Origin of the sequence: Limnobaculum eriocheiris, from assembly GCF_021010575.1 — a bacterium.
Taxonomy (GTDB): domain Bacteria; phylum Pseudomonadota; class Gammaproteobacteria; order Enterobacterales; family Enterobacteriaceae; genus Limnobaculum; species Limnobaculum eriocheiris.
Genome location: NZ_JAJNAG010000001.1, coordinates 1 through 57,671 on the forward strand (window position 1 = coordinate 1; position 57,671 = coordinate 57,671).

Here is a 57,671-nt window from a genome sequence, read left to right on the forward strand (position 1 = left end):
TTTGCGAACCCATCTTAAACGGTTGACCCGCAAGACTATCTGCTTCTCAAAGTCAGAAGAAATGCACGATAAGATCATCGGATGGTATCTGACGATCAATCATTACCACTAAATCTGCGTCACGACCCAAGTTTATGCTCTTCTTTAATGATACGTATATATACCGGAAGGCCTAATAATCTCTGTTTTTCTGATGCTGTGATAGTGCGCTTGGTTACTGGTATAGCCTGTGATTCTGCGGTTGAATAAAAGGATACTGATGACAATAACAATACGCTGAGCAGAAATAAGAATTTGCTCATTTGTGTCCCTGCTGTTAATTATATAAACTTACCTGTTAATGAAATATAAATTGATGCTGTTTTAATCAATTTATTTCCGGTTAGTGTAATTGGAATGAGCCGGGATAAATAATATTTTTATATGACAATGTGTTATTTTTTGTTTTTTATAATATACATATTAAGGTGTTTATTTTGAATGTTGTCTCTAATCTATTGATGCGATTATTGGTTTTTATAACAGTGTTTTATATTTCAGGATGTGAACCACAACAGTTTTCTATTAATGGAAAAACGATGGGGACTTATTATTCAATAAAATATATTGAAAACTCAAAATCACCTGAACGTGCTGAATTACAAAAACAAATTGACATCTTATTAGAAAATGTCAATAACCAGATGTCTACTTACCGGCCAGAGTCTGAATTAAGTCGATTTAATCAATATCGTAATATTAATCAGGTCGTTTCTGTTTCAACAGCAACAATAAAAGTGATCAATGAAGCAAGGCGAATAAATCAGCTCACTCAGGGCGCTTTAGATATTAGCGTTGGGCCTTTGGTTAATCTTTGGGGATTTGGACCAGAAAAGCATAAAGACCAGCTTCCCTCAAATGCAGAACTACAACAGCGTAAAACCTGGGTAGGTATGGATAAGTTAAAAGTAGAAGCTAATGGTCTGATTAAGATGATTCCTGAACTCTATCTCGATCTTTCTGCCATTGCGAAAGGTTATGGTGTGGATGTGGTGGCGGAGTATCTGGAGTCGATAGGAATTAATAACTATCTGGTGGATATTGGTGGCGAAGTACGAACCAAAGGGGTGAACGACCGTCAACAGCCATGGCGTATTGCCATTGAAAAGCCAGCCGCAGGTATTGAGCAAACGGCACAGGAGGTGATTGCACCGGGAGATATGTCTGTTGCAACTTCGGGAAATTACCGCAATTACTTTGAAGTAAACGGTGTTCGTTACTCCCACACCATTGATCCGCGGACCGGCTGGCCAGTTTCTAATGACATAGTTTCGGTGACGGTGCTCAGTCCCTCCTGTATGACGGCTGATGGATTCTCAACGGCTATTGGCGTGTTAGGACTGAAGAAGGGAATGGAACTGGCGAATCAGCAGCAACTAGCGGTGATGATCATCACCCAGTCAGATTCGGGATTTACTGAACACTATTCAGAGACATTTAAGCAAAAAATAATAACTCCTTGATTCTCCAATGCTCATTTTGCTTGAGAGATAGCACCTGATTATGTATATTTATACAGTATTTTGTGGTGGGAGTATGACGTGCGTAAAATCATACATATTGATATGGATTGCTTTTATGCAGCCGTAGAAATGCGCGACGACCCTTCGTTGGTCAATATCCCTATGGCTGTTGGTGGCCGCAGGGAGCAGCGTGGAGTTATTAGCACGGCTAACTATATTGCCCGCCGCTATGGTGTTCATAGCGCCATGCCGGTCGCTCAGGCACTAAAATTATGCCCTAATCTTAAGGTATTACCCGGGCGAATGGAGGTATATAAAGATATCTCCAGACAAATTCAGTGCATATTTCAACGCTACACCTCTGTTATTGAGCCACTCTCTCTGGATGAAGCCTATCTGGATGTGACTGATTGCCCAATGTTCAACGGTTCCGCCACCTTAATTGCTCAGGATATTCGAGCCGCTATTTATCAGGAGCTAAAATTAACGGCATCAGCCGGGGTAGCATCCATTAAGTTTTTGGCAAAAATAGCCTCGGATATTAATAAACCCAACGGTCAGTTTGTTATTGCGCCCAATAAGATAGGGGAGTTTTTATCAACTCTGCCGTTGACGAAGATCTCTGGTGTTGGTTCCGTAACCGGTAAAAAGCTGGCTGATTTAGGTTTACATACCTGCAAAGATGTTCAGAAGTTTGATTTAGCTACCTTACTCAATCGGTTTGGCAAGTTCGGGCGGATTTTATATGAACGCTGCAATGGTATCGATCCCCGTGAAGTTTGTAGCGATCGGCAACGTAAATCAATTGGCGTGGAAACGACGCTATCGGAAGACATTCATGATTGGCAAAGCTGCCTGAATGTTATTGAGCGTCTGTATCCGGAACTGGAGCGTCGTTTGGGTCATGTAAGGCCCGATTTGCGTATTGCCCGGCAGGGAGTAAAGCTGAAATTTAATGATTTTCAGCAAACCACTCAGGAGCATGTCTGGCAAAAGCTCGACAGAAGCGATCTGTTAACCGTGGCAGAGCAGGTCTGGCAGGAACGACGCCAGAATCGGGGTGTCCGGCTGGTAGGCTTACATGTAACGTTGGTGGACCCCCAGATAGAAAAACAATTGGCGCTTTTCTCGTAATGGTTCAAATGAGTGGCGCTGGTTGAGCGGTTTTACTGTTCTTCAGTCAAAAAATAACGGCGGATATTCCGCCGTTATTTTTACATGATGAAAATTAATTGCGTTCCGGAATTGATTTCAATACCTGAGTCAGCAACTGCCAGTAACGGCCAACGCTGGCAATATGGACTTGCTCGTCGGGTGAATGCGCACCGGTGATGGTTGGTCCAATAGAAACCATATCCATTTCAGGGTAAGGGCGCTTAAACAGGCCACATTCCAGACCGGCGTGGATAACCATAATATGAGGCGTAGTGTCGAACAGCTTCTTATAGCTTTCACGCACTAAATTCATAACGGGTGAAGCAGGGTCTGGCTGCCAGCCAGGGTAACCGCCTTTAGCGTTAACGTCAGCACCGGCTAATTCGCCCAGAGAGGTTAGCACTTCAACGACATACTCTTTACCACTGTCGATTAATGAACGAATCAGATAAAGAACCTGAGCATGATCCTGCTCGGTACTCACCACACCAACATTCAGAGAAGTTTCTACCACACCTTTAACGGAATCACTCATGCGAACCACACCGTTAGGGCTGGCATTAATTAAACCGATCAGACGTGACTGGCTATCCAGTGTCAGAGCTTGTAAACCGCATTCTGTTGGTTCAACCAGCAATACCATATTTTTCTCAACGGTAGCCAGTTCATGATTCAGCAGTGCCAGATAATCGGCCCCGGCTTTTTTCAGTGCTTCTACATTTGCTGCTGGCAGGCTTAATACCGCGGTGGCTTCACGTGGAATGGCATTACGCAAGGTTCCACCATTAAAAGAGAGCAGGCGAATTTGTAGTGCTTTAGCATGGGTTGTCAGAAAACGAGCCATCAGCTTGTTAGCATTGCCTAAACCCAGATGGATATCACCGCCAGAGTGACCGCCTTTTAACCCTTTTAAGGAGAGTTTAAACAGCTGGTTACCGGCAGATACTGCTTCGCGTGTAAGCGGTAATCTTGTAATACAGTCCACGCCACCGGCGCAGCCCATATAGATTTCACCTTCCGTTTCGGAGTCGGTGTTAATCAGAATTTCACTTTGTAACCAGTTTGGTTGCAGGCCGAAAGCGCCATCCATACCGGTTTCTTCGGTCATGGTTAACAGGACTTCAATTGGACCGTGAGTTAAGGTGTCATCAGATAACACTGCCAGAGCAGAAGCCATACCAATACCATTGTCTGCTCCCAGCGTAGTACCACGGGCTTTTAGCCATTGACCATCTACGTAAGGTTGGATCGGGTCTTTTTCGAAATCGTGCTCGGTGTCATTATTCTTTTGTGGAACCATATCCAGGTGAGCCTGTAAAACCACAGACTTACTATTTTCCATACCCGGAGTGGCTGGTTTGCGGATCAATATATTGCCGACAGCATCGCGTTCAGCGTGTAATTTTTTTTCTTTCGCCCAATTAACAATGTATTGCGCTAAGGCTTCTTCATGTTTAGAGGGATGGGGAATTGAGCAAATCTTTGCGAAGTGTTGCCATAGATGATGTGGCGAAAGTTGAGCTAAATCAGACACGATAAGTCTCCTGTAACAATCTTCTGGTCAGCGGCGAGGAGTGCCGGGGCTGTTATCAATAAGATTAGGGTAACAATAACATGGTTTTTTTAATTTCTTCTGCAACAGAATAACATCGAAAGTGTAGAATTTGACGTATATATCGTGTCGTTTGTCTATATTTTACTCTTTTTCTCTCTGCTTATGGGAAGACGGGTAGAATATTAGCCGTTACCAGAGTGCAACAATGGCTGTTTAACATGACACAACAGAATACGCAGTTATTCACTATAATAGGTGTTAATCAACTGACTTACCGGAGCGTTCTGTGCTGAATCCATTATTTTCCATTCCGCTGGTTAATATTCATGGTGAAACAAAAAACATGGGAGATTTTGCCACTAAAGCTATTTTGGTGGTTAATACAGCCAGTGAATGTGGTTTTACACCACAGTATGAGGAGTTGGAACAGTTGTGGCAGCGCCATAAGTCTCAGGGATTGATGATACTGGGATTTCCCTGTAATCAGTTTGGGCAGCAGGAGAAAGGCAGCAATCAGGATATTGAAGCCTTTTGTCAGCTTAACTATGGTGTCAGTTTTCCCATGTTTGCCAAAATTGAAGTCAACGGTTCTGATGCACACCCTCTGTTTTGTTATCTCAAGTCACAGGCTCCGGGATTACTGGGACATCAGGCGATTAAATGGAACTTTACTAAATTTCTGATTAGTGACGAAGGGCATAAGATAGAACGCTTTGCTCCTGTGACAAAACCACTGGCACTGGAAGAGAAAATAACCCAAATACTGGCGAGTTCCGCAACGGGTTAATCTGACCGAACCAATGTGCATTTGAGACAATTAGTTTATTTTTCTCTGATATAACCGCTGGTTTTTATCGACGCGTCTCTTTATAATCTGCTGCAACTTTTTTCCCCCTGATTATTATAGAAGCCATTATTTACTGGCTGGGATTCGATTTATATGAGCGAAAAATACGTCGTCACTTGGGATATGTTGCAAATTGAAGCCCGTAAGCTTGCCCGTCGCTTACTGCCGAAAGAACAATGGAAAGGTATCATTGCGGTCAGTCGCGGAGGTTTAGTACCCGCAGCGTTACTGGCACGCGAATTAAGCATTCGTTATGTGGATACCGTTTGTATCTCCAGCTATGACCATGATAATCAGCGTGAAATGAAAATACTGAAGTGTGCTGAAGGTGATGGTGAAGGCTTTATTGTGATTGACGATTTAGTGGATACCGGTAGTACTGCTAAAGCTATTCGCGATATGTACCCAAAAGCTCACTTTGTGACTATTTTCGCTAAACCTGCGGGTAAGCCACTGGTAGATGACTATGTGGTTGATATTCCACAGGACACCTGGATTGAGCAGCCGTGGGATATGGGCGTGGAATTTGTGAAGCCGATTGGCGATTGCTGATACGTCTGTTCTGATACAAAGCCCGGTTAATACCGGGCTTTGTTATTTTATGGCTATGACTGTCAGGCTGGATTAAGAATGATGATACCGTCGTCGTCAGCATAGATATAGTCGCCTTCTCTGATTATCTGACCGGCGAATTCGACGGGCTCTCCCGTAGTGCCTGCTGATTTCTGAGCGGAACGTAATGGGATGGTCCCAAGCGCTTTAATCCCAATGAGTATTTGAGCCAGTTCGGCTTTATCACGGATATAGCCGTAAATAATTGCGCCCTGCCAGCCATTGTTAATCAGATTTGCTGCCAGATTATCTCCCAACAGAGCGCAGCGGGCGCTTCCTCCTCCGTCTACCACCATAATTCTGCCGTTACCCGGCGTTAAACTGAGGCTTTTTACCAGAGAGTTATCTTCAAAACATGTTACCGTGGCTACGGGGCCATGAAATTCAGTTTTTCCACCAAAGTCAGTGAAAAGTGGTGCAAATACCCGAACGCGGTCGCTAAAGGCATCACACAGATCGGCGACTTTGGTGATGTGATTGTGGCTACCCATCTTTATTTTTCCTTGTATGAAAAAACATCACCGGAAACATAGCCTATTGCGTTTTAATATGCCATGACAAACTGAAGAATATTCTCAGGTAGCCGCAGCAAAAAGTAAGGCTGTGTAATTATCCAGTTGTTGACTTCATCTGCTACCATTTATTGGGTACACTGATGAAATCATGTTATTCAGGCAGAGTGATAAACGTAAGCCTGTACCGGAGAGTGTTGCACTATCATGCAAAAAGCTAATCTTTCAGAAGTGTTGTTTAAACCCTCTTTTAAACACCCGGAAACCTCAACGCTGGTTAAACGTATAGAACAAACGAATGCCAGTATCCAATCGTCGTTGGAAGGTGAGACTCAGTCCAACTGGTATCGTATGATTAACCGGGCTATCTGGTCCTGGCGTGGTATTGACCCTATCGAAGCAGAAGAAGTACTGGCACGTATTGCAGCTTCCCCTAATGAACGAACGGATGAAGGTCTGTTAGATACGGTGGTTGGTTATCGGGGGGGGAACTGGATTTACGAGTGGGCGAAAGAGGGGATGATCTGGCAGAAAAAGGCATTAGATTTGGCCTGTGAAGACCCTCTGACAGCCGGAAATTATTGGCTGAAAGCCTCCCACTTTTATAGCGTTGCCAGTTATCCACATCTACGGGGCGATCAACTGGCAGAGCAGGCGGAGCTATTAGCCGATCGGGCTTATAAAGAAGCTGCAAACTATCTGCCTTTTGAATTGAAATCTATCGATTTTAAAGTTGAGGGCGGCAACCTGACGGGCTTTTTGCATATTCCGTCTGAGGGAAAAGGGCCGCATCCTACGGTTTTATTGTGCGGAGGATTGGATAACCTGCAAAACGATTATTATCCTCTGTTTGTGAATTATCTGGCACCAAAAGGTATTGCGATGCTGTGCATTGATTTACCTTCCCTTGGTTTTTCATCACGCTGGACGCTTACTGAAGATACCAGTCTGCTTCATCAACAGGTACTTAATCAGCTGGATCAGGTACCCTGGATCGATCATCAACGCGTTGTGGCGTTGGGTATTCGATTTGGTGCTAACGTGGCGGTTCGCCTGGGCTATTTAGAATCACGCCGTTTGCGTGGTGTTGCCTGTCTGGGACCGATTGTTCACGATCTATTTGTGAATAAAGAGAGCCAGCTTCGGACGCCAATCGTCTATCGGGATATGATTGCCAGCCGTCTGAAGATGGATTCAGCCACCGATAATTTATTGCATACGGAACTAAGTCGTTACTCACTGAAAACTCAGGGGCTGTTGGGGCGGCGCTGCCCAATCCCTATGTGTTCCGTGAGTTTCGAGAAGGATGTTTTCAGTCCACTATCAGAGTCAAAACTGATTGTTTCCTCTACCGGTGACGGTAAATTAATCAGCGTTGCATCGACCCCATTACTCAATAATTTAAATAGTGGACTGACACAATTAAGCGAGTGGATTAATCAAAAATTGTGCTAATATCCCCGACGGCTGTTAACTGGTTGTTAAATTATAAATTACTGGGGCTACATCATGCTATTAGCAAATGGTCATTCAAGAAACAAGTTGATTAAAGAATTTATCAGTCTGGGACCGTATATCAGGGAGTCTCAATGTAAAGGGAATCGCTATTTTTTTGATTGTCTGGCTGTCTGCGTTAGCAACAAGCCAGCCCCGGAAAAGAGAGAGTTCTGGGGGTGGTGGATGGATATCGAAGCGGATGAACAGGGATTCACTTATCAGTACCAAATCGGGCTGTTTGATAAGCTCGGTGAGTGGCAGATAAAAACCATTAAGGATGAAGAGATTCAGCAGGAAGTTGAACAAAACTTGCGGTCTTTTCAGCAAAAACTTCAGGATTACCTGACATCAATTAAGCTAAGTATACGGCCTGTTCATACTGAAGGAGTAAAAAGTCCGGCTAAACTTTCAGTCTGATCAATTTTTTCTCTAAATCTCACCTATTTCGCGTTATGCCTGTTGGCATAACGCGTCACACCTGATAAAAAGGTTTCCTTGCATCCTTTCTTGATATTCAACGGCAGAACATTATGAATAGCAGCCAAACGCTGGTGGTGAAACTGGGAACCAGCGTCCTTACAGGCGGGTCACTGCGTTTAAACCGTGCCCATATTGTTGAGTTAGTGCGTCAGTGCGCGCAGCAGCATGCACTGGGCCATCGTATTATTATTGTGACTTCAGGGGCGATTGCCGCCGGACGTGAGCATCTGGGCTATCCTGAGTTACCGGCAACCATAGCGTCTAAACAGTTGCTGGCGGCGGTAGGGCAAAGTCGATTGATTCAGCTTTGGGAACAACTGTTCTCGATTTATGGCATTAATATAGGCCAAATGTTGCTGACTCGTGCCGATCTGGAAGATCGTGAGCGCTTTTTAAATGCACGTGACATGATGCAGGCACTGTTAGATAACCAGATTGTTCCGGTGATTAATGAGAACGATGCCGTTGCTACGGCAGAAATTAAAGTTGGCGATAATGATAACTTGTCTGCGCTGGCCGCTATTCTGGGAGGCGCCGATAAACTGTTGCTGCTGACCGACCAACCGGGTTTATTTACTGCCGATCCACGCCATAATCCGGATGCAGAATTAATTCGTGAAGTGAACGGTATCGATAATGCATTACGTGCCATTGCGGGTGACAGCATCTCCGGGCTGGGAACCGGAGGCATGGCAACAAAACTGCAGGCTGCCGATGTGGCTGGCAGAGCAGGTATTGAAGTGGTGATAGCCGCAGGCAGTAAACCGGGAGTGATTGGTGATGTGATTAATGATGTCTCCGTCGGTACACGTTTCCATGCTCAGACATCACCGCTTGAAAACCGCAAGCGCTGGATTTTTGGTGCGCCGCCTGCGGGTGAAATTACGATTGATGATGGTGCGGTTCAGGCCATGCTGGAACGTGGAAGTTCTCTGTTACCTAAAGGAATTAAACAGGTAAAAGGCGATTTTTCTCGCGGTGAGGTTATTCGCATTCGTGATTTGTCCGGACGCGATTTAGCCCACGGTGTCGCGCGTTATAACAGTGATGCATTACGTATGATTGCGGGGCACCATTCTCAGAAAATTGATGAAATATTAGGTTATGAATATGGTTCAGTCGCCGTTCATCGCGACGACATGATCATCAACTAGGAGTATTAGCCATGTTAGAGCAAATGGGGATGGCTGCCAAAAAGGCATCTTATCAATTAGCGGTACTGAGTTCGGCAAAAAAGAATCAGGCACTGGCCGTGATAGCCGACACGCTGGAAGCTAACAGCGATACTATCCTGGCGGCCAATGAAAAAGATATCGCCAATGCACAACAGGCTGGCCTGAGCGAAGCGATGATCGATCGCCTGATGTTAACGCCATCCCGACTGGCATCCATTGCCAATGATGTGCGTCATGTATACCGCTTAACCGATCCCGTTGGTCATATTATTGATGGTTCATTAATGGATAGTGGTCTGCAATTGCAACGTCGCCGGGTACCACTTGGTGTGGTAGGCATGATTTACGAATCCCGTCCTAATGTTACGATTGATGTGGCCTCGCTATGCTTGAAAACCGGCAACGCGGTAATTCTGCGCGGTGGAAAAGAGACGGTAAATACTAATCAGGCGATGGTTGAAGTGATTCAACTGGCCCTTAAAAAATGTGGTTTACCGGCGGCCGCGGTGCAATCTATTGATAATCCGGATCGCGCACTGATCAATGAGCTGCTTAAACTCGATCGCTATGTTGATATGATTATTCCTCGTGGCGGTGCGGCGCTGCATAAGTTATGTAAAGAGAACTCTACTATCCCGGTGATTATTGGTGGTATTGGTATTTGCCATACGCTGGTTGATGAGAGTGCCGATTTTGATAAGGCACTGATGATTATTGAGAATGCTAAAACCCAGCGACCAAGTACTTGTAATACTCTGGAAACGTTGCTGGTACATCGTGCCATTGCCTCAACATTTTTACCCAAACTGGCGGAGAAGATGCATTCCTGTGGTGTAACGCTCCATGCCTCACCGGAAGCAATGATGTACCTCAGCGGTGGAGAGGTGAAAGTTGTACAGGTAAATGATGAAGAGTATGACAATGAATGGTTATCGCTGGATCTGAACGTCACCGTCGTTGAAGGGTTAGATGAGGCGATTGAGCATATTCGGCTACACGGTAGTGCTCACTCGGATGCAATTTTGACTCGTTCGTTAATCAATGCCGATCGCTTTGTTAATGAAGTAGATTCTGCGGCGGTATACGTTAATGCCAGTACGCGTTTCACCGATGGTGGACAGTTTGGTTTGGGTGCTGAAGTTGCTGTGAGTACCCAGAAGCTTCATGCGCGTGGCCCGATGGGGCTGGAGGCATTAACCACTTATAAGTGGATTGGTTTTGGTGATGACCTGATTCGCCGCTAATGGTTATATTCATTTAAAACAAAAAAACCGCTAACAGCGGTTTTTTTGTTTGCGGTAACGTTAGCTTAAAAGTTGGTATAACCTTTTTCGCGCATACATTCACCAACCAGATCAATTTGCTGCTGTTCTTTCACCAGAATTTTATTCACGGTTTCATCGGAGCCAGTTTCATTGAGTGGATCTGGATGATAGCTGTTGTTGGCAGACGATCTGCTCTCTTTCTCACACTGGACTCTGTCTGCATCGGCAGTTTGTGCTGATGCACCTGCTTTTGACCAGTTACCTACTTCTGGTGCGCTGTTACAACCGGCCAGCACAAACAGAGATAGCAATGAGACAATTAATACCTTACCCATAATCACTCCATTAATAAGTTGATAATCCACACCTGAATAAATATAGACTAGTTTTGGTAACGGAATAATTTATAAGTGAAATTATAAAGATAAACAATATTTATTATGTGGATAATGAATAACGGAACATTATCTGCGCGCCTCAAATGCTATTCTTATGGCGAGCCCGGCTAAAACAGTTCCCATCAGCCAGCGTTGAACCAGCATCCATGCGGGCCTTTCCGTCAGAAAACCGGCAATTGAACCGGCCATAATAGCGATCAGCGCGTTGATGGTGACGCTGGTAACAATTTGAATTGAACCCAGAACCAGCGATTGAGTTAATACACTACCGTGGTCAGGCGTAATAAATTGCGGTAGCAGGGACAAATACATAATGGCAATCTTGGGATTAAGCAGGTTAGTGATAAACCCCATGGTGAACAGTTTTTTCGGACTGTCTTTGGGTAAGCTTTTAACCTGAAATGGAGAGTGACCACCGGGTTTAACGGCCTGCCATGCCAGATACAGCAAATAGATCATTCCGCCAAAACAGAGGGCTTCATAGGCATAAGGGACGACCAGCATAAGGGTAGTGATACCAAAAGCGGCGCATAGCATATACAGCACAAAGCCTAAAGCAACACCGGTTAATGATATCAGCCCGGCAACCCGTCCCTGAGAAATAGAACGGGAAACCAGATATAACATATTTGGACCGGGAGTTAATGCCATGCCCAAAGACAAAATTGAAAATGCAATAATCTGCGATGTATCAGGCATAAGCTATACCTTCTGGTCAATGAGTTGGCGTAATGGGATGACAACACTTCTGTTATAGCTGATTTTTTCAACAACAATCAATCACTGATTTGTTATTACGCTGATTTAATTTCTTTATTGTTGGATATTGATCTGGTTGCGCATATCAACTAAATTAAGTTGATGTTAATTACTATATTTGAGTGAAACATGGAACCAACATCGTTACGATATTTATCGAGAATTTTAGTAAGAGAGCTGGGTGTAATGGATAAGTGGGTAAGTGGAACTCAACTTTCTCCTTTACAGGCCCATAGTTTGATTGAACTTGATAATCACTCCTTATCTGGTCTTGAACTGGCGACCGTGCTTAAAGTGGATAAGTCCAGCGTGAGTCGTATTTTGCAGGGATTAAAACAGCAGGGGCTGATAGAAATATACCCTAATCCGGTTGATGGCCGCAGTACTCTGAATCAGTTAACTGAAGCCGGTCGCAAGCAACTGGAAGCGCTGAATAGTCAGGCTAATGCCTATAATGCCAGAATCCTTCAGCAGTTAGGTTCCGATGAGTACCAAACTTTGATGTCCTCAATGAAGAAATATGTCTCGGCTATACAGAGCGTAGCCAGACAATCTTCCAGAATTATTACTATTCGTCCCATTGAAGCCCGGGATAATGCGGCGATTGCCGAAATTATAATGGCTGTCTTTGGTGAATATGGTTTGTTGGGTCGAGAGGGGTTTAGCTTTTCCGATCCGATACTTCATCAACTGTCGGAAGTTTATAACCAGAAGGGCAGTGCTTATTGGGTCGTTGAACTGGACGGTATTGTATCTGGCGGTGTTGGTATTGCTCCGATGGAAGAGGGATATTGTGAATTACAGAAGCTCTATTTTTTGCCCTCTGTCAGAGGCATGGGGATTGCCCGCCGCATGGTGGTTACCGCGCTGGAATTTGCCCGTCAGCAGGGCTACGACCACTGCTATCTGGAAAGTACCGCAACGCTAAAAGAGTCGCTGAAACTGTATGAATCCGTGGGGTTTGAGTATGTGGACGAAAGAGTTGGAGCGAGCGGCCATCATGCATGTGAGGTATTGATGGTGAAGCGATTGCGCTAAAAGAATCCGATTTAGTATTGAGAATGGTTTCGCCCGCAAATGATAATGCCTCTTGCCTGGCAGCAGCCAGGCAAGAGGCATTAAGCTTTCCAACCAGAAACTAAAATTAATACACCGGCCAAAACTACCGTCGCGCCCAGCCAGTCATACATAGACAACCTGATACCATCCACCAGCCTTAACCAAACCAGTGCAGTAGCGATATAGATACCGCCGTAGGCTGCGTATACCCGGCCGCTGGCGGCAGGATGCAGGCTTAACAGCCAGACAAACAGCGCCAGACTACCGGCAGCGGGCAATAATATCCAAATGGAGGCTGATTTTCTTAACCACAAATAGGGAAAAAAGCAGCCAATAATTTCCGCTAATGCAGTCGCAATAAATAACAGCAGGGTTTTAACCATAAAATGTCGTAAATGCTCCGGACATAAAAACTCATTTATCGATACTATCATGATGCAATGGCGGAGTCCTGTTGAGCGACTTTGGACATTACGGGTTAGTCTTTACCTTCTCAAAGGCTAATAGCTTCTCTTTAATTGGTAATCCACCTTCATAACCCGTTAATGAACCATTAGACCCAATAACCCGATGACAAGGAATAATCAGGCTAACCGGGTTGTTACCATTAGCCGCCCCCACGGCTCTGGAAGCTTTGGGATTTCCAATGCGGGTCGCTAATGTTTGGTAGCTTATGGTTTCACCAAACGGGATTTTAAGCAGTTCATTCCAGACTTTGATCTGAAATGCGGTGCCGTACAGATGAATGGGTAAATCAAAATCAACTCTTTTGCCTTGCTGATATTCACGAATCTGTCGGGCAACAAACTCGACTTTATTATCGTCACGGGTGACTTCCAGTCGTTTGGCATATTCCAGATCCTGTTGAATATGAAATGACAGACGAATGAGTTTATCCGACTCATCCAGCCAGGCAGACAGCGAACCAAACTGACTGTCAAAAATGCCAATTGTTGTGGCATTTATCAGGTTTTTGCTCATTGGCCTCATGATTTTTTCCTCAGGCTTTCCCATAAGCAGGTGGTGGCCTGCGTGCGGAATGGGCTAAATGGTTTCATTAACTGCTCGGTTTCTGCGGCGCTGGGGCGGCTACTCAACTGGTAGAACTGTTGTAGAGCGGCATAAAGCCCGCTGTCCCCCACGGGAACGCAGTCGGCGAACCCCATACCGCGTATCAGCGTATAGCGCGCGGTCCAGGGGCCAATTCCTTTTAATTCACAAAGTTTTCTTTCTGCCACAACGGCAGAGCCCTGTTCCAGCTCATCCAAATCAAGCGCTCCGCTGACAATTGCTTTTGCCACCCCGATAAGATATTGAGACTTTGAATGAGAAAATCGAATATCAGTAAGCTGATGGGGTTCCAGTGCGGCAATCTCTTTGGCTGAGGGGTGAATACGAAACCCATCTTGTCCTATTACCGGACCGGCTAACTTAATCAGCGCCTGCCGCAATGTTGCGGCAAAGGTCAGGTTGATTTGCTGGCCAATGATTGCCCATACCAGTGATTCAAAGGAATTCGCTGTCATAGGCACATAGATGGCCGCAGAGGATTCAATTAATCGGGCCATATGTTTATTTTGTCTGGCACTGCTGCGAAAACCCTGAACATCCGTATTTAAACCTAATAACCGTAGTACCTGACGATGAATTTCCACACCTGCGGGCTGCTCGCTATGGGGGAGGAAGTTTTCCGGTAGCGTCCAGCGGCAAGTGGCTGTTGAACCGTTGATATGCAGATGAATAACCACCGGATAGCCATTAATCCATAAGGCTTTAGTAAAACTAGTCTCATCAAGATGTTCAGAGAGGCTCTCTTTATCACGCAAATGGTAGCGCCAGGCATAATCCGCGTTGAAATCATCAGGCAGTTTTAACAAAAACGCATTGCTGTTACTCAATAAGCGCCATGCACTGGGCGTCATTGCCATATGGGCAGAAAACTGCCGGTGAAAGCTGGCCTCGCTTTCAAAACCAACGGCCAGACCAATATCCAGAATACGTTGTGAAGAATGAATCAGGGCAGAACAGGCGGCTTTAATTCGTTCACGATTGAGTAAATCTGCGGGTGAAAGATGAGCATGCAGGCGAATTAATTCATTCAGTTTTGTGGTGCTGATACCACAGCTTTTTGCCAGTGAGCTGACGCTGGTAAATGATGATGGGCAAGAACGAATACGTGCCAGCATCTCAATAAACAGATTCTCATCGACATTTTCGCCGCGATAAAAAAGGTCAGGGCGACAGCGTTTACAGATTCTAAAACCTTCGGCAATGGCTTCCTGTTCTGTTGCCAGAAAGCGAATATTCTTTAATAAAGGCTTGCGGGCAGGACAAGAGGGCAGGCAGTAGATACCCGTTGATTTTACACAGGTAAGAAATTTGCCATCATATTTCTGCTCGTGATTCAGAATTGCCTGATACATGAAGTCATCGCTCCAACGTAATGGCCTGAATTTCATTGCAGTACCTTGTGTTGTGACTGTCATTGTTTACCTTCAATACTGTCGCCTGATTAAACTATCTTATCTGTTTTTAGCCTGATAACAGAACTCACAGATAAATTAAAAATTGGGAATGCCATAGGGAATGATTGTGACCAGGGTAAAACCATTCGTCCTCTCAATTACACCGTTAGATATTTTCTGTGCTGAAAATTTTGCCTGATGCTATTGAAAGCAAAATGAACCTAAGCAACGGTTATTATTTAAGATTAAAAAATGAGCAGCTCATGAGTGAATAAATAGATTTTTATGCTAAAATGCCTGCTGTTCGGACTGCTATTTAATCTTTGTTTAGATAATTGTTCTGTGATCGCCAATAAGACTTGTTTTCTATGGCTATTATTGTGTTTACTTAGCGCCGTTATTGGTGAAGTCGCCATAAAATCATCCTTTTTAGTATACAAATTATCCAGTTTAATGTTGTTAAATTGCCATTCAGGCAGGGATCTGTGCTGTTAAGCTGCCGTATTGCAACGCATTTACGATGCAGGAAAAACAATGTTATGAGTGGATTTTTTGATAAATATGTAATGGTTTAATATGAAACAACTGAGTTCTAAAGATATTATCGCCCTGGGCTTTATGACGTTTGCCCTGTTTGTTGGCGCCGGCAATATTATTTTCCCTCCAATGGTAGGATTGCAGTCTGGTGAAAACGTTTGGATTGCGTCATTAGGCTTTCTGCTAACCGCCGTGGGTTTACCGGTGGTGACAGTCATTGCACTGGCCAGAGTGGGGGGAGGTATTGAAGCACTCAGTTCTCCAATTGGTCATAAAGCGGGGTTGTTGCTGGCGACTATATGTTATTTAGCCGTAGGCCCGCTGTTTGCCACACCGCGAACCACAACGGTATCATTTGAATTAGGTATTGCTCCGTTGTTATCCGATAAAGACAGCAGCTTACCGCTATTCATTTATAGTCTGGTCTACTTTTCGCTGGTGATTCTGGTCTCTCTTTATCCGGGCAAACTGCTGGATACCGTTGGTCGTTTTCTGGCTCCGTTAAAAATTATTTCACTGGCGGTTTTAGGTATTGTTGCACTGCTGTGGCCTGCCGGGGAACATCTGCCTGCGATACAGGTTTATCAAAATATTCCATTCTCCAAAGGGTTTGTTGAAGGTTATCTGACGATGGATACCCTGGGAGCACTGGTATTTGGCATCATTATTGTTAATGCCGCGTGTTCTCGCGGTGTTTCCAGCCCTACGTTGTTAACGCGCTATACGGTTGTTGCCGGTTTGATAGCGGGTATTGGTTTAACGCTGGTTTATTTAAGCCTGTTCAATTTAGGTTCCGGCAGTGGTTCTCTGGTACCTGATGCCACCAATGGCGCAGTCATTCTTCATGCCTATATTCAGCACACCTTTGGCGACTTCGGTAGCTTCTTCCTGGCGGCAATGATCTTTATTGCCTGTATGGTTACAGCGATTGGCTTAACCTGTGCTTGTGCGGAGTTTTTCTCTAAATTACTGCCGTTATCCTACCGTACCCTGGTGTTTATTCTGGCTATTTTTGCCATGGTGATATCCAATTTAGGGCTAAGCCACCTGATTCAGTTCTCGGTGCCGGTATTAACTGCAATTTATCCTCCTTGTATCGCTTTGGTTGTATTAAGCTTTACCAGTCGTATGTGGCGTTCTGAAAGTCGTATTATGATTCCGGTAATGCTGGTAACATCAGCGGTCGGTATTTTGGATGGCATCAAAGCATCAGCTATTGCGCACATTTTACCGAGCTGGATTGATACACTTCCTGGTGCGCAGCAGGGGCTGGCATGGCTACCTCCTGCGGTTGTAACATTAGTGATTGCAGTGATTATCGATCGCTTAATGCCTCTGCATCAGGAAGCAACCAGAACGTAATTTTTAGACAGGGTATTATTTATTGATAATAAACGCCGCGGTCTTAATCTGCGGCGTTATAACGAGAAAAGACGAGTAACTTCGGCATGGAAAATCAAACCAACAAACTTAAACGAGGCTTAACCGCTCGCCATATCCGTTTTATGGCGTTGGGGTCGGCAATAGGAACCGGATTGTTCTACGGTTCCGCAAGTGCAATAAAAATGGCAGGTCCCAGTGTTCTGCTGGCCTATCTCATCGGTGGTATTTTCGCTTTTATCATCATGCGAGCGCTGGGGGAGATGTCCGTTCATAATCCACAGGCCGGAGCATTTTCCCGCTATGCGCAGGACTATCTGGGACCACTGGCGGGTTATATCACCGGTTGGACGTACTGCTTTGAGATTCTGATTGTAGCCATTGCTGACGTTACGGCTTTTGGTCTGTATATGAGCTTCTGGTTCCCTAACGTCGAGCTTTGGGTCTGGGCATTGAGTGTAGTACTGATTATCGGCGCAATTAATCTGGTGCATGTGAAGGTCTTTGGTGAATTTGAGTTCTGGCTGTCATTCATCAAAGTTGCCACCATTATTATTATGATTCTGGCGGGTATCGGTATTATCGTCTGGGGATTTGGCAATCAGGGTGAACCAACAGGTATTCATAACTTATGGACTAATGGCGGGTTCTTTGCCAATGGCTTTATCGGTATGGTTCTCTCCCTGCAAATGGTGATGTTTGCTTATGGTGGTATTGAGATTATTGGTATCACTGCTGGTGAAGCAGAGGATCCGAGAAAGACCATTCCAAAAGCGATTAACTCTGTACCTTTCCGTATTTTGATTTTCTATGTGGGTACACTGTTCGTTATTATGTCTATCTATCCGTGGAATCAGGTAGGTACCCACGGTAGCCCATTTGTTCTGACTTTTGAAAATCTGGGTATTACTGCTGCGGCGGGTATTCTGAACTTTGTGGTAATCACCGCTTCACTTTCAGCCATTAACAGCGACGTATTTGGCGTAGGTCGTATGTTGTACGGTCTGGCAGAGCAGGGACAGGCACCAAAAATGTTCACTACGCTGTCTAAACGCGGCGTGCCGTGGATTACCGTACTGTTTATGATGGCTGGTCTGCTGGTGGCAGCTTACCTGAACTACATTATTCCTGAAGATGTATTTGTGATTATTGCGTCGTTGGCAACTTTTGCCACCGTATGGGTATGGATTATGATCCTGCTGTCACAAATTGGTTTCCGGCGTAAGCTAACGCCAGAGCAGGTCAGCAAGCTGGATTTCCCTCTGCGCGGTGGTACTACCACTTCTGTGATTGCTTTGATCTTCCTGTTTGGCATTATCGGCCTGATAGGTTACTTCCCAACTACGCGTGTTTCGCTGTATGTAGGCTTTGCCTGGATAGCACTGTTGGTAGCAGTTTATTATTTGAAAGGTATGGGATCGAAGAAAGCAGGTTAATTGCTGTTGTTCGATTTCATTGAGAATGGCTCCGATTGTTGGGGCCATTTTTTTGTATCATATACCTTGACCTTGACCTTGACCTTGACCTTGACCTTGACCTTGACCTTGACCTTGACCTTGACCTTGACCTTGACCTTGACTATGAGCACTTGAATTCAGCTGACGACTGAGAGAGGCCAGCACGAGCAGCATGGATGCTGCTCGAGGCACAGCGACGCCGGGAGCGGCTCTGTGCCGGTGCGTTAGGGCTGAACGAAGGAGGAAGGAAGTCGCCTAAGCGACCTGGATTCCTGTGCGAAAGCGTGGGAGTACAGAGGGGGTTCGCTAACCCCTTCTGCTCGTCCGTTGCACTGGCGTTGAGATAGACTCAGGACTATTACGGACGAAACTGGCACCAATACAATAAGTCATGCCAAAAAAAAGAGCCGCATCGCGGCTCTTTTCAATATCAAAATCAGAACAAACAGCTAATTACAGTTTGCCAGCGTTTTGAGACAGGAACTTAGCAACGCCGTCCGGAGATGCGTTCATGCCTTCCTGACCTTTTTCCCACTGAGCCGGGCACACCTGGCCGTGCTCTTCGTGGAATTGCAGTGCGTCAACCATACGGATCATTTCGTCGATGTTACGGCCCAGTGGCAGGTCGTTAACTACCTGGTGACGAACAACACCCTTTTTGTCGATCAGGAAAGATGCACGTAAAGCAACGCCAGCATCCGGATGCTCGATACCGTATGCTTGTTGAATTTCACGCTTAACGTCAGCAACCATTGCGTATTTAACTTCGCCGATGCCGCCGTTGTCTACTGGGGTTTTACGCCATGCGTTGTGTACGAACTCTGAATCGAAAGAGATACCAACAACTTCGATGCCGCGTTTTTTGAATTCTTCATAACGGTGGTCGAAAGCAATCAATTCAGAAGGACATACGAAAGTAAAGTCCATTGGCCAGAAGAACAGCACAGCTGCTTTGCCATTCAGATGATTCTTCAGATTGAAGTTTTCAACGATTTCGCCGTTACCAAGAACAGCTGCAGCAGTAAAATCAGGGGCTTGGCGAGTAACCAGAACCATAATAACTCTCCTGTCAATTAGGTTGATAAATAAGGAAATATAATTTGGGTGCCAGTATAGGCGGTCAGGTATCGATCGCAAAGGATATCAGACCGATTGTTGAGATAGCTTCTGCCTATGGTAAACAAGGGCACTTATTACAGACGGTAAACATAACCATAACATCATACCTTGTAAAGCGACTATAGAGTAATTTACTTTGGTTTTTTTATCTAACTAAATGAAAATATTATAGTTGTTTCGATCTGGCCTGTATCATCACCTGTGGATAGAAGTGCAAAAATGTCTCTTCCAATGGGTGATAATGTTGCCGGATGTCTTCAATGCAGTCGCTGAGTGCTTTCAGACGCGGGCGGCGAATAGCCATATTATGTAAGGTATCGGCAATGAATGGCAGTTCGGCATAGCGCTCCAGCCAGCGATCTCTCCAGATATACTGATTGATATGTTGAAATCCTGGCGGCGTTGCTGACAACTGGGGAACAATGTTGTTTTTTGCCTGAGCAACAAAGTTTACCAATGGCATTGTGCTATCAAGCTGCTCCCAATGCCGGGCGAGAAAATGATCCCAGAGTACGTCTAATGCAATAGGTGCAACCCGGTAGTGAGGCTGACTAAACAGGCGGCGGGCTTCTCTCACCGGTTCAAGATTATCGGTAAGTTTATCAATACGCCGGTGCAGCATAATGCCGCTAACCACTTCCGGAGCATATTCCCCGTCAGGATTGCCGCGTACAAAATCAGCCAGCAGATTTCCCAGCAGGGAGCTGTCGGCCAGTGAGGCTAAATGGAGGTGAGCAAGAAAATTCATGGTGTAATTATAGTGTAATCTGACATCACTGATATGCTTTATTATCATCACGGATTGCCAGACTATGCGAAGTAAGTCGATTATTGCTGGTTTTCTTATACTTTTATTGCCTTATAGGTTGCAGCCTTATCCGACTGGCTCTAGACTAAGCCGCTTGTTTTTTGAGATTTGAAAACCCATGCGCGTTACTGATTTTTCATTTGAACTTCCTGAATCCCTGATTGCCCGCTACCCTCAGGCGGAACGCAGCGCTTGTCGTATGCTTTCTCTCGATGGGATCAGTGGCGCACTCTCTGATGACACATTTACCGATGTGCTAGATAAGCTGAACTCTGGCGATTTACTGGTATTTAATAATACCCGAGTGATCCCGGCACGTCTGTTTGGTAAGAAAGCCAGCGGCGGAAAGATTGAAGTTTTGGTTGAGCGAGTGCTGGATGATAGAAGGGTTCTGGCCCACGTTCGTGCTTCTAAAGCACCAAAGCCGGGCACAGAACTGTTGCTGGGCGATGATGAATCTATCCCGGCCATTATGGCTGCACGCCACGATGCGTTATTTGAGCTTCATTTTACCGATGGGCGTGATGTACTGACGATTCTTAACGCTGCCGGGCATATGCCTTTACCTCCTTATATTGATAGGCCAGATGAAGATGCTGACCGTGAGCTGTATCAAACGGTTTACAGCCAGCGCCCCGGAGCGGTTGCTGCACCAACGGCAGGCTTACACTTCGATCAGCCGCTATTGGAAGCCTTGCGCGCCAAAGGGATCAATATGGAATTCGTTACCCTGCACGTAGGTGCCGGGACATTCCAGCCAGTGCGGGTTGATGATATCAAACAGCATGTGATGCATGCCGAGTATGCGGAAGTACCACAATCCGTGGTGGATGCGGTGCTGGCCTGTAAAGCCCGGGGCAATAAAGTGATAGCCGTGGGAACGACATCGGTCAGATCGCTGGAAAGCGCCGCGCAGGCGGCTAAACAGGATCTCATTGAGCCATTTTTTGGTGATACCAGCATCTTTATTTATCCCGGTTATCAGTTCCGGGTTATTGATACCCTGATTACTAATTTTCACCTGCCTGAATCAACGCTAATTATGCTGGTATCGGCATTTGCCGGTTATAGCAATACCATGCGGGCATATCAGCAGGCGGTCGAGAAGCAATACCGTTTCTTTAGCTATGGGGATGCCATGTTTATCACCCGTAATCCGGAAGCGATTAATGAAATCCCAGGTGGGAAATCGTAATTAACAGAAACAAGCTCCAGACTGTTTATCTGGTGGCGGAGGTTTTACGTGAAGTTTGAACTACAGACAAAAGATGGTCGTGCCAGACGCGGTCGTTTAGTTTTTGAACGCGGTACGGTAGAGACACCGGCGTTTATGCCAGTCGGGACCTACGGTACGGTAAAGGGCATGACGCCAGAAGAGGTGAAAGACACCGGTGCCCAAATTATTCTGGGCAACACCTTTCATTTATGGTTGCGCCCCGGTCAGGAGATCATGCGTAAGCATGGCGATCTGCACGATTTTATGCAGTGGCACGGTCCTATTTTGACTGACTCCGGCGGCTTTCAGGTGTTTAGCCTGGGAGATATCCGTAAAATCACTGAAGAAGGGGTAAATTTCCGTAACCCGATTAATGGTGATGCGATATTCCTGAGCCCGGAAAAGTCGATGGAAATTCAATACGACCTCGGTTCTGATATCGTTATGATCTTTGACGAGTGTACGCCATACCCGGCCGACTGGGATTATGCTAAACGCTCAATGGAGATGTCTTTGCGCTGGGCGAAACGTAGTCGTCAACGTTTTGATGAACTACAGAATAAAAATGCGTTGTTTGGCATCATTCAGGGCAGCGTTTACGAAGATTTACGTGACGTATCTGTAAAAGGGCTGGTAGAGATTGGTTTTGACGGTTACGCTGTCGGCGGTTTGGCCGTAGGTGAGCCAAAAGAGGATATGCATCGGATTTTAGAGCATGTTTGTCCTCAAATTCCGGAAGATAAACCACGCTATTTAATGGGGGTTGGAAAACCGGAAGATCTGGTGGAGGGAGTTCGCCGGGGCATCGATATGTTTGATTGTGTGATGCCAACGCGCAATGCGCGCAATGGACATTTGTTTGTTACGGATGGAGTGGTTAAAATTCGTAATGCAAAACATAAAGATGATACATCTACGCTTGATGAACACTGTGATTGTTACACCTGTCGCCATTACAGTCGGGCATATTTGCATCATCTCGATCGCTGTAATGAAATATTGGGTGCACGGTTAAATACCATTCATAACCTGAGATATTACCAGCGTTTAATGGCAGGTTTGCGTGAGGCCATTGAGCAAGGTACATTAGAGCACTTTGTTACTGATTTTTATGGACGGATAGGTAAGACTGTCCCGCCATTAGCTAAATAATTCGTATATTCATCAACATAACAACAGAGGAATCTCATTAATGAGTCTTTTTATTTCTGACGCAGTGGCCGCAGCCGGTGCACCAGCTCAAGGCAGCCCATATTCTTTAGTTATCATGCTGGTAGTTTTCGGTTTGATCTTCTATTTTATGATCCTGCGCCCACAGCAGAAGCGTGCTAAAGATCATAAGAATCTGATGAATTCCATTACTAAAGGTGATGAAGTATTAACCACCGGTGGGTTAGTGGGTCGTGTATCTAAAGTTTCTGATACTGGCTACATCGTTATTGCTCTGAATGATACAACTGAAGTTACTATCAAACGTGACTTCGTTGCGGCTGTATTGCCTAAAGGCACAATGAAAGCGCTCTGATTTGAGCGCTATACTTTTTGATTTTCCCGAAGGGAAACTACTATTGTGTTAAACCGTTATCCTTTATGGAAGTATCTGATGCTGGTCTTTGTGATCGGCATCGGTTTGCTTTATGCACTTCCTAACATTTATGGTGAGGATCCGGCGATTCAGATTACTGGGGTGCGCGGTGGCACCGCCAGTACTGCTACGTTGGGTCAGGTAGAAGATGCACTGAAGCAACAGAATATTGTTATCAAATCGGTAGTGCTGGAAGAGAATGGCTCTTTGCTGGTGCGGTTTGACAATACTGATGTCCAACTGCGGGCACGGGAGATTCTGGCAGAATCGCTGGGGAATCAGTTTGTTATTGCATTGAACCTTGCTCCAGCCACGCCAACCTGGCTACAGAAAATTGGTGCAGAACCAATGAAACTGGGCCTCGATCTGCGCGGTGGTGTGCACTTCCTGATGGAAGTGGATATGGAAACCGCAATGTCCAAACTGCAAGAGCAAACGCAAGATTCGATTGAAAGCGAACTGCATACGGAAGGTATTGCTTATTCTGAAGTAGTTAAAGGCAGCAACTTCGGTGTTGAGGTTCGTTTTCCTGATGCAGATACGTTGACTAAAGCCATTGATTTTCTGACACCTCGTCATCGGGATCTGATAATCACTCCGGGCTCTAACAACAGCTTTACCACGCAGATGACTGCACAACGTTTAAGCGAAGCGCGTGAATATGCGGTTCAGCAAAACGTTAACATCTTGCGTAACCGGGTAAACCAGTTAGGGGTTGCTGAGCCGGTAGTTCAGCGTCAGGGTGCCGATCGAATTGTGGTTGAATTACCGGGTATTCAGGATACCGCTCGTGCTAAAGAGATTTTGGGTGCGACCGCAACGCTTGAGTTCCGTCTGGTAAATACCAGTATTGATGCCGCTTCGGTATTACGCGGTCGTGATCGTAGTAAGTCTGAAGTGAAGTACCGCCGTGATAACTCCCCAGTGGTGTTATACAAGAAGGTGGTTCTGACCGGCGATCATATTACCGATTCTACCTCCAGCAATGATGAGTATGGCCGCCCACAGGTGAACATTTCTCTGGACAGCGCTGGCGGTAATATCATGTCTAACTTTACTAAGGACAGCATTGGCAAAAATATGGCCACGGTGTTCGTAGAGTATAAAGACAGCGGTAAAAAGGATGCTAACGGCAGAGCTATTCTTGAAAAGCATGAAGAAGTGATCAACGTTGCGACCATTCAGTCTCGTTTGGGTAACAGTTTCCGCATTACCGGTATTGATAATGCCGCTGAAGCTCGCCAGCTTTCACTGTTGCTACGTGCCGGTGCGCTGATAGCGCCAATTCAGATTGTTGAAGAGCGTACTATCGGTCCATCAATGGGGCAGCAGAATATTACTCAGGGTCTGGAAGCCTGTTTCTGGGGTCTGATGGTATCGGTGATCTTTATGCTGCTGGTGTATCGCGTATTTGGCTTGATGGCCAGTGCGGCACTGGTGGTTAACGTTATTCTTATTGTTGGTACTATGTCGCTGTTGCCGGGGGCAACGCTAAGTATGCCGGGCATTGCCGGTATTGTACTAACGGTAGGTATGGCGGTTGATGCTAACGTACTGATTAACGAGCGGATAAAAGAAGAGCTGAAAAATGGGCGTAGTGTCCAACAGGCGATTCATGAAGGGTATAAAGGGGCTTTCAGCAGTATTCTGGACGCTAACCTGACTACGCTGATTACCGCTGCAATTCTGTATGCTGTAGGTACCGGCTCGATTAAAGGCTTTGCCATTACGCTGTCTATCGGCGTATTGACTTCCATGTTCACTGCGATTGTAGGTACGCGCGCCATTGTTAACCTGGCGTATGGCGGCAAGCGCATTACCAAGCTGTCTATTTAAGGAGTCTGTTGTGGCAGAGGAATATAAAGTAGAGCAGCTTAACCACGGTCGCAAAGTCTATGACTTCCTGCGCGTGGGTAATGCCGCTTTTGCTATTTCTATGATTCTGGTGGTTGCTTCATTAGTCATCATAAGCATGAAAGGGTTTAACTGGGGTCTGGACTTCACCGGTGGTACTGTGATTGAAGTTAAATTAACCCATCCGATAGACTTGGAAAAAGTGCGTGCTGACCTGAATGCACAGGGCTTTAAAGACCCAATTGTTCAAAACTTTGGTAGTAGCCGTGACGTTATGATCCGTATGGCGCCTATTGAAGGCATGAACAGTGAAGTATTGAGCAGCAAGATTCTGGATATTGTTCACAGCAACGCCGATGAAGGTGCAGAAGTTAAACGTATCGAATTTGTTGGACCAAGCGTTGGTGCCGAGTTGGCACAATCGGGTCTGATGGCAATCATCGTTTGTTTACTCTGTATTCTGGTCTATGTTGGTTTTCGTTTCGAGTGGCGTCTGGCAGCGGGTGCGGTATTTGCACTGGCGCATGACGTGGTGATTACATTAGGTATCATTTCGTTATTCCAGCGTGAAGTCGATCTGACTATCGTTGCAGCAATGTTGTCGATTATCGGTTACTCACTGAACGATACCATCGTGGTATTTGACCGGATGCGTGAGAACTTCCGTAAGATTCGTCGCGGTACATCTTATGAGATCATGAACGTCTCTCTGACTCAGACGCTGAGTCGAACGTTGATGACATCAGGGACTACCTTACTTGCGGTTCTGTGTCTGTTGTTCTTTGGTGGTGAGATGTTGAAAGGCTTCTCTGAATCACTGGCTATTGGTATTTTGCTGGGTACGGTGTCATCCATCTGGGTAGCGGCCTATATGGCGCTGAAGATGGGCGTGAAGCGTGAGCACATGTTACCAACTAAAGTGGAAAAAGAGGGCGCCGATCAGCCTTCAATGCTGCCTTAATCAATACGATGATTGAACAGAAAAACCCTCATAGCGATATGAGGGTTTTTTATTGCGTTGAATTCTTTATTCAGGCAGCAGCAGCGAGCTATCAATATATTGCGCTAATGAAGGGAGTGATGAAAGGTATGGTAAATAAGGAATTTCCCCCAGCAGCGGGGCTGTAATTCGCCTTTTCAGTGTGCTCATATAATCATCATAGTGAGGATAGCCAGGCTGTACGCTATTGGCTATCCAGCCGCTAAAATTTACTCCGGCAGTTATCAGCGCCTGCTGGGTCAGTAAGGCATGATTGATACAGCCAAGTTTGATTCCCACTACCATTACCACCGGTAACTGCCCGGCGATAACCCAGTCAGACAGAGAATAATGTTCATCGACAGGAGTAAACCATCCCCCGGCACCCTCAACGACGACTACATCACTTTTTTGCTGTAAGCTGGCTAATCCTGATGACAGCAGCGATAGTGATATCGGTTGCGATACCAGACGGCTGGCGATATGGGGGGATGTTGGGTGCAGAAATGTCACCGGATTAATCTGGTTGTACTCCAGATCTTCTGATGAATATTGCTGCAAAATCAGCGCATCCTGATTGCGTAATCCATCTTCTGTTAGCTGGCTGCCCGAAGCTACAGGTTTGTAACCTGCAACCCGATAGTGGCGAGCTGAAAATGATTGTAGCAATGCTCTGACGGCAATCGTTTTTCCGGCATCGGTGTCGGTACCGGTGACAAACCAGGTGTGATTTATAATATTCTCTGGGATATTAAGGTGCTGCATTGTAATAGTGCTCGGTATCGGGTTCATGCTGCTGTTTAGCGATTCGTACCAACTGTTTGCTGTAGGTCTGTTGTATTTGTTGTTTTTCAGGATTTAACCCCAGCTTGTGGAACAGTTTCAGATCGCTGTTCTGTGCCGGGTTGGGGGTAGTGAGTAATTTGCAGCCATAAAAAATGGAGTTAGCGCCGGCCATAAAGCACATGGCTTGAGTCTGTTCATTCATCTGTTCCCGACCGGCTGACAAACGCACATAAGAGCGGGGCATCATAATGCGGGCGATGGCGATGGTGCGAATAAACTCGAAAGGGTCTATATCAGGAAGATTATCCAGTGGGGTACCTGCAACTTTAACCAGCATATTAATTGGTACGCTTTCCGGTGGTTCTGGCATATTGGCTAACTGACGCAATAAACCTGCTCTGTCGGTTACCGATTCTCCCAGCCCCAGAATACCGCCAGAGCAGACTTTGATACCGGCCTGACGCACATAATCCAGCGTATTTAACCGTTCCTGATAGCTGCGAGTAGTAATAATCTGGTCATAGTATTCCGGTGAGGTATCCAGATTATGATTGTAATAGTCCAGACCGGCTTGCTTTAGCCTTTCAGCCTGAGAGGGGGTGAGTGAGCCTAATGTCATACAGCTTTCCATTCCCAGCGCTTTTACACCGCGAATCATCTGTTCCAGATAGGGAAGATCACGTTCATGGGGATTCTTCCATGCGGCCCCCATACAAAAACGTCCTGAACCGGTGGCTTTTGCCTGACGTGCGGACTCCAGTACCTGTTCTACCGCCATTAAGGCTTCGGTGGCCAGACCGGTTTTATAGCGTGCACTTTGCGGGCAGTATTTACAGTCTTCAGGGCAATTACCGGTTTTAATGGATAACAAGGTGCTGACCTGAATGTGCCGGGGATTGAAATGTTCACGATGCACCTGCTGCGCAGTGAAAAGTAACTCAAGTAATGGCATATCGAAAAGAGCCTGGGTTTGTGCTGCACTCCAGCGTTCAGTCTGATTCATAAGAGGTCCGATCAATAATCTGTTGGTTTTGAAAAACTTTAATTGTAAACTAATTTTATGTCAATTTAGTTTACGGTTGTTTTTTATGTTTTCAGATATTGAATTTGACCAGCGCCATATCTGGCATCCCTACACTTCAATGATTCAGCCATTACCCTGTTATCCGGTCAGTTCTGCCCGGGGTGCTTCACTCTTTTTACAGGATGGCAGCGAGTTGGTTGATGGTATGTCATCCTGGTGGGCTGCAATTCATGGTTATAACCATCCAAAATTAAATCAAGCCGTCAGCCAACAGTTAGTCAAAATGGCGCATGTCATGTTTGGCGGTATTACCCATCAGCCTGCCGTTGAGCTGTGTCGTCGTCTGATCGAGATAACTGAACCTGAACTGGAAACGGTTTTTCTGGCAGATTCCGGCTCGGTTGCCATTGAGGTTGCGATGAAGATGGCACTGCAATACTGGCAGAGCAAGGGGGAACGGCGACATCGGTTTCTGGCTTTGCGTCACGGTTATCATGGCGATACCTTTGGGGCTATGTCGGTATGCGATCCGCACAACTCGATGCATAGCCTGTATCAGGGCTTTTTACCGCAGAATCTGTTTGCTGATGGCGTTGATATTCCCTTTTCCGGAGAGTGGCATGAAGGGGCAATGGAGCACTTTTCCCGCCTGATGGAACAACATCAGCAAGATATTGCCGCCGTTATTCTGGAGCCAGTGGTGCAGGGGGCCGGAGGGATGCGTTTCTATCATCCCGCCTATCTCAAACATATACGCCAGCTCTGCGATAAATACCAAATTCTGATGATTACCGATGAAATCGCCACCGGTTTTGGTCGTACCGGTAAGCTGTTTGCCTGCCAGCATGCGGGTATTTCACCGGATATTCAGTGTGTAGGAAAAGCATTAACCGGGGGCTATATGACACTCTCTGCGGTGATGACCACCCGTCATGTTGCCGAAGTTATCAGTCAGGGGGAGGCGGGATGTTTTATGCACGGCCCCACGTTTATGGCTAACCCGTTGGCCTGTGCGGTTGCCTGTGCCAGTTTAGATTTACTGGCTGAAAATCACTGGCAGTCTCAGGTGATACAGATTGCCAATGTTTTAGAGCAGGGATTGCGCCCACTGGAAGATTCTCCTTACGTTCATCAGGTGAGGGTGCTGGGGGCGATCGGCGTTGTTGAAGTAGTTAAGCCGGTGGATATGGCCAGTCTGCAAAAATTCTTTGTTGCTCAGGGCGTGTGGGTTCGGCCATTTGGCAAACTTATCTATTTAATGCCGCCCTATATCATTCAGCCTGAACAGTTATTGCGGTTGATTAAGGCTATCCGCCATGTGGTATCCCGACCGGACATCCTTTTTGGCTAATTTTTCTATTTATCCTGGAGTTGTCATGCCGTTTTTGATTATTACTACTGTTATCTGGTCGTTCTCATTTAGCCTGATTGGCGTTTATCTGGCGGGGCAGGTTGACCCCTGGTTCTCTATCCTGATGCGAGTTGGTTTAGCTACGCTATTATTTGTACCCTTTATGCGTTTTAGCGGGACAAGTTCCAGAGCCTGTATTGCTTTTATGGCGGCAGGGGCCTGCCAGTTAGGGATTATGTATCTGTTCTACTATCAGTCATTTCTTTATTTGACCGTGCCGGAAGTATTGTTGTTTGGTATTACCATGCCCATTTATATCACGTTAATTTACGATCTGCTGAAGGGGCAATCACTACGTTTGGGCTATTTGTTTAGCGCTCTGTTGGCGGTATTGGGGGCGGGCGTAATTAACTTTAGTCATCCCAGAGAGAATTTCTGGTTTGGTATGTTAATTATTCAAACCGCTAACTTTTTCTTTGCCTTAGGACAGGTTGGCTATAAGCGCGCAATGGAGCTTTACCCAATGCCGCCAAAGCAGAGTAGCGCCTTGTTCTATTTAGGTGCACTCTGTGTAGCCATTGTGGCATGGCTGCTGTTGGGCAATACCGAACAACTGCCTACGACGTCTACGCAGTGGGGAATATTGGTATGGTTGGGATTAGGCGCTTCCGGTCTGGGCTACTTTATGTGGAATTATGGTGCCGGAAAAGTAGATGCCGGAACGCTGGCAATTATGAATAACGCCATGATACCCGTTGGCCTGATGGTTAATCTTCTTATCTGGCAAGAGCAGCCAGAATGGGGAAAAACCCTGGCGGGAGGAGCCATTATGTTGCTGTCATTATGGATCCATAAGCGCTGGGTAGTGATTGAAAATAAAACGGTGAAAGCCTGAATATTTGGCAATCCATCTCTTTAACGTAAGATTACTGATATATTCATCCGGTATTGATTATCATTAAATATCTGCTTTATAGGCCTTAGCTATATCACTATTTAGCTGAGGCGTTTAAAATGGTAGATCATTATATGAGTATGCTTTTCCCCGGAAATATTTTCAGGAGATGTTATGCATTGCCCTTTTTGTGCTGCTGTAGATACTAAAGTCATTGATTCGCGTTTGGTCGGCGATGGCTCTCAGGTACGCCGCCGCCGCCAATGTTTAGTTTGCCATGAGCGCTTTACTACGTTTGAAGTGGCAGAACTGGTGATGCCTCGCGTGATTAAAAGTAATGAAATTCGCGAGCCCTTTGATGAAGAGAAATTGCGTCGGGGTATGTTAAAAGCGTTGGAGAAACGACCGGTTAATTCTGACGATATTGAAATGGCCATCAGCCATATTAAATCTCAACTACGCGCTACCGGTGAACGCGAGGTTTTGGCATCACTGGTGGGTAACCTGGTAATGGATGCCCTGAAGAAGTTAGATAAGGTCGCCTATATTCGTTTTGCTTCGGTTTACCGTAGCTTTGAAGATATTCGAGAGTTTGGTGAAGAGATCGCCAAATTACAGGACTAATAGCCCTATGCAGAATGACGCAAAGTATATGGCACGAGCGCTTGAGCTGGCCTGGCAAGGGCGCTTTATCACCACACCTAACCCTAATGTTGGCTGTGTGCTGGTACGTGATGGAAAAATCGTTGGAGAGGGATATCACCATAAGGCAGGCGAGCCCCATGCTGAAGTTCATGCGTTAAGCATGGCGGGAGAAAAAGCGCGGGGAGCCACAGCCTATGTTACGTTGGAGCCATGCAGCCATCATGGACGCACCCCCCCATGCGCGGACGCATTGATTAATGCTGGTGTTAAGCGCGTGGTCGCTGCGATGCAGGATCCCAACCCTGAAGTGGCTGGTCGTGGTCTGTATCGTTTACAGCAGGCAGGCATCGAAGTGGAACATGGCGTGATGATGGCGGAAGCCGAAGCGGTTAATCGCGGTTTCTTTAAGCGTATGCGCACCGGTTTTCCTTATCTTCAGCTTAAACTGGCGGCCTCACTGGATGGCAAAACGGCCATGGCCTCGGGTGAGAGCCAGTGGATCACTTCGATAGATTCCCGTCGTGATGTTCAACAGTTCAGAGCCCAAAGTTCGGCTATTTTAAGCACCAGCGCTACGGTGCTGGCGGATAACCCGGCGTTGAACGTTCGCTGGGAAGAGCTGGACCGTCAAACTCACGATATTTATCCTAAAAGTTTACTGCGTCAGCCTGTAAGAGTCATCCTTGATAGCCAGAACCGTTTAACGCCGGACCTTAAACTATTTTCATTACCCGGTGATATCTGGTTAGTGCGCACCCACAAAGGTGATGAAGACTGGCCTGATAACGTTGAGCAGCTTATTGTTCCTGCTTATCAGAAGGGCATCGATCTGGTGGTGCTGATGATGCAACTGGGACGCCGTCAGATAAATACTGTCTGGACTGAGGCCGGGCCAACCATAGCCGGAGCCTTATTGCAGGCAGGAGTAGTGGATGAGCTGGTGCTGTATCTGGCACCCAAACTGCTGGGGGATGATGCGCGTGGATTGTGCAAGCTTCCCGGCCTTAGCCAACTGGCGCAGGCGCCTGAGTTTAAAATACAACATGTACAGCAGGTCGGTGAGGACTTACGTTTACACCTGGTGCCCCGCAGTGAGTTGCAGTAATTGTGCGCAGATAGCAAATCCGCAGCGCCACAACTGAAAGAATATGATAGAATCCGCCCCCTTGTTGGATTATTGAATCAAGAAACCAAGGATATACTTTTATGAACGTTATCGAAGGTATTGTTGCAGCACCACAAGCCCGTGTTGCCATTGCTATTGCTCGCTTTAACAATTTTATTAACGATAGTCTGCTGGAAGGGGCTATTGATGCATTAAAACGTATTGGTCAGGTTTCTGATTCAAATATCACTGTGGTTTGGGTACCGGGTGCTTATGAATTGCCTTTGGCTGTTCGCACACTGGCGGATACCGGTCGCTATGATGCGGTTATTGCGCTGGGTACCGTTATTCGCGGTGGTACTGCACACTTTGAGTATGTTGCTGGTGAATGTAGCTCTGGTTTATCCAGCGTTGCCATGGAAAGCCAAATCCCGGTATCTTTCGGCGTACTGACAACAGAAAATATTGAACAGGCTATCGAACGTGCCGGAACTAAAGCCGGTAACAAAGGTGCCGAAGCGGCCATGACCGCACTGGAAATGATTAATGTAATTAAGGCAATCAAAGCGTAAGCATGGGTTACCCCCGGCTGTAAATATTGATTGTCTGACTAAGATTTGAGGGAAACCCCGTGAAACCTGCTGCTCGTCGCCGCGCCCGCGAGTGCGCCGTTCAGGCGTTATACTCCTGGCAATTATCCAAAAATGATATTGCCGATGTTGAATTACAATTTCTGGCGGAACAGGATGTTAAAGATGTTGATTTAACTTACTTCCGTGAGCTGTTTTCCGGCGCGGCCACCCATGCGGGTGAGCTGGACAAATTGATGGCACCTTATCTGTCCCGTACTCTGGATGAGCTGGGCCAAATTGAGAGAGCCATTCTACGCGTTGCCGTTTACGAACTGAGCAAGCGTGAAGATATCCCTTATAAAGTGGTTATCAATGAGGCCATTGAGTTAGCCAAAATCTTTGGTGCAGAAGACAGCCATAAATTTGTTAATGGCGTTCTGGATAAAGTGGTTCCTCGCTTGCGTGTACGTAACGCCAGGCAATGAGTCTTATCCTGATTCACCATTAAGAATTTTGATAAGGCCGGCAATGCCGGCCTTATTGCTAAGTTCGACTGGAGTACCGCTACTATGTCGTGCAGTGAGTTTGACGTTATTGCCCGCTATTTCAATCGGCAAAGTACTATTCGTAAAGACGTGCTGTTGGGTATTGGTGATGATTGTGCGCTACTTATCCCTTCACAAAAACAGTATCTGGCTATTAGTACCGACACGCTGGTGTCCGGCATTCATTTTCTTCCTGATATCGATCCTGCTGATTTAGGCTACAAGTCGCTGGTGGTTAACTTAAGCGATCTGGCTGCAATGGGAGCCGACCCGGCCTGGGTTTCGCTGGCATTAACCCTGCCTGAAATCGATGAACCCTGGCTGGCCAGCTTTAGTGAAAGTTTGTTTGGCCTGTTGGACTACTACGGAATGCAATTGATTGGTGGCGATACCACTAAAGGGCCGCTTAGTCTGACATTAACCATTAACGGCTGGGTACCTGTTGATAAGCAACTGACCCGCAGTGGTGCTAAGGCCGGACATTGGATCTACGTGACTGGCTGGCCTGGTGACAGTGCGGCCGGTCTGGCTATTTTGCAGGGTAAGCTTGAGGTAGAGAATCAGGAGCAGAGAAACTACTTGGTAAAACGCCATCTTCGCCCTCAGCCACGTATTTTAATGGGGCAGGGTATGCGCCAACTGGCAACCGCCGCTATTGATATTTCCGATGGCCTGTTACCGGACTTAGGCCATATTCTGAAAGCCAGCGGCTGTGGTGCCAGAATACATCTCGACCGACTGGTGTTTTCATCAGCACTGACGGATAACTGTAGCCGTGAGCAGGCGATCCGATGGGCGCTGACCGGCGGTGAAGACTACGAACTGTGCTTTACCGTACCGGAAAATAACCGTGGCGCTCTGGATACCGCACTTTCTGGTTTAGGTATTCCTTATCACTGTATCGGGCAGATTACCGCCAATGGTGGATTGCAGTTGTTGGATGGGAATCAGGCGGTGGAGTTTGAGGGGCGTGGGTATGATCACTTTAGTGGCTGATCTTTTATTAGGAAATAAAAGGGAAGTTCAGTTTTAGTGCTGATATCAGAAATGTGAACTGAGCATGATTAAATTCAGTGTAGGTTTCGTCCGCAAATGATGTAGTGCCAAGCCAGACTACCGTGCGGCGGCCGAGCAAGAGGCGTTAAGGCGAACGCCTCCTGCACCTCCGCGCCTTCGCACACGAATTCAGGTCGCTACGCGACTGCCCTCCGCCTTCATTCGGGCTTACGCACCGGCGCAGAGCCGCTCCAGACGTCGCTGCGCCTCGACCAGCATCCCTGCTGGTCGTGCTACCTTCATTCAGTTGTCGGCTGAATTCCAGTGCTCTTAAAGGTCAAAAGATGAAGGTCAAAATATTGGTTAGCATTCAGCAGCATTGCCCCTGAATATGGTTTTTAGTTTTAGTTTTAGTTTTAGTTTTAGTTTTAGTTTTGAGTTTTTTGTCTTTTAGCCGAATTCAATCGGAGGGAGAGATTTCCGTTGGGGTCGACTTGGCGGAAGCCAACGACAAACAGGCGAAGCCTGTTTGAACAGCGCTAGCGCTGGCAGGGTGAAACACCGCAAGGTGTTTCATAACAGCCCGCAGGCGGGCTAGGCCCGACGCGCTCTACAGCTAAGTACAGATGGTCTTCCGGCCGAGCACAGCGATCATATAACCACATTGCCATTACGGCCGGAACATCCTCAAAAGCTGATTTGAAGAAACAATAAACTCAGAACTAACTGTTATCCCATTCCCGATATTGCGCAACAATCCCTTCGGCATCAAGTCTTAATCCCGCTCGAACCTCTTCCTGCCCACCCTGAGCAATAAACTCATCAGGCAAGCCAAGATTCAATACCGGAACCGTTTTACGATACGCCATCAGCAGCTCATTCACACCACTACCGGCTCCGCCCATAATGGCGTTTTCTTCCAGCGTGATAAATGCATCGTGGGACTCAGCAAGCTCAAGAACTAATGACTCATCCAGAGGCTTAACAAAACGCATATCCACAACGGTAGCATTTAACTGTTCGGCGGCCTGTAGCGCATCCGGCAACAAAGTACCAAAGTTAAGAATGGCCACTTTTTCACCGTTACGGCAAACTTTGGCTTTCCCCATCGGTATTATCGCCAGCGGTTCCAGCTCCACGCCAATACCGTTACCTCGAGGATAACGCACCGCCACCGGACCATCCTGATAGTGATAGCCGGTATACAGCATCTGGCGACATTCGTTTTCATCGCTTGGAGTCATCACCACCATTTCAGGGATACAGCGCAAATAGCTGAGATCGAAAGCACCCTGATGGGTTGGTCCATCGGCTCCAACAATGCCACCGCGATCGATGGCAAACATTACGGGTAGTTTCTGAATAGCTACATCATGGATAACCTGATCGTATGCTCGTTGCAGAAAGGTGGAGTAAATCGCTACAACAGGATTGTATCCACCAATAGCCAGCCCGGCGGCAAAAGTAACCGCATGCTGCTCTGCTATGGCAACGTCAAAATATTGATCCGGATATTCTCGGGAAAAACGCACCATGCCAGAACCTTCACGCATCGCTGGGGTCACGGCCATCAGTTTTTTATCATTGGCCGCTGTCTCACACAGCCAGTCGCCAAACACGCTGGAATAGCTTGGATGAGCGCTGCCACCTTTCTGCTGAGTGCCGGTTGCCGGATCGAATTTTGGTACACCGTGCCAGCCAATAGGATCTTTCTCCGCAGGCGCATAGCCTTTACCCTTTTTGGTCATAATATGCAGTAATTGAGGCCCTTTAAGGCTACGCATATTTTTCAGGGTTTGAACCAGTGCCTGTACATCGTGCCCGTCAACCGGGCCAATATAGTTAAAACCGAACTCCTCAAACAGTGTACCCGGCACCACCATACCTTTCAGGTGCTCTTCGGTGCGTTTGACCAGCTCTTTAATTGGCGGTAAGCCAGATAACACCATTTTTCCGCTTTCACGCAGGGTGGAGTAAAGCTTACCGGAGAGAATTTGAGCTAAATGATTATTCAGGGCACCCACGTTTTCTGAAATCGACATTTCATTGTCGTTCAGAATGACCAGCATATCGGGTTTAACATCACCCGCATGGTTCATGGCTTCAAACGCCATACCGGCGGTAATGGCACCATCGCCGATAACACAGGCAACATGACGACCTTTTGCTTCACGCTGGGCGGCAATGGCTAATCCCAGGCTGGCACTGATTGATGTAGAAGAGTGGCCCACCGACAGCACATCATATTCACTCTCTTCGCGCCATGGAAAAGGGTGAAGCCCATCTTTTTGACGAATAGTTGGCATTTGATCGCGACGACCCGTCAGGATCTTATGGGGATAAGACTGATGCCCCACATCCCAAACAATATGGTCGAATGGCGTGTTGTAGACGTAGTGCAACGCGACCGTCAGTTCTACGGTACCAAGGCCAGAAGCCAGATGACCGCTGGAGCGACTAACGCTGTTCAGCAGATATTCGCGCAGCTCATCACAGAGCTTCGGCAGGTTATCTTTTGATATCAGGCGCAGATCGTCAGGGCTATTAATTAACGCCAACAATGGATATCGATTTATATCAAGACTCATCCAAAACTCGTCTAAAATTATTTGCTTAAATGTGCAGTTTAGTTATCTCGTTCGATAACAAAACCGGCCAGTGCTTCCAGCGAAGCCGTATTATAAGACTGTGATGCTAATTCCGATAGTGCGCTCATCGCTTCCCGATACAGGTCCAGCGCTTTAGTCTGTGCGCCTTCAATACCAAGCAGTGCAGGGTAAGTGCTTTTTTCATGTTGTAAATCAGAACCCTGACGCTTGCCGGTTTTCTCTGTGGCACCGACTACATCGAGAATATCGTCCTGTACCTGAAAAGCTAAACCAATAGCATTAGCATAACGGTCCAGAATCGGCAGGATAGCTTTACCACGTTCACCGGCAGCCAGTGCAGCAAGCCGAATAGCGGAACGAATCAATGCCCCGGTTTTATGACGATGAATGCGCTCTAACTCTTCTAAATTGGTTTTTTTCTTCTCAGCTTCCAGATCCAGCGCCTGCCCGGCACACATCCCGGCGGCACCGCTGGCGCAGGCCAACTCGCTAATCATCGCCAGACGAGAAGTGGTTTGCACATCGGGCATTGTCGCATCGCTCAGAATAGAGAATGCCAGCGTCTGTAACGCATCCCCCGCCAGAATAGCGTGGGCTTCACCAAATTTAATATGGCAGGTCGGCTGACCACGACGTAAATCATCATCATCCATGGCGGGTAAATCGTCATGAATCAGTGAGTAGGCATGGATACACTCGATGGCTGCTGCGGGAGCATCCATATTTTGAGCGCTTAAACCCAGCATTTCACCGGTGGCATAGACTAAAAATGGCCGCAGGCGCTTTCCCCCCAGCAGGGCACCATATCGCATGGCTTCTACCAGAGGTGCCTGATTAAACGGTAAGGCAGAAAGATAGTGCTCCAGCGCCCGATCGACACGCTGACGATGTTCTGATTGAAGTTGAGTAAAGGATGGCATCAGGCTTCATCCTGATTAAAAGGGGACAACGGAGCCTCTGGCTCGCTGCTTAACAGGATCTGAACCCGTTGTTCAGCCTGTTGTAATTGCTGTTGACCCTGACGCGCCAGTTGAATACCGCGCTCAAACTCGTTTAATGCTTCTTCCAGCGGAAGGTCGCCACTTTCAAGACTATTTACAATTTGTTCCAGCTCACCTAATGCAGTTTCAAAACTGGCTGGCTGAGGCGTTTTTTTCGGCATTTTTGGCATATCTAATAGTGGCTTCGATTAAATGTGATCTTTAATAAATAACCGCATTAGCGGACTTTGAAAGCATTAACCAGCACCATTTCATCAGGAGTGCTAGGCATTGCGAAGATAATACACCGCTGCTGATCATTTTGTCGGCTATGGTTAAATAATACCTAAGCTATAGCGGGAGTTTACCACTAAATGACCCATAAAAATGATAATTAACCATGAAATTGTGCAGTGGTACATATTATCAATATTTTACTTATAAGGAGTAAGGGCCGGACCACCGGCGCTGGCAATAGAAATTTAATGAAAAGCAATAATCACCCTACACTTAGTTGGTATTAATTCTTTGGCTTGCGCACTACACTGACCTAATCTCAATTGATAGTGATACCTACACCAACTATGCCAAAAATGCCAAAATTTATTCATTCCTATTACGATGAACTACCTGGCTTTTATACCGAGCTGGAGCCAACGCCTCTGAGTCAGGCGAGGTTGTTATATCACAGTGAACCATTGGCAAAAGAACTGGGGCTGGAGGATTCACTGTTTTCTGGTGACAACCAGAAAATCTGGTCCGGGGAAAAGTTACTGCCGGGAATGAAACCATTGGCGCAGGTATACAGCGGCCATCAGTTTGGCGTATGGGCCGGGCAGCTTGGCGACGGACGAGGGATTTTACTGGGTGAACAGCTCACCGACAGCGGAAAAAAGATGGACTGGCATCTGAAGGGGGCTGGCCTGACGCCATATTCCCGTATGGGCGATGGCAGGGCAGTACTTCGTTCGGTGGTCAGAGAGTTTTTAGCCTCAGAAGCGCTTTACTATTTAGGTATTCCAACGACCCGTGCTTTATCCATTGTTACCAGCGAGCAGCCGGTATTTCGTGAACAGCCCGAGCCGGGCGCCATGCTAATGCGAATCGCTGAAAGCCATATTCGCTTTGGTCATTTTGAACATTTTTATCGTCGTAATCAACAGGAGCAGGTACAGCAACTGGCTGATTACGCTATTCAGCACCATTGGCCTCAATGGCAGCAACAGCCGGAGCGTTATTTTCTCTGGTTTAAAGATATTGCAGAACGAACAGCGGAAATGATTGCGCTCTGGCAGTCGGTAGGTTTTGCCCATGGGGTAATGAACACTGACAATATGTCAATTTTGGGAATTACCATGGATTTTGGCTCCTATGGCTTTCTGGATGATTACTCCCCTGATTACATCTGTAATCACAGTGATTATCAGGGGCGCTATGCTTTCAGCAATCAACCCGCGGTGGCCTACTGGAATCTACATCGATTAGCGAATGCGCTGTCAGGCTTAATGACTATGGAACAGCTACAGGCTGGTTTAGCAGCATACGAACCCGCGTTGATGTCAGCCTATGGCCGACTGATGAGGGCAAAACTGGGTTTTTTCACTCAGGATCCACAGGATAATGATCTGTTAAATCAGCTATTGGACATGATGGCAAAAGAGAAACGCGATTACACCCTCACTTTCCGCTTATTAAGCGATGTTGAACAGGCCAGCCCTTATATTGCTCTACGGGATGAGTTTATCGATCGTCAGAGTTTCGACAGTTGGTATCAGGCATGGCGCCAACGTTTACAACAGGAACGGGTAGATGATGCCCGGCGTCAGCAGGTGATGAAAGGTGCGAATCCACAGCGAATTTTACGCAATTATCTGGCTCAAAAGGCGATTGAAGCCGCTGAACAAGGGGATACCAGCGTACTGGCTCATATTCATCAGGGGCTCATGAACCCTTATGTGAATTCCCCGGAATTTAGCGATTTAGCCGGGTTACCGCCGGACTGGGGAAAACGACTGGAAATCTCCTGTTCCAGCTAATCTTCGATCGAAACCCATGAAATATTCCTCAGGCGCAGATTGTTTAGTGCGCCGATTGCCTTTCCGGGTGTATACTCCACGCCCAGAAATCTATCATCCTTTTCATTCGATTTAACGACGTAAGTACTCGCAACTATCATGAAGTTTATCATTAAGCTGTTCCCTGAAATTACGATTAAAAGCCAGTCTGTGCGTATGCGCTTCATCAAAATCCTGACCGGAAACGCTCGTAACGTTTTAAGGCAGCGCATTGAGGAGTGTGCCGTGGTTCGCCATTGGGATTTTCTGGAAGTCAGAACCAAAGACCCGGCAAATGGCCCAATTATTCGGGATGCACTGACGCGAATTCCCGGCATTCATCACATTCTTGAAGTGGACGAAACCCCTTATACCGATATGCACAATATCTTTGAACAGACGCTGGCGAACTATCGTGAGCAGTTGGAAGGTAAAACATTTTGTGTGCGGGTTAAGCGTCGTGGCAAGCAGGATTTTAACTCTCAGGATGTGGAGCGTTACGTTGGCGGTGGCTTAAACCAGCATATTGAGTCGGCTAAAGTCAATCTGACCAATCCGGACGTAACCGTGCGTTTAGAGATTGAAGACGACCGCCTGATTATGGTGCAGGGCCGCTATGAAGGGTTGGGTGGTTTCCCGATTGGTACGCAGGAAGATGTGCTATCGCTGATTTCCGGTGGGTTTGATTCCGGGGTTTCAAGCTATATGCTGATGCGCCGCGGCTGTCGGGTTCATTACTGCTTTTTTAATTTGGGTGGTGCAACCCATGAGATTGGCGTTAAGCAGGTAGCACACTATATCTGGAGTCGGTTCGGCAGTTCCCATAAGGTACGTTTTATTTCCGTTGATTTTGCGCCAGTGGTGAGTGAAATTCTGGAAAAAGTAGATGATGGCCAAATGGGCGTGGTGCTTAAACGTATGATGGTCAGAGCCTCTTCAGCGATTGCTGAACGTTATGGCGTTCAGGCTATTGTAACCGGTGAGGCATTGGGTCAGGTTTCCAGCCAGACCTTAACCAACCTGCGCCTGATTGATAATGCTTCCGATACGCTGATTTTGCGTCCGCTGATTTCTCATGATAAAGAGCACATTATCAATATGGCTCGCCAGATTGGGACCGAAGATTTTGCCAAAACCATGCCTGAGTTTTGTGGTGTGATCTCAAAAAGCCCAACCGTGAAAGCGGTGAAGGCTAAAATTGAGGCTGAAGAGGCAAATTTTGATTTCACTATTCTGGATAAAGTTGTTGAGCAGGCGGTGAATATTGATATTCGCCAGATAGCAGAACAAACACAGCAGCAAATCACTGAAGTAGAAACCGTGGCCGCTTTTGGCAGTAACGATGTGATTATTGATATTCGTTCATCAGACGAGCATGAAACCAGCCCGCTGAAGTTGAACGAAGTTAGCGTAAAACATATTCCATTCTACAAATTGGGCACGGCATTTAGCGAACTGGATAAATCGAAAACTTATCTGCTGTATTGCGATCGCGGTGTAATGAGCCGTTTGCAGGCGTTGTATTTGCAGGAGCAGGGATATAATAACGTGAAGGTTTATCGCAAGAGTGCTTAATCTCGCATGCCGGTCGGGCACTTTTCTTTAAATTACATGATGTTTTTACGACCGAAATAATCTGTGAAGCTAACAGATTATTGTTTCGGATAGTTTGAAAGGCCCGAAATCGGGCCTTTCAAACTGTTGACAAACCTGATAAATCAGCACCTGCAAATATACCGACCGTAATAGCAATGTGTCCATATTTACATCTTTACATCGATAACGGTCGATAAACCGTCAGTACTTAGCTATGGAGTGCGTTGGGCCAGGCCGGGTTAGGGGCAGTTATGAAACATCTGACGGTGTTTCACCCTTCGGAACAACGCTAAAGCTGCTACGACCCCAACACCCGTCCCTCCTAACGATTGGCTATTGAAAGTACCAAACTGAACTATCAGTATTTTTCATATATAAAAACCATATCAGAACTGATACACCAAACCCGTCGCGACAATATTATCGGTGGAAATACCGTTATCCTTGTAGAAGCTGTTATCGTCTAACAGGTTGATTTTGTAGTCCACATAGGCCGACAGATTTTTGTTGAAGGTCTGTGTTACCCCCACGTCAGCATACTTCACCAGATCCTGATTATCGCTATACTGGCCGTTGTTGGTATTTAAGTTTTTGCCTTTTGATTGCAGATAGGCAAGAGAAGGGGCTAAACCAAAATCAAACTGATATTGAGCAACCACTTCATAGTTTTGAGTTTTGTTGGCGATACCATCGCCGCCGTATGGCGTCATGTTATTCGTTTCTGAATACATGGTCGCCAGATAAACATTATTAGCGTTATAGCGTATACCAGCTGTCCAGGCCTGGGCCATGTCGCCACCGGCAATATTACCACCGGCGGTTTTTTGTTCTCCGGTACGGTTAGAAGAACTGTAGGCTGCCCCCAGGCTGATGCCTTCGCCAATGTCATAGGTGGAAGAGATACCCCAGCCATCACCGTTCTGATGTTGAACGTCATGCGGATTTCGACTCAGGTTTTCACATACTTTGGTCCCGGTTGATTCATCACAATTCTGCCCGTCATTTTTCCCCTGATACTGGACGGCAAAATTCAAACCTTCTACCTGACCAAACAGGTCGGTATTACGGTAAGTTGCCACGCCATTAGCACGGCTTACCATATAGTTGTCTGCTCCGGTGTAGCTGTCACCACCAAATTCCGGCAGCACATCGGTCCAACCTTCGACATCATATAAAATTCCGTAGTTACGGCCATAATCCAGTGAGCCGGCAAGGCGATGTTTTATTCCGGCAAAAGCCAGACGGGTAAAGCTTTGGTTGCTGCTACCTTCTGGGTTACTGGCAAGAATGTTGTATTCCCATTGCCCAAAGCCAACAACATCTTCGTTGACCTGAGTTTCACCTTTAATACCAAAACGCGTGTAGGTAGCGTCGCCATCCTGACTGCTATCCGATGAGAAATAGTGTAAACCATCTATTTTTCCATACAGGTTCAGTTTATTTCCATCCTTGTTATAGATTTCGGCCCCATGAGCTGCACCGGCAGCAACGATGGTTGAGATGAGCACTGCTATTACTTTTTTCATAATATTATGGCCTGTGGTGATAATGATAAAAACAAGGGTGAGATTAAATCCCGTTACTTGCTGTTTGAGCTTAGTAATTAAATGAATTTCTGGTTATTGATAAAATGTAAATAAAGGATAAAGAATAAAAATAAATGTTTCTGCTTTATATTGGAATATTTTTCAGTATTAAGACTCTAAAAACTATTATTATGATTTTGTTAGATAAATCTATTTTAAATAATCGAAACAGGGAGTCATTCCTCATGACCTGATACACATTGTAAATAAATTTAATTTTCAGGCTGTTAGCATTCGCAAAACTTATAGACCACATAAACTATATGTTTTTTATCAACCGCTTTGCACATTACCGGTGCATGACTGGCTGGTTCGGTAATGTGGATATAGCCTTAACACTGATGGATAAATGAACGGTACTTTTTCGTTAATTAATGGAAATAATGTTCTTAATCATTTCCGTTTATTATTAAAGCAACGATTTATATCTCATCTGATTTATTCAAAACTGAATGCTATTGCTATTCGGCTATATAACATTTCGATTTATTATAGTGCAAAAATGCACAAGCAAAGTGCAGGGAATCTATTTTTATACTGATTAAAGATAATTAATAAATGAAGTTTATTCTGATGAGAAATACGGTCGATTTTCATCAAACAAAAAGTAGGGTGCGGAGCAATAGTGTTCCGCAAAACGGCTTAAAGATAGGCGTATATTCCCGGGGCAACGATGAGCTGTTCAGCCACTTCGGCGGCCTTATCTCTGTTGACCAACAGCTCTATTAATTTCAGACCAAAATCGATTGAGGTTCCAGGCCCCTGGCTGGTGACCAGATTGACGCGTTCATCATAGTTGACCCGTCGATCCACCCACTTATTATCGGGAATCATATGCTTAAAGCCAGGGTTAACCGCCATATTTCCTACAGGAAACAGCTTGTGGTGTTCCAGTACCAGTGCAGGGGCTGCACAAATCGCAGCGACAATATTACCGCTAAGATGAGTCTGGCGAACTCTTTCTACCAGCAGAGGGCTATCCCGAAAACATTCGGCACCTTTTACTCCACCGGGCAACACGACGGCGTCAAAATGTTCATCGGCTACGTCAACCAAAGCATGGTCGGCAACTAATTTCACCCCCCGGGAACAGACGATAGTCAGGCAGCCATCCCCTTCGACGCTGGCGGTAGTAACCTCAATTCCACCGCGAACCAGCAGGTCAATAGTGGTAACGGCTTCGGTTTCTTCCGTGCCGTGAGCCAGGCAAACCAGTGCTCTTGGCGCCATTTTGTACTCCTTAATCAATAAGATTGTCAGCCTGACAGGTTGTGCAGGCGTGAATATAACCGTTATCATGCATAACATTATTTGTGATTAAAAGAGCCAACATAAAAAAGGAAGAAGTTATGCCATCTTTCGATATTGTATCTGAAATTGATATGCCTGAAGTTCGCAATGCGGTGGAAAATGCCAGCCGTGAACTGACCAACCGTTGGGATTTCCGTAATATTCCCGCCAGTTTTGACCTGAATGAGAAGAGTGAAATCGTTAAGGTTGCCAGTGAGTCTGAGTTTCAGGTTCAGCAATTGCTGGATATTCTGCGCGATAAGTTTGCTAAACGCGGTATTGATGCCGGGGCGTTAGAAATCCCTGAAGAGATGGTACACAGCGGCAAAACATACAGCGTTGAGGTTAAGCTCAAGCAGGGTATTGAAACCGATGTGGCTAAAAAAATTATTAAGCTGATTAAAGATAATAAACTGAAAGTTCAGGCCCAAATCCAGGGGGATCAGGTACGGGTTACCGGCAAATCCCGTGATGACTTACAGGGGGCAATGGCGCTGGTGAGAGGTGCCGAGTTAGGACAGCCGTTCCAGTTTAATAACTTCCGTGATTAAGGGAATAAGGCCGAATACCAGACAGCATTGCTAAGTCAGGGTTGTCTGGTTTACTTAAAATGGAGTTTGTATGAGTAAAGCTGGTGTGCTGAAAAATTATTCCCGGGTATTATCGCTGTTTATCGGCGCTGGAATTTTTTTAAGCGGATGCAGTAACCGGTATGAACAACAACAGCTCGAGTTTGCCGAGTATTGCGCGCAGGTTGAAACGCTGGGCGGAATAGATTTTTCTTTCTCCGGTTTTACTTATGATGAGTTGAAAGAGGTCGAGGTAAAACACCAACGAAATGGGGAAGTTATCGAGCAATTTTCGCTGCATGTAGATACTTACAGCTTTAAATCCGGCGAAAATAATTTTTCCCTGTATGACTATAGCCGACAACTGCACGTTCGGGATAAATATACCATTAGGGTTTCTGACCAACAGGTTTTTGTATTAAACGGCATGAAAACTAAGGTGATACAGCAACCTGACACAAGGGTAAAAGGGGATGGCTGCCACCTGAGTGGTTATTCGCTGAATGGTGTCTCGGTAGAGAGCTATGCCTCTCCGCTGTTTGCAAAACTTGAAGTTATTGACCATAAGAACGTCAAAAAGAATAAAAAGAGCAAGAAGAGAAGAGTCAAAAGATAGTTGATATTGAAGGGTAATGTTATTCTGGCCCGGAATGAATATTCCAGGCCAGAGGGCTATCAAAATAGTTCGATTTATCGTCCAAACAGCCTGGAGAGGTTAAGGCCTTTCAGGAAGATAAAGGCCAGTAGTAACCCGCCCCATAGTGCCATAGTAATGTAGCTGCTTACGCCCAGAATATTTAGCCCACTTTCCAGCATCTGTAATAAGATCAGCGCCATCGCCATGCCAAACACTTTACCAAATCCACCGTCCGGGTTTATTCCACCTAATACTGCCGCCAGAATCGAAACCAGCAGATAGGATTCACCATAAGAGGCTTTAGCCGAGTTAAGCTTGGACATCATCAGCAACGCAGCAACCACGCAGAGTATGGAGGATAGGATATACACCCAGACAATCGTTTTACGGGTGTTAATACCGGAGTAATGGGTAGCCTGTTCATTGGATCCAATCAGATAGATGGTGCGGCCAAAGGCGGATTTCTCCAGAATGATCCAGATTGCGGTTACCACGGCTAAAAAGACTAACAGCGGTACAGGAATACCAAACAGATTGGTACTGTTAATCGCCAGAATATAGTCAGGGAAGTTGGAAATAGCCGAGCCGCGGGAGATCAAAATATTAATCCCGTTCAGCAAGGTCATAATACCCAGGGTTGCCAGAATAGGAGAGACCCTGACTACCGCAATCAGGAGGCCGTTCACGCTGCCAATCACCATAGCCATTGCTAAACCAGCAAGCAGCACCAGTGCCATACTGCCAGCACTTGGTGGATAGTTGGTAGCCACCCAGGCCATAACTAAACCACAGGCATTCATGGTGGCAATAATCGATAAATTAATCCCACCGGTGAGCATGGTGATGGCCATTGCCAGCGCCAGTACGCCAAGCACCGGCATTTGCGATGCAATTGACTGGAAGTTAGCGGATGACCAGAAAACATCAGGGATCAGAAAACTGAAGGAAATGACAACCAGACCAATCAGCAGACTCAGGTAAACCTCTACATTATCTTTTACTTTTCTTGCGCTCATGGTTATACCCCCTGACCTTTACGCTGGCTCCAGGCCGTCATACTGACACTAATAACGATCACTAAACCGGTAACCACAGTATGCCAGTAAGAAGAAATGTTCAGCAGGATCAGACCATTTTGTAGTACCGCTAATAGAATAACGCCCAGCAGAGTACCCAGTAGGGTTCCTCGTCCACCTACGATGCTGGTACCACCCAACACCACCGCCGCCAATACCGTGAGCTCATAGCCCAACAGTGAGTCTGGCGCTACGGTTAAAACCGTGGCTGACTGAACCACACCGGCTACACCAGACATTAACCCCATATAGCCATAGACAAATAGCTGAAGTTTAAAGATGCCAAAACCCATGCGTGAGGCAGCCTCTTTATTACCGCCCATGGCGTAAATCATACGTCCAATGCTGGTTTTATTCATGATGATGCCGGTCAGGGCAACGACCACAATCATGGTAATAATTTGCAGGCTCAGGCCATAATCATAACCATCTGCCGCGGTGAATTTAAACAGCATAACCCCTTGTTCAAACCACTCAGGATAGCTGTATAACCACACGCCTTTAGTGAGGTAGAGTAGCAATCCATAGAAGATATTCAGGGTTGATATAGTGATAATGATAGAAGGCACTTTAAGCCGGTTAACCAGCACCGCGTTAACCATGCCTAACAGTAATCCAATCCCGCCGGACAGCGCAAAAGCAATGGCAAAGTTACCGGTAGTGCCCTGAATAAGGCTAACCATGACATACTGAGCGATAATGGTCATTGCCGGGAAAGAAATATCAATACCGCCGGAAATCAGAACAATAAACAGACCGCAGGCCAGTATGGTCAACATAGCGTAGTTATTGATCAGATCGTAAATGTTGCCAAACGTCATAAAGTCCGGGCTGGCAAAAGAGAGATAACCACCAATTACCAGGATGGTTAAGCCTAAAAACAGTTCATGTGGTTTGATGCCTAATTTATTAACCATTGACCACCTCTGCCAGGGCTGCTTCCGTTGTTTCTCCCGGTAAATACTCCGCGGTGATTTCACCTTTACGCATAACTAAAATTCGGTGGCTGTTAAAGAAGGCTTCATCGATTTCATCGGTAATCATCAGTACCGCAATGCCTTTTTGTGATAGTGCAGAGATAATCTGATAGATACCGGCTTTATTGGCGATATCTACCCCAACGGTCGGGGAATCGAGGATCAGAACTTTAGGATTAATCGCCAGCCATTTGGCAATGGCGACCCGCTGGGCATTACCACCAGACAGTGTATTTACCGGTAAATTCACACTGCCGATTTTAATGGTTAGCTGCTCAACTAAATCCACCACTACCGCATCGGCTTTAGGCCTGTTTAATAGTTGTAGCGGGGTTTTTAAGCGATTGAGCACGGTGGAGATAATATTGTCATTAATGGATTGCTCCATGACTAAACCCGTACTCATCCGGTCTTCTGAAACGTAACCAATTCCGGCTTTAATCGCTTCCCGGTTGCTGGTGAAGTTAATCGGTTTACCTTCCAGCAGAATTTCACCCGAATCAGGTTTAGTGAGGCCAAACAGGCTAAGGCAAAGCTCGGTACGACCTGCACCAAGCAGGCCGGTGATAGCAACAATTTCGCCTTTATGCAGGCTAAAGGATATTTGATTATATTCCTGATTGCGGCAGAGGTTTTTCACTTCCAGCGCGACGGCATCTTTTTCCTTTATTGGTGGCAGTACCGCATAGGAGAACTCTTTACCGGTCATCAGGAAGGCCAGCTTTTTATTATCGATTTCTGTAGCAGGGTAAGTACCTACCAGCTTGCCGTCTTTCAGTACGGTGATTCGGTCAGAAATTTCCATCACTTCGTCCAGCCGATGGCTAACGAATACCACGCAAATGTTTCTTTTCTTCAGGTCATGAACCACCCGTAATAAGCCTTTTACTTCCTGCATTGTCAGAGAGGCGGTGGGTTCATCCATAATAATCAGTTTGGCTTCCTGCGACAGCGCCCGACAAATGGCAACTATCTGCCGCTGAGCAATAGGCAGGGACTCTACTGTGGCATCCAGATCCAGTTCGGCATCAATGCTCTTAATAGTGAGTTCGGCAATGCGGCGAATTTCACGTTTATTAACTAATAAATTATGGTGATATTGGTTGATGCCAATGTTTTCAGCAACAGTCAAATTGGGAAACAGCGATAGATCCTGATAGATAACCTGAATACCGGCTTTCACTGAATCAATCGGGGAAAGGTGAGAGTATGATTTACCATTAATGGTAATTTCTGCTCCCGTATCCGGCTGGTAAACGCCGGAAATAATTTTAATCAGCGTTGATTTCCCGCAGCCATTCTGCCCGGCCAGACAGTGAACTTCTCCCGGTAATAGCGTCAGAGCGATATTATCCAGCGCTTTAACACCATAGAAGGTCTTGCTGATATTACCCAGTGAAATAAAGGGTTCCATTTTTACCTCTTATTAACTTGTCACCCATTTGTAGCAAACTGCTGTGTTTTTTCTTCCCCTGCCGTGGATTACCGGCAGGGGCGGTGGAGCGATTAATACAGGCTATCGATGTTTTCTTTGGTAACACGCAGAACTTTATGGAACTTGATAATGCGTTTATCCATATCCACATCGGCTTTACCCAGATTTGGAATCTCCAGATCTTTGGTAATCTCTTCGCCTTTGAGGATTTTGTTAGCCACCGCGGTCAGAGCATAACCGGCTGACGCCGGGTCATAGGTTATGCCCATAGCGATATCACCGCTTTTAATCAGTGATGCGGCCTGTGATGGGATCATCATGCCGTAAACGAAAACTTTACCTCGTGCGCGTTTTTCTTTAACGGCACGGCCAGCACCAATTGGACCTTGTGAACCGAATGCCACAACGCCTTTCATTGCCGGATAGGCTTTCATTAAATCCAGCGTAGTGCGACGAGCGTCATCAATGTTTTCTGCCACAGGCATACGGCTGGTGACTTCAAACATCTCCGGATAATGTGCTTTCTGATATTTAACAAACAGATCGGTCCACAGGTTGTGTTGAGGAACGGTCAGGCTGCCAACATAAATCACGTAACCGCCTTTACCACCCATGGCTTTTGCCATTTCTTCAACGTTGTCAGCAGCAAATTTTTCATTATCGATGATTTCAACATCCCAGTTAGCGCTTGGCTGTCCTGGTGATTCGTTGGTTAACACCACGATACCTTCGCTACGGGCTTTTTTGAACACTGGTTCCAACACATCTGCGTCATTTGGTACGATAGTAATTGCTGAGACTTTTTTAGCGATTAAATCTTCAATAATTTTAACCTGTTGAGGAGCATCGGTACTGGATGGGCCAACCTGATAGGCTTTAATACCTAAATCTTTACCGGCATTGGTTACCCCTTCACCCATCCGGTTAAACCATGGCATGCCGCCGATTTTAGAAATATTAACCACTTCAACTTCTTTTGCCATTGCGGCGGTAGAACAGACCATTAACCCCAGTAAACTGGCGGATAATAGTTTAGCCAAATTCATTTTACTCATCTTATACCTCGGGCTGGTGGTAAATATAATTTACGTTAATGATTTTGTTTATGCGGAGATAAACAAAATATCCATTTCTTTTTTGCGCACAGTTACATCATGTTTAACGATAAAGGAGTGAATTTGCCGTAATTAAGATGCCTTTTTATGTAAAAGCTGGTTATAAAATAATTATGGATAGTCGCGGTGATTTTGGAATGTTCTCTATAAACCCCGTCAATACTCCTCTCCGCCACAGGACTGTAGAGTTTTAATGTCAAAATGGTTATGTATTTATTGGCTATTTATATGGACATAAATGCCGCCATTCTGTTTTGAGACTTAGATCACAATTAGTGGTGGTTATTTTATCTGCTATCTAATGTTTTATATCTTTATTCTGGTTATAAATTATTAAGAGTATTTAGCTATTCACTTATTGAGGTATGTTTTAGTGGCTAATTATTATTTATACAATCTAAATAAATAATCTGAATACCTGAGGTGAAGGAGTAGTTTAATATAAATGCTGAAACGAGAAACTAATATATATAATAATGAATGCAGGAAAAAGATCCCCTGAATATACAAATTAAACGGAGTCAGTAAAGTGGCTGACTTCGTTTAATTCGTCTCTAAAGCGTTATTTCTGCCGGCATTGGGTTCTCTGTATCAGGGTAGGTGGTGAGTTCCATATTCCTGCGGCGAAAATCGCTGGGGCTAACGCCGACGCGTTTACGAAATACGCGGGAGAAGTAGAGCTGATCGTCATAACCCACAATACGGCCTACGCTGGCGATGGATTCCTGAGTTGTTTGTAGCAGCAGTTTGGCGCGAATAACCCGCTGGTCTTCACGCCAGCGCAGCATGTTTATTCCAACCTGTTCGCGAAACAGATGGGCAAGACGGGAAGGGGAGAGGCAAACATGGTTAGCAATATCTTCAATGCGTACATCATCCGATAAGTTGCTGGTCATATACTGGCAGGCTTCAATGATGCGCGGGTCCATAATTTTTTGCGGCGATTGAGGATCTTCTTCAATACAGCGCAACAGCAATCTTTCCAGCAGGTTCATTGATAGCTCTTCAGACAGGCGTCTGCCGGACTGATGGGTTTGCTCAATAGAGGTAAACAGCTGCTCAAATTCTTCCTGTAGTGCTTCTGTTGGCAGAGTCAGGCGACCAACCCGGTTGGTCTGGCTATACCACTCCAGCCAGTCTGCCCAGTAGGCGCGCGGACGGAAGTAGATCCAGCGGTGATACCAGCAGTCACTATTAGGCGAACGGCCATAATAGTGGGCCTCTTTAGGCTGAAATAACAGCATATCGCCGGGATTACAGTAAAACGCATTTTCGCCGTCAAAAATTTGCCCCTGACCTTTAATGGTCAGATTCAGAATATAGCCCTTCATACCGTTAGGACGATCGATAAAAAAGTCGAGAGGACCATCAGTGACGATGGGGGTCAGTCCGGCCACCAGATAGGCGTTAAAGGAATATCCGGGTAACAGTAGGTTAGGTTGTGAATCAGAGACAATGCGCTGGTACAATCTTTCCTCCTCAGGCTGACATTAGATAATTTAACATACCATACCGGGCGTAACCCGGTATGGTAATTGTGGTAATGATGAGTAATTATACTTTCTGTTTTGCCAGTTGCTTATAGCGATCGAAAATAACCGCAGCCAGCAGAATTAAACCACGTACCACATATTGATAGAATGGTGAAATATTTAGCAGGTTCATGGCGTTTTCTACCGTACCCAGAATCAGTACACCGGCAATAACATAAGATATTTTACCAATACCCCCTTTCAGGGAAACCCCACCCAGTACACAAGCAGAGATAACGATCAGCTCATAACCCATAGAGGTCATTGGCTGTCCGCTGGTCATCCGCGAAGCCAGGATAATTCCGGCAGCAGCGGAGATTAAACCGGTCAGAGCGAAGATGATGATCTTAGTACGAATTACCGGTACGCCCGCCAGACGGGAAGCTTCTTCATTACCACCAACCGCCAGCGTATTACGACCAAAGGTGGTCTTATTGAGCAGGAAGCCAAACAGGATAAAGCAGAACAGTGTGATCCAGATAGGAACAGGAATGCTAAACCAACTGGTGTTACCTAACTCAAAAAAACGTTCGTCTTCGATACCTACCGCTTTACCATCGGAGATGATATAGGCTAATCCGCGCGCTATTTGCATAGTGGCAAGGGTGGTAATCAGGGCGTTAATTTTCAGCCGGGCAATAACGAAACCGTTAAGTAAACCGAATGCCAGACCCAGTAATAAACCCGCACCGATACCGAGAGCCAGACTTTCAGTATGGTTGATGACAACCGCCGTGGTGACACCGGCACAGGCAATGATCGAAGCCACTGACAGATCAAAATCGCCAGATGCCAGACAAAATAGCATTCCGCAGGCCACCATACCGGACATGGAAATCGCCAGACCCAGACCGCGCATATTAATCCAAGAGGCAAAGTTAGGTACAAATATCATACAGGCAATAAACAGTACGGCGAATACTACCAACATGCCGTAGCTATCCCAGATACGGCTCAGGGTATTGCCCGAGTCATTAACTGATGCTTTTGCCGGGGATGTGGTTGTAGATGTTATCGACATGAAGATTTTCCTTCTCTTAGGCAACCGCATCCGCGGTGGAATTTAACATGGCCAAACTCAGGGCTTTTCCTTCAGTGGCTTCGTCATGGGTTAACTCCCCGGACAGCGCGCCTTCGCGCATTACCAGAATACGGTCGGCAAGGCCGAGCACTTCCGGTAAATCACTGGAGGCAAAAACAACGGCGATGCCCTGTTTTGCGAGTTCATAAATAACGTTATAGATTTCGTGTTTAGCACCGACGTCGATACCGCGCGTAGGTTCATCTAACAAAATCACTTTCATCTCTTCTGATAACCAGCGGCCAAGAATGGCTTTTTGCTGGTTACCGCCGGAAAGATTCATAATCAACTGTTCTGCCGATGGGGTTTTGATATTGAGTTCGCGAATACGCTGTTGCGCATTGCTGTTTTCCCAACGGTTATTGATCAGGCAGCCTGCGCTAAGGGTTTTGCGCCGGGCGCTGATATTGATATTGTCTTTGACGGAATGCACCGGAATGATGCCTTCGGCTTTACGGTCTTCAGGGCATAACATAATCCCCTGACAGATACCGTCGATAGGGGTGGTGATATTCAGCGCCTTACCATCTAATTCGACACTACCACTGGTAATGCGCGTTGCACCAAAGAGTGATTTCAGGAGTTCACTGCGGCCAGCACCCACCAGACCAAATAAACCAACGATTTCCCCCTGGCGCACCTGGAAACTAATAGGGTGTTTAACGCCCGGTGCTTTAACATTTTTCAGTTCAAAGCGGACTTGTCCTAAAGGGCGAGGGCTATAGCCATAAATATCGCCAATATCACGCCCAACCATGGTTTGAACCAGTTCGTCGTGGGTCAGGTTTGGAATATCGGTAAAGGTTTTCATGTAGCAGCCATCTTTAAACACGGTGATGGCGTCGCTAAGCGCGAAGATCTCTTCCATGCGGTGTGATACGTACAGAATAACGCGGCCTTCAGCACGGAGTTCGCGAATAACGCGAAATAATTGTTCAATCTCTCTGGCGGACAGCGAACTGGTTGGTTCATCAAAAGCAATGATCTTAGCGTTACGTGCCAGTGCCTTGGCTATTTCCACCATTTGCCACTGACCAATGGAGAGATATTTAAGTGGAGTATCCGGATTAATATCCAGCCCCAGATGCTCCAGTTGAATACGAGCCTCATAGTTGAGGAGTTTTTTATTGACCACGCCGCCTTTGGTTGGCAACTGCCCCAAATAGATATTTTCAGCGACGGTCATTTCAGGAACTAAATGCAATTCCTGATAAATAATGGCAATACCGGAATTCAGGGCATCCATGGTATTAGTGAATTTTACCGGCTGTCCCTTGACCTTAATCTCACCCGAGGTTGGGATATAGTTGCCACTGAGTATTTTAAGCAGGGTTGATTTTCCTGCTCCATTTTCTCCCATCAGTGCATGAACCTGACCTGGGTGGCAGTCAAAGCTAATGTTTTGCAGCGCTTTCACGCCTGGAAACGTTTTACTGATTTGACAAAACTCGAGATAAGGTGATTGCAGCGTAGGCATAATAAGTTCCTTAATGCTCGTACCACTTATCCGCAGGGGGCCTGTAAATGTACACGGCCTATAACAAGTGACTGACGGAATAAGTATATTTTTTGTTTTGATAACAAGACGCTGTATTAAGAGGGCAGATGGTTAACCATCTGCCCGATGGACAATTACAGTCCTTTCTTTTCCAGTTCAGCTTTGAAGTTGTCACGAGTGATCAGCACTACGTCAGTAACTTCTGTGAATTTAGCCGGTTCAACTCCTTTGGTTTCCCAGTTATAGAGCATTTCAATACTCTTATAACCGTGTACGTCCGGGCTTGGTAACAGTGAGCCATAGAAGCCGGTAGCGTTAGCTTTTGACAGCTCATTTACCGCATCCACACCGTTGATACCAATACAGATAACGTTCTCAGGTTTGAAGTTCTGACCCTCTGTTGCACGTACTCCGCCCAGAATGGTGTTGTCGTTAAAGCCAACGATCAGCCAGTTTTTCACTTCCGGATGCTGTACTAACATGGAGTTAGCAGCATCAAAAGAACCCGGGATATCATTTGATTTGCTGGGTACCTGATAAATTTGTTTCTCAGGGAAGCCAGCCGCTTTCAGCGCCTCCATAGAGCCTGAAGTGCGGCGACGTGCGGTATCCAGCTCGTTAGAGGTAATCGCCATAACGCCTGTTTCAGCGATGTTCCACTTACGTTTACTCATCTCTTTCCATAGCTCCTGGCCCTGGCGCTCACCAATTTTGGTGGCGGCCATCATGACCAGAGGAACCGTATCCATCGGTTTACCTTTAGCGTTAACGAACTGGTCATCAACGGTAACCACTTTCAGGTTGTAACTTTTGGCCTTAGCCATAATTGCCGGCCCTAATTTCGGGTCCGGAGTACAAATAACAAAACCCTTAGCTCCGTTAGCAGCCAGGCTGTCGATAGCGTTCAGAGTTTTTTCGCCGTCCGGAACGGCAATTTTGATTACGTCAAAACCGAGGTCTTTACCTGCTTTATCCGCAAATGCCCACTCGGTTTGGAACCAAGGTTCTTCAGGTTGTTTAACCAGAAAGCCGAGCTTCATCGTTTCAGCGATAGCTGAATGTGACATAATCGCCGACAATCCTACAACAGCAAGGGCCTTAGTGAATTTATGCATATGTTCTATCTCTCCTGTACTTGGTCTATATAGTCTAATTGGCTATCTTTATGATATTGACTCAGCGAGATCTACTATTGTTATAACAACGGATTTGTATTTAACATGCCTGTTTTAAGCTTGTTCATATGCAATCCATAACAAAGTGGCATAAGTTTTAACGTTTATTGAATATGATTTTTTAGAGCGCCATCACAATTAGAAATTACAGCAATATCGTTCATATATTCAGTGAAAAAGTGATGTATTTTGATTTTGAGGTAGATCACACTCCATCTTAAGAAAGCAAGATTGTGCATATTTCTAGCTAATGCATCCTCGCCGATTTGATGGGATTTTTTTATGGTATCCCCAAACAAAATCACCATTAATTCGTATATGAGGTTTTTATGTCAAAAGGCGCTATTGCTCTTGGGCTTGACTTCGGTAGTGACTCTGTTCGCGCTTTGGCTGTCGATTGCATAGAAGGCTCCGAGATTGCAACGGAAGTCGTCTACTATCCTCGCTGGAAGCAGGGACTATTCTGTAAACCATCTGATAATCAGTTCCGCCACCACCCTCAGGATTATATTGAGTCGATGGAACAGGCAATTAAAGCCGTGGTTGCCATGCTGACGCCGGAACAGCGTAAGAATATTGTGGGCATCGGTGTGGATACGACGGGTTCAACGCCGGCTCCGATTGATAATGAAGGGCGGGTGCTGGCGCTGCGTCCTGAGTTTGCTGATAACCCAAATGCGATGTTTGTGTTATGGAAAGATCATACCGCTATTGAAGAAGCGGAAGAGATTAACCGCCTGTGCCATAACGGTAAATTCGATGACTACACCCGTTATATTGGTGGTGTCTATTCATCCGAATGGTTCTGGGCCAAAATACTACATGTTTCCCGCGCGGATGCTGCGGTACGCAGTGCGGCTACCTCATGGGTTGAGCTCTGTGACTGGGTTCCTGCATTATTGAGCGGTACTCAGGCGCCAACCAATATTAAACGTAGCCGTTGTGCTGCCGGGCATAAAGCCTTGTGGCATAGGGACTGGAATGGTTTACCTCCGCGTGATTTTCTTCAGGCATTAGATCCTATTCTGGTTAATGACCTGACTTATCCTATGTTTACCGAAACCCATACCGCCGAAAAACCAGTAGGGCAAATCACCAAAGAGTGGGCTGCGCGTTTAGGCCTGCCGGAAAACGTGATGATTTCCGGTGGTGAATTTGATTGTCATATGGGCGCGGTAGGGGCTGGAGCTCAACCCTATACGCTGGTGAAAGTGATTGGCACTTCCACCTGTGACATTCTGCTGGCGGATTACCAACTGGTAGGCGATCGTGCCGTTGCCGGTATTTGTGGTCAGGTAGACGGTAGCGTTATTCCGGGTTTTATCGGGATGGAAGCGGGGCAGTCGGCATTTGGTGATATGTACGCCTGGTTTAGCCGCTTACTGTCATGGCCGTTGAATCATGCGGCAACCCAAAACCCTGAGTTAGCACCAGCGTTGAAGCAAATCGAATCTAATTTATTGCCCGCCTTAACAGAAGCCTGGGCTCAACAAACCTCACTGGAAAAACTCCCTGTTGTGCTTGACTGGTTTAATGGCCGCAGAACGCCGTTTGCCAACCAGCGACTGAAGGGGGTTATCACGGATTTAAATTTAGGTACCGATGCACCAACCCTGTTTGGTGGATTCATTGCCTCTACAGCATTTGGTGCCCGCGCCATTATGGAGTGTTTTGTTGAGCAGGATATTCCTGTGGAGAACGTACTGGCATTAGGCGGTATTGCCCGTAAATCGCCGGTGATCATGCAGGTTTGTACCGATGTCATGAATCGCCCTCTGCAAATCGTTGAGTCCGATCAGTGCTGTGCTCTGGGGGCCGCTATTTTTGCTGCGGTTGCTGCCGGTGTTCACACCACGATTCAGGATGCTCAACAGCACATGGCCAGCCCAATCGAACGCACGCTGACGCCAGATCCACAGCGTGCTGCACAGTATGAAAAACTTTATCAGCGTTATCAGCAATGGAGCAACGTCGCTGAACCTTGCTATGCGGCAAAAGCCGAATAACCTGTTACCCCATTTTGAATTAGCCTGCTGAGAAGCAGGCTCTCTATAGGAGTTTATATGAACGTCTTTAATCAGTTAGAAGTTTGGTTTGTTATCGGTAGCCAGCATCTGTACGGGCCAAAAACGCTGCAACAGGTGAGCCAGCAGGCTCAGGAAGTGGTTGATGGCTTAAATAAGCAGGCCGGATTACCGATTAAATTAGTTATCAAACCGCTGGCAACTACGCCGGATGAGATTGTGAACCTGTGTCGGGAAGCGAACTATGCACAAAGTTGCGTAGGTATTGTCACCTGGTTACACACTTTCTCTCCAGCCAGAAT

Annotated in this window: 53 protein-coding genes and 1 pseudogene (1 of these 54 running past the window's edge); 30 read left to right on the plus strand and 24 right to left on the minus strand. The window is 46.2% G+C overall.

Features of this window, described 5'->3' with window-relative positions; genetic code table 11:
• The 3 genes from LPW36_RS00005 to dinB all read left to right on the plus strand — a co-directional run.
• On the plus strand, positions 1-112 hold a 112-nt coding region (locus LPW36_RS00005), incomplete at its 5' end, for an IS1 family transposase (RefSeq protein ID WP_230607651.1).
• A 388-nt stretch (positions 113-500) separates the two neighbouring features.
• Positions 501-1,502 carry an FAD:protein FMN transferase gene (locus LPW36_RS00010; protein ID WP_230607652.1) on the plus strand — a complete coding sequence of 334 codons (1,002 nt, stop codon included), beginning with the start codon at positions 501-503 and terminating at the stop codon, positions 1,500-1,502.
• Between the two features lie 78 nt (positions 1,503-1,580).
• Positions 1,581-2,636, plus strand: a complete 1,056-nt coding sequence (gene dinB / locus LPW36_RS00015) for a DNA polymerase IV (protein WP_230607477.1) — start codon at positions 1,581-1,583, stop codon at positions 2,634-2,636.
• A gap of 94 nt (positions 2,637-2,730) precedes the next feature.
• Here the strand turns inward: dinB and LPW36_RS00020 are convergent, their stop codons facing one another.
• The gene (locus LPW36_RS00020) at positions 2,731-4,191 is read right to left on the minus strand and encodes an aminoacyl-histidine dipeptidase (RefSeq protein WP_230607478.1); all 1,461 of its coding nucleotides are present in this window, start codon (positions 4,189-4,191) and stop codon (positions 2,731-2,733) included.
• 307 nt (positions 4,192-4,498) lie between these two features.
• On the opposite strand from LPW36_RS00020, the gene LPW36_RS00025 reads away from it, so the two are divergent.
• Together LPW36_RS00025 and gpt are read left to right on the plus strand one after the other, a co-directional pair.
• Positions 4,499-4,999: a glutathione peroxidase gene (locus tag LPW36_RS00025; protein WP_338085954.1), complete on the plus strand. Its 501-nt coding sequence runs from the start codon at positions 4,499-4,501 to the stop codon at positions 4,997-4,999.
• Between the two features lie 153 nt (positions 5,000-5,152).
• Entirely contained in the window at positions 5,153-5,611 is a 459-nt protein-coding gene (gpt, locus tag LPW36_RS00030) for a xanthine phosphoribosyltransferase (RefSeq protein ID WP_230607479.1), read from the plus strand.
• A gap of 62 nt (positions 5,612-5,673) precedes the next feature.
• On the opposite strand, the gene rraA is transcribed toward gpt, so the two are convergent.
• The gene (gene rraA / locus LPW36_RS00035; protein WP_230607480.1) at positions 5,674-6,162 is read right to left on the minus strand and encodes a ribonuclease E activity regulator RraA; all 489 of its coding nucleotides are present in this window, start codon (positions 6,160-6,162) and stop codon (positions 5,674-5,676) included.
• Positions 6,163-6,390: 228 nt separating this feature from the next.
• Between rraA and frsA the strand changes: the two genes are divergently transcribed.
• The 4 genes from frsA to proA all read left to right on the plus strand — a co-directional run bounded on the left by frsA (position 6,391) and on the right by proA (position 10,579).
• Positions 6,391-7,638 carry an esterase FrsA gene (frsA, locus tag LPW36_RS00040; RefSeq protein ID WP_230607481.1) on the plus strand — a complete coding sequence of 416 codons (1,248 nt, stop codon included), beginning with the start codon at positions 6,391-6,393 and terminating at the stop codon, positions 7,636-7,638.
• A 54-nt stretch (positions 7,639-7,692) separates the two neighbouring features.
• On the plus strand, positions 7,693-8,097 hold the full coding sequence (crl, locus tag LPW36_RS00045) for a sigma factor-binding protein Crl (protein WP_230607482.1): 405 nt from the start codon (positions 7,693-7,695) through the stop codon (positions 8,095-8,097).
• Positions 8,098-8,210: 113 nt separating this feature from the next.
• Positions 8,211-9,314: a glutamate 5-kinase gene (gene proB / locus LPW36_RS00050; RefSeq protein WP_230607483.1), complete on the plus strand. Its 1,104-nt coding sequence runs from the start codon at positions 8,211-8,213 to the stop codon at positions 9,312-9,314.
• An 11-nt stretch (positions 9,315-9,325) separates the two neighbouring features.
• Positions 9,326-10,579: a glutamate-5-semialdehyde dehydrogenase gene (proA, locus tag LPW36_RS00055; RefSeq protein ID WP_230607484.1), complete on the plus strand. Its 1,254-nt coding sequence runs from the start codon at positions 9,326-9,328 to the stop codon at positions 10,577-10,579.
• A 65-nt stretch (positions 10,580-10,644) separates the two neighbouring features.
• Here the strand turns inward: proA and LPW36_RS00060 are convergent, their stop codons facing one another.
• Positions 10,645-10,935 (minus strand): hypothetical protein, encoded by a 291-nt coding sequence (locus LPW36_RS00060; RefSeq protein ID WP_230607485.1) that lies wholly within the window; start codon positions 10,933-10,935, stop codon positions 10,645-10,647.
• A 129-nt stretch (positions 10,936-11,064) separates the two neighbouring features.
• A complete protein-coding gene (locus tag LPW36_RS00065) occupies positions 11,065-11,697 on the minus strand; it encodes a LysE family translocator (RefSeq protein ID WP_230607486.1) in 633 nt (210 codons plus the stop codon).
• A 246-nt stretch (positions 11,698-11,943) separates the two neighbouring features.
• On the opposite strand from LPW36_RS00065, the gene LPW36_RS00070 reads away from it, so the two are divergent.
• Positions 11,944-12,795, plus strand: coding sequence for a bifunctional helix-turn-helix transcriptional regulator/GNAT family N-acetyltransferase (locus LPW36_RS00070; RefSeq protein WP_230607487.1), 852 nt, complete (start codon positions 11,944-11,946; stop codon positions 12,793-12,795).
• Between the two features lie 80 nt (positions 12,796-12,875).
• Here the strand turns inward: LPW36_RS00070 and LPW36_RS00075 are convergent, their stop codons facing one another.
• From LPW36_RS00075 to LPW36_RS00085, 3 genes are all read right to left on the minus strand, one after another.
• Positions 12,876-13,199, minus strand: a complete 324-nt coding sequence (locus tag LPW36_RS00075; RefSeq protein WP_230607654.1) for a YnfA family protein — start codon at positions 13,197-13,199, stop codon at positions 12,876-12,878.
• Between the two features lie 88 nt (positions 13,200-13,287).
• On the minus strand, positions 13,288-13,806 hold the full coding sequence (locus LPW36_RS00080; protein ID WP_230607488.1) for a methylated-DNA--[protein]-cysteine S-methyltransferase: 519 nt from the start codon (positions 13,804-13,806) through the stop codon (positions 13,288-13,290).
• Positions 13,803-15,302 carry a DNA-3-methyladenine glycosylase 2 family protein gene (locus tag LPW36_RS00085; RefSeq protein ID WP_230607489.1) on the minus strand — a complete coding sequence of 500 codons (1,500 nt, stop codon included), beginning with the start codon at positions 15,300-15,302 and terminating at the stop codon, positions 13,803-13,805. The genes LPW36_RS00080 and LPW36_RS00085 overlap by 4 nt, the downstream gene beginning before the upstream one ends.
• A 555-nt stretch (positions 15,303-15,857) precedes the next feature.
• Between LPW36_RS00085 and brnQ the strand changes: the two genes are divergently transcribed.
• On the plus strand, positions 15,858-17,180 hold the full coding sequence (brnQ, locus tag LPW36_RS00090) for a branched-chain amino acid transport system II carrier protein (RefSeq protein ID WP_230607490.1): 1,323 nt from the start codon (positions 15,858-15,860) through the stop codon (positions 17,178-17,180).
• 86 nt (positions 17,181-17,266) lie between these two features.
• Positions 17,267-18,634, plus strand: a complete 1,368-nt coding sequence (gene proY, locus LPW36_RS00095) for a proline-specific permease ProY (RefSeq protein ID WP_230607491.1) — start codon at positions 17,267-17,269, stop codon at positions 18,632-18,634.
• Positions 18,635-19,108: 474 nt separating this feature from the next.
• Here the strand turns inward: proY and LPW36_RS00100 are convergent, their stop codons facing one another.
• The gene (locus LPW36_RS00100; protein ID WP_230607492.1) at positions 19,109-19,711 is read right to left on the minus strand and encodes a peroxiredoxin C; all 603 of its coding nucleotides are present in this window, start codon (positions 19,709-19,711) and stop codon (positions 19,109-19,111) included.
• Between the two features lie 229 nt (positions 19,712-19,940).
• A complete protein-coding gene (locus LPW36_RS00105; RefSeq protein ID WP_230607655.1) occupies positions 19,941-20,522 on the minus strand; it encodes an acyl carrier protein phosphodiesterase in 582 nt (193 codons plus the stop codon).
• Positions 20,523-20,700: 178 nt separating this feature from the next.
• On the opposite strand from LPW36_RS00105, the gene queA reads away from it, so the two are divergent.
• From queA to secF, 5 genes are read left to right on the plus strand one after another with little or no spacing between them, the layout of a single operon-like run.
• Positions 20,701-21,777, plus strand: coding sequence for a tRNA preQ1(34) S-adenosylmethionine ribosyltransferase-isomerase QueA (gene queA / locus LPW36_RS00110; RefSeq protein WP_230607493.1), 1,077 nt, complete (start codon positions 20,701-20,703; stop codon positions 21,775-21,777).
• 48 nt (positions 21,778-21,825) lie between these two features.
• Positions 21,826-22,950, plus strand: coding sequence for a tRNA guanosine(34) transglycosylase Tgt (gene tgt / locus LPW36_RS00115; RefSeq protein WP_230607494.1), 1,125 nt, complete (start codon positions 21,826-21,828; stop codon positions 22,948-22,950).
• A gap of 40 nt (positions 22,951-22,990) precedes the next feature.
• Positions 22,991-23,323 carry a preprotein translocase subunit YajC gene (gene yajC / locus LPW36_RS00120; protein ID WP_230607495.1) on the plus strand — a complete coding sequence of 111 codons (333 nt, stop codon included), beginning with the start codon at positions 22,991-22,993 and terminating at the stop codon, positions 23,321-23,323.
• 45 nt (positions 23,324-23,368) lie between these two features.
• Positions 23,369-25,219, plus strand: coding sequence for a protein translocase subunit SecD (gene secD, locus LPW36_RS00125; protein ID WP_230607496.1), 1,851 nt, complete (start codon positions 23,369-23,371; stop codon positions 25,217-25,219).
• A 10-nt stretch (positions 25,220-25,229) separates the two neighbouring features.
• Positions 25,230-26,198, plus strand: a complete 969-nt coding sequence (secF, locus tag LPW36_RS00130) for a protein translocase subunit SecF (protein ID WP_230607497.1) — start codon at positions 25,230-25,232, stop codon at positions 26,196-26,198.
• A gap of 66 nt (positions 26,199-26,264) precedes the next feature.
• Here secF and bioD read toward each other — a convergent pair whose 3' ends face one another.
• A complete protein-coding gene (gene bioD, locus LPW36_RS00135) occupies positions 26,265-26,981 on the minus strand; it encodes a dethiobiotin synthase (RefSeq protein ID WP_268991398.1) in 717 nt (238 codons plus the stop codon).
• The gene (gene bioB / locus LPW36_RS00140) at positions 26,968-28,005 is read right to left on the minus strand and encodes a biotin synthase BioB (RefSeq protein WP_230607498.1); all 1,038 of its coding nucleotides are present in this window, start codon (positions 28,003-28,005) and stop codon (positions 26,968-26,970) included. Before bioB ends, bioD begins: the two co-directional genes overlap by 14 nt.
• An 85-nt stretch (positions 28,006-28,090) precedes the next feature.
• Here bioB and bioA point away from each other — a divergent pair, with 85 nt between their 5' ends.
• The 7 genes from bioA (at position 28,091) to thiL (ending at position 34,135) form a co-directional block, all read left to right on the plus strand.
• Entirely contained in the window at positions 28,091-29,377 is a 1,287-nt protein-coding gene (bioA, locus tag LPW36_RS00145; protein ID WP_230607499.1) for an adenosylmethionine--8-amino-7-oxononanoate transaminase, read from the plus strand.
• A gap of 25 nt (positions 29,378-29,402) precedes the next feature.
• Positions 29,403-30,272: a DMT family transporter gene (locus LPW36_RS00150; RefSeq protein ID WP_230607500.1), complete on the plus strand. Its 870-nt coding sequence runs from the start codon at positions 29,403-29,405 to the stop codon at positions 30,270-30,272.
• A 174-nt stretch (positions 30,273-30,446) separates the two neighbouring features.
• The gene (nrdR, locus tag LPW36_RS00155) at positions 30,447-30,896 is read left to right on the plus strand and encodes a transcriptional regulator NrdR (protein WP_130590706.1); all 450 of its coding nucleotides are present in this window, start codon (positions 30,447-30,449) and stop codon (positions 30,894-30,896) included.
• 7 nt (positions 30,897-30,903) lie between these two features.
• Positions 30,904-32,022, plus strand: coding sequence for a bifunctional diaminohydroxyphosphoribosylaminopyrimidine deaminase/5-amino-6-(5-phosphoribosylamino)uracil reductase RibD (ribD, locus tag LPW36_RS00160; protein ID WP_230607501.1), 1,119 nt, complete (start codon positions 30,904-30,906; stop codon positions 32,020-32,022).
• 101 nt (positions 32,023-32,123) lie between these two features.
• A complete protein-coding gene (gene ribH, locus LPW36_RS00165; protein WP_130590708.1) occupies positions 32,124-32,594 on the plus strand; it encodes a 6,7-dimethyl-8-ribityllumazine synthase in 471 nt (156 codons plus the stop codon).
• A 59-nt stretch (positions 32,595-32,653) separates the two neighbouring features.
• Positions 32,654-33,079: a transcription antitermination factor NusB gene (gene nusB, locus LPW36_RS00170; protein WP_230607502.1), complete on the plus strand. Its 426-nt coding sequence runs from the start codon at positions 32,654-32,656 to the stop codon at positions 33,077-33,079.
• Positions 33,080-33,163: 84 nt separating this feature from the next.
• A complete protein-coding gene (gene thiL / locus LPW36_RS00175) occupies positions 33,164-34,135 on the plus strand; it encodes a thiamine-phosphate kinase (RefSeq protein WP_230607503.1) in 972 nt (323 codons plus the stop codon).
• A 722-nt stretch (positions 34,136-34,857) separates the two neighbouring features.
• Here thiL and dxs read toward each other — a convergent pair.
• From dxs to xseB, 3 genes are read right to left on the minus strand one after another with little or no spacing between them, the layout of a single operon-like run.
• Entirely contained in the window at positions 34,858-36,723 is a 1,866-nt protein-coding gene (dxs, locus tag LPW36_RS00180) for a 1-deoxy-D-xylulose-5-phosphate synthase (RefSeq protein WP_230607504.1), read from the minus strand.
• Positions 36,724-36,761: 38 nt separating this feature from the next.
• Positions 36,762-37,664: a (2E,6E)-farnesyl diphosphate synthase gene (ispA, locus tag LPW36_RS00185; RefSeq protein ID WP_230607505.1), complete on the minus strand. Its 903-nt coding sequence runs from the start codon at positions 37,662-37,664 to the stop codon at positions 36,762-36,764.
• Complete coding sequence (gene xseB / locus LPW36_RS00190; protein WP_230607506.1) at positions 37,664-37,906, minus strand: exodeoxyribonuclease VII small subunit; 243 nt, start codon at positions 37,904-37,906, stop codon at positions 37,664-37,666. The genes ispA and xseB overlap by 1 nt, the downstream gene beginning before the upstream one ends.
• 411 nt (positions 37,907-38,317) lie before the next feature.
• Between xseB and LPW36_RS00195 the strand changes: the two genes are divergently transcribed.
• Both LPW36_RS00195 and thiI read left to right on the plus strand, forming a co-directional pair.
• The gene (locus tag LPW36_RS00195; protein WP_230607507.1) at positions 38,318-39,760 is read left to right on the plus strand and encodes a protein adenylyltransferase SelO; all 1,443 of its coding nucleotides are present in this window, start codon (positions 38,318-38,320) and stop codon (positions 39,758-39,760) included.
• A 138-nt stretch (positions 39,761-39,898) separates the two neighbouring features.
• A complete protein-coding gene (thiI, locus tag LPW36_RS00200; RefSeq protein ID WP_230607508.1) occupies positions 39,899-41,353 on the plus strand; it encodes a tRNA uracil 4-sulfurtransferase ThiI in 1,455 nt (484 codons plus the stop codon).
• A 407-nt stretch (positions 41,354-41,760) separates the two neighbouring features.
• On the opposite strand, the gene ompC is transcribed toward thiI, so the two are convergent.
• Positions 41,761-42,903 (minus strand): porin OmpC, encoded by a 1,143-nt coding sequence (ompC, locus tag LPW36_RS00205; RefSeq protein WP_230607657.1) that lies wholly within the window; start codon positions 42,901-42,903, stop codon positions 41,761-41,763.
• 699 nt (positions 42,904-43,602) lie between these two features.
• The gene (yajL, locus tag LPW36_RS00210; protein WP_230607509.1) at positions 43,603-44,190 is read right to left on the minus strand and encodes a protein deglycase YajL; all 588 of its coding nucleotides are present in this window, start codon (positions 44,188-44,190) and stop codon (positions 43,603-43,605) included.
• A 119-nt stretch (positions 44,191-44,309) separates the two neighbouring features.
• Here yajL and LPW36_RS00215 point away from each other — a divergent pair, with 119 nt between their 5' ends.
• Positions 44,310-44,801: a YajQ family cyclic di-GMP-binding protein gene (locus LPW36_RS00215; RefSeq protein ID WP_230607510.1), complete on the plus strand. Its 492-nt coding sequence runs from the start codon at positions 44,310-44,312 to the stop codon at positions 44,799-44,801.
• Positions 44,802-44,871: 70 nt separating this feature from the next.
• Complete coding sequence (locus tag LPW36_RS00220) at positions 44,872-45,435, plus strand: hypothetical protein (RefSeq protein WP_230607511.1); 564 nt, start codon at positions 44,872-44,874, stop codon at positions 45,433-45,435.
• A gap of 74 nt (positions 45,436-45,509) precedes the next feature.
• On the opposite strand, the gene LPW36_RS00225 is transcribed toward LPW36_RS00220, so the two are convergent.
• The 8 genes from LPW36_RS00225 to LPW36_RS00260 all read right to left on the minus strand — a co-directional run bounded on the left by LPW36_RS00225 (position 45,510) and on the right by LPW36_RS00260 (position 55,285).
• Positions 45,510-46,472, minus strand: a complete 963-nt coding sequence (locus LPW36_RS00225; protein WP_230607512.1) for an ABC transporter permease — start codon at positions 46,470-46,472, stop codon at positions 45,510-45,512.
• Positions 46,473-46,474: 2 nt separating this feature from the next.
• Positions 46,475-47,449: an ABC transporter permease gene (locus LPW36_RS00230; protein WP_230607513.1), complete on the minus strand. Its 975-nt coding sequence runs from the start codon at positions 47,447-47,449 to the stop codon at positions 46,475-46,477.
• A complete protein-coding gene (locus tag LPW36_RS00235; protein WP_230607514.1) occupies positions 47,442-48,923 on the minus strand; it encodes a sugar ABC transporter ATP-binding protein in 1,482 nt (493 codons plus the stop codon). Before LPW36_RS00235 ends, LPW36_RS00230 begins: the two co-directional genes overlap by 8 nt.
• 92 nt (positions 48,924-49,015) lie before the next feature.
• Positions 49,016-49,999, minus strand: a complete 984-nt coding sequence (locus tag LPW36_RS00240) for an autoinducer 2 ABC transporter substrate-binding protein (protein WP_230607515.1) — start codon at positions 49,997-49,999, stop codon at positions 49,016-49,018.
• 614 nt (positions 50,000-50,613) lie between these two features.
• Positions 50,614-51,528, minus strand: a complete 915-nt coding sequence (araC, locus tag LPW36_RS00245) for an arabinose operon transcriptional regulator AraC (protein ID WP_230607516.1) — start codon at positions 51,526-51,528, stop codon at positions 50,614-50,616.
• 85 nt (positions 51,529-51,613) lie between these two features.
• Complete coding sequence (gene araH, locus LPW36_RS00250; protein ID WP_230607517.1) at positions 51,614-52,612, minus strand: L-arabinose ABC transporter permease AraH; 999 nt, start codon at positions 52,610-52,612, stop codon at positions 51,614-51,616.
• A 16-nt stretch (positions 52,613-52,628) separates the two neighbouring features.
• Positions 52,629-54,149: an L-arabinose ABC transporter ATP-binding protein AraG gene (gene araG / locus LPW36_RS00255; RefSeq protein WP_230607518.1), complete on the minus strand. Its 1,521-nt coding sequence runs from the start codon at positions 54,147-54,149 to the stop codon at positions 52,629-52,631.
• Between the two features lie 155 nt (positions 54,150-54,304).
• A complete protein-coding gene (locus LPW36_RS00260) occupies positions 54,305-55,285 on the minus strand; it encodes an arabinose ABC transporter substrate-binding protein (protein ID WP_230607519.1) in 981 nt (326 codons plus the stop codon).
• Positions 55,286-55,674: 389 nt separating this feature from the next.
• Between LPW36_RS00260 and LPW36_RS00265 the strand changes: the two genes are divergently transcribed.
• Both LPW36_RS00265 and araA read left to right on the plus strand, forming a co-directional pair.
• Entirely contained in the window at positions 55,675-57,351 is a 1,677-nt protein-coding gene (locus tag LPW36_RS00265) for a ribulokinase (RefSeq protein ID WP_230607520.1), read from the plus strand.
• A gap of 57 nt (positions 57,352-57,408) precedes the next feature.
• Positions 57,409-57,671: pseudogene (gene araA, locus LPW36_RS00270) on the plus strand (L-arabinose isomerase); it runs 1,239 nt beyond the window's last position.

What these genes read in the sequence shown, in the direction of transcription:
- bioA (WP_230607499.1), top strand. Translation starts at nt 28,091, where the DNA reads ATGTTTTCAGATATTGAATTTGACCAGCGCCATATCTGGCATCCCTAC.
- LPW36_RS00065 (WP_230607486.1), bottom strand. Translation starts at nt 11,697, where the DNA reads ATGCCTGATACATCGCAGATTATTGCATTTTCAATTTTGTCTTTGGGC.
- LPW36_RS00265 (WP_230607520.1), top strand. Translation starts at nt 55,675, where the DNA reads ATGTCAAAAGGCGCTATTGCTCTTGGGCTTGACTTCGGTAGTGACTCT.
- LPW36_RS00105 (WP_230607655.1), bottom strand. Translation starts at nt 20,522, where the DNA reads ATGAATTTTCTTGCTCACCTCCATTTAGCCTCACTGGCCGACAGCTCC.
- brnQ (WP_230607490.1), top strand. Translation starts at nt 15,858, where the DNA reads ATGAAACAACTGAGTTCTAAAGATATTATCGCCCTGGGCTTTATGACG.
- ribH (WP_130590708.1), top strand. Translation starts at nt 32,124, where the DNA reads ATGAACGTTATCGAAGGTATTGTTGCAGCACCACAAGCCCGTGTTGCC.
- LPW36_RS00240 (WP_230607515.1), bottom strand. Translation starts at nt 49,999, where the DNA reads ATGAGTAAAATGAATTTGGCTAAACTATTATCCGCCAGTTTACTGGGG.
- rraA (WP_230607480.1), bottom strand. Translation starts at nt 6,162, where the DNA reads ATGGGTAGCCACAATCACATCACCAAAGTCGCCGATCTGTGTGATGCC.
- yajL (WP_230607509.1), bottom strand. Translation starts at nt 44,190, where the DNA reads ATGGCGCCAAGAGCACTGGTTTGCCTGGCTCACGGCACGGAAGAAACC.
- LPW36_RS00100 (WP_230607492.1), bottom strand. Translation starts at nt 19,711, where the DNA reads ATGGTTCTGGTTACTCGCCAAGCCCCTGATTTTACTGCTGCAGCTGTT.
- xseB (WP_230607506.1), bottom strand. Translation starts at nt 37,906, where the DNA reads ATGCCGAAAAAAACGCCTCAGCCAGCCAGTTTTGAAACTGCATTAGGT.
- LPW36_RS00235 (WP_230607514.1), bottom strand. Translation starts at nt 48,923, where the DNA reads ATGGAACCCTTTATTTCACTGGGTAATATCAGCAAGACCTTCTATGGT.
- frsA (WP_230607481.1), top strand. Translation starts at nt 6,391, where the DNA reads ATGCAAAAAGCTAATCTTTCAGAAGTGTTGTTTAAACCCTCTTTTAAA.
- ispA (WP_230607505.1), bottom strand. Translation starts at nt 37,664, where the DNA reads ATGCCATCCTTTACTCAACTTCAATCAGAACATCGTCAGCGTGTCGAT.
- dxs (WP_230607504.1), bottom strand. Translation starts at nt 36,723, where the DNA reads ATGAGTCTTGATATAAATCGATATCCATTGTTGGCGTTAATTAATAGC.
- bioD (WP_268991398.1), bottom strand. Translation starts at nt 26,981, where the DNA reads ATGCAGCACCTTAATATCCCAGAGAATATTATAAATCACACCTGGTTT.
- araG (WP_230607518.1), bottom strand. Translation starts at nt 54,149, where the DNA reads ATGCCTACGCTGCAATCACCTTATCTCGAGTTTTGTCAAATCAGTAAA.
- queA (WP_230607493.1), top strand. Translation starts at nt 20,701, where the DNA reads ATGCGCGTTACTGATTTTTCATTTGAACTTCCTGAATCCCTGATTGCC.
- LPW36_RS00070 (WP_230607487.1), top strand. Translation starts at nt 11,944, where the DNA reads ATGGATAAGTGGGTAAGTGGAACTCAACTTTCTCCTTTACAGGCCCAT.
- proY (WP_230607491.1), top strand. Translation starts at nt 17,267, where the DNA reads ATGGAAAATCAAACCAACAAACTTAAACGAGGCTTAACCGCTCGCCAT.
- araH (WP_230607517.1), bottom strand. Translation starts at nt 52,612, where the DNA reads ATGTCGATAACATCTACAACCACATCCCCGGCAAAAGCATCAGTTAAT.
- ribD (WP_230607501.1), top strand. Translation starts at nt 30,904, where the DNA reads ATGCAGAATGACGCAAAGTATATGGCACGAGCGCTTGAGCTGGCCTGG.
- nrdR (WP_130590706.1), top strand. Translation starts at nt 30,447, where the DNA reads ATGCATTGCCCTTTTTGTGCTGCTGTAGATACTAAAGTCATTGATTCG.
- LPW36_RS00220 (WP_230607511.1), top strand. Translation starts at nt 44,872, where the DNA reads ATGAGTAAAGCTGGTGTGCTGAAAAATTATTCCCGGGTATTATCGCTG.
- yajC (WP_230607495.1), top strand. Translation starts at nt 22,991, where the DNA reads ATGAGTCTTTTTATTTCTGACGCAGTGGCCGCAGCCGGTGCACCAGCT.
- LPW36_RS00080 (WP_230607488.1), bottom strand. Translation starts at nt 13,806, where the DNA reads ATGAGGCCAATGAGCAAAAACCTGATAAATGCCACAACAATTGGCATT.
- proA (WP_230607484.1), top strand. Translation starts at nt 9,326, where the DNA reads ATGTTAGAGCAAATGGGGATGGCTGCCAAAAAGGCATCTTATCAATTA.
- LPW36_RS00060 (WP_230607485.1), bottom strand. Translation starts at nt 10,935, where the DNA reads ATGGGTAAGGTATTAATTGTCTCATTGCTATCTCTGTTTGTGCTGGCC.
- LPW36_RS00260 (WP_230607519.1), bottom strand. Translation starts at nt 55,285, where the DNA reads ATGCATAAATTCACTAAGGCCCTTGCTGTTGTAGGATTGTCGGCGATT.
- LPW36_RS00195 (WP_230607507.1), top strand. Translation starts at nt 38,318, where the DNA reads ATGCCAAAATTTATTCATTCCTATTACGATGAACTACCTGGCTTTTAT.
- bioB (WP_230607498.1), bottom strand. Translation starts at nt 28,005, where the DNA reads ATGAATCAGACTGAACGCTGGAGTGCAGCACAAACCCAGGCTCTTTTC.
- crl (WP_230607482.1), top strand. Translation starts at nt 7,693, where the DNA reads ATGCTATTAGCAAATGGTCATTCAAGAAACAAGTTGATTAAAGAATTT.
- LPW36_RS00230 (WP_230607513.1), bottom strand. Translation starts at nt 47,449, where the DNA reads ATGGTTAATAAATTAGGCATCAAACCACATGAACTGTTTTTAGGCTTA.
- thiI (WP_230607508.1), top strand. Translation starts at nt 39,899, where the DNA reads ATGAAGTTTATCATTAAGCTGTTCCCTGAAATTACGATTAAAAGCCAG.
- LPW36_RS00010 (WP_230607652.1), top strand. Translation starts at nt 501, where the DNA reads ATGCGATTATTGGTTTTTATAACAGTGTTTTATATTTCAGGATGTGAA.
- proB (WP_230607483.1), top strand. Translation starts at nt 8,211, where the DNA reads ATGAATAGCAGCCAAACGCTGGTGGTGAAACTGGGAACCAGCGTCCTT.
- LPW36_RS00085 (WP_230607489.1), bottom strand. Translation starts at nt 15,302, where the DNA reads ATGACAGTCACAACACAAGGTACTGCAATGAAATTCAGGCCATTACGT.
- thiL (WP_230607503.1), top strand. Translation starts at nt 33,164, where the DNA reads ATGTCGTGCAGTGAGTTTGACGTTATTGCCCGCTATTTCAATCGGCAA.
- LPW36_RS00075 (WP_230607654.1), bottom strand. Translation starts at nt 13,199, where the DNA reads ATGGTTAAAACCCTGCTGTTATTTATTGCGACTGCATTAGCGGAAATT.
- LPW36_RS00215 (WP_230607510.1), top strand. Translation starts at nt 44,310, where the DNA reads ATGCCATCTTTCGATATTGTATCTGAAATTGATATGCCTGAAGTTCGC.
- gpt (WP_230607479.1), top strand. Translation starts at nt 5,153, where the DNA reads ATGAGCGAAAAATACGTCGTCACTTGGGATATGTTGCAAATTGAAGCC.
- LPW36_RS00225 (WP_230607512.1), bottom strand. Translation starts at nt 46,472, where the DNA reads ATGAGCGCAAGAAAAGTAAAAGATAATGTAGAGGTTTACCTGAGTCTG.
- LPW36_RS00150 (WP_230607500.1), top strand. Translation starts at nt 29,403, where the DNA reads ATGCCGTTTTTGATTATTACTACTGTTATCTGGTCGTTCTCATTTAGC.